Here is a 56,459-nt window from a genome sequence, read left to right as displayed (position 1 = left end):
ATTTTTGTGACCAACCGGCTGCCGGAACACACGACCATTCACTGGCACGGCCAGCGCCTGCCCAGCGGCATGGACGGCGTCGGCGGGCTCAATCAGAAGCAGATTCCGGTCGGCAAAACCTTTGTCTACGAGTTCGTCGCGCGTCGCCCCGGCACTTTCATGTATCACCCGCACGCCGACGAGATGACGCAGATGGCGATGGGCATGATGGGGTTCTGGGTGACCCATCCGAAAGACCGCCACCCGCTTATCGAGCCCGTCGACCGTGATTTCTGCTTCCTGCTGAACGCCTACGACATCGATCCGGGCAGTTACACGCCCAAGGTCAACACGATGCTTGATTTCAACCTCTGGACCTGGAACAGCCGCTCCTTTCCGGGGATCGATTCGCTCAACGTCCGCAAGGGTGACAAGGTCCGCATCCGTATCGGCAACCTGACCATGACCAACCATCCCATGCACCTGCACGGACATGAATTCGTCGTCAGCGGCACCGATGGCGGTCCGACGCCGATCGGTTCGCGCTGGCCCGAGGTGACCACCGACGTGGCGGTCGGCCAGATGCGGCAGATCGATTTTCTTGCTGACGAAGAAGGCGATTGGGCTTTTCACTGCCACAAGAGCCATCACACCATGAACGCCATGGGGCACGACGTGCCGACCATGATCGGCGTCGACCATCGGGACGTGGTCAAGAAAATCACTGACCTTATCCCCGACTACATGGTCATGGGCGAGCGCGGCATGGCCGACATGGGCGAGATGGAAATGCCCATCCCCGACAACACCCTGCCGATGATGACCGGCCAGGGACCGTATGGGGCCGTCGAAATGGGCGGCATGTTTTCTGTACTCAAAGTCCGTCGCGACCAGAAACCGGGCGACTACCGCGATCCCGGCTGGTACAAACAACCCAAGGGCACACAAGCCTACGAATGGACCGGGCCAATCGCTGCCGCAACCCGCAGCCACGATGCCGGCAAGGGCGCCATGCGTCCGGCCGGAAAGCCGCAATCGCAGGAAGTCGTGGTCAGGAAACCTGTCAGCCACGGTCAACACTGAAATCACACCAAAATCAAAGGAAATCCATCATGAACAAAATGCTTCTGGGCGCCTTGGTAGCCGTTGGACTGGGCGCCGCAACCGCCGGGGTCGTTGTCATGGCCGGCATCGTCGATGTCGGGGCCGATACCCCTCATAGTTCCTTCACCTACCAGGCGCTGACGTTTGCCCGCGAAAGGGCCATTGCCAGCCGCACCGGTGACATCCAGGTTCCGGCTGATCTTGCCGATCCCGAGCGGGTCCGACGCGGGGCGGGCAATTATGCGGCCATGTGCGTCAATTGCCACTTGTCGCCGGAGGCTCCCGACTCGGAAATACGCAAGGGGCTCTATCCCACGCCACCCAATCTGTCGGAGAAGCCGACATCACCCCCTTCACGTGATGCCGCCCGCGATTTCTGGATCATCAAGCACGGCATCAAGGCTTCCGGCATGCCTGCCTGGTCGAAGGGCGGCATGGAAGACGAAGCCATTTGGGATCTGGCAGCCTTTCTGCAAAAGATGCCTTTGTTATCGGCGCCCGCTTATGAGCAACTGGTGGCGGCGAGCGACGGGCACTCGCATGGCGGAGTCGCGGGCCACGACCATGGGCATGACGACCACGAAGCAAAGCCTGCCGAGGTGCCTGAAATGCCGGCGGGCAAGAGCAAAAAAGCCGACGGTCACGACCATGGAGCGCACAAGCACTAAGCGGTCAAACATTACAAAAATGTAATCAGCGGGACAGCCAATTGTTGGCATTGGCTATCCATACTGACGCCACTCGATTCAAACAGGAGCCTCGCCATGCGTAACCCCGTCCTTGTTCTCGCCTTGATCACAGCCTTCGGTGCCGGCCTTTCCTCCGCCGCAACGGCAGGCGAAATGGTCGATGTCTACAAGAGCCCGAACTGCGGTTGCTGTGGCAAGTGGATTGACCACCTGAAGGACGCGGGCTTCGAGGTTCGCGCGCACAATGTCATGGACGTCCCGGCAGCCCGGAAGCAACTGGGGATGCCAGACCGCCTCGGCTCCTGCCATACCGCCAAGGTGGGCGTTTATGTGGTCGAAGGCCACGTGCCGGTTGCCGACATTCAGCGTCTGCTCAGGGAAAAACCGAAAGCCCTCGGCATCGCGGTGCCCTCGATGCCCCCCGGTTCGCCAGGCATGGAAAGTTCGAAACCCGTTCCCTACAACACGCTGCTGGTCCAGTCCGGCGGTGAAACCAGCATTTTTGCAAAACATTGATTCCAACAGGAGAAACCCATGAAAACACTCATCACCGCCTCCCTGATTGCCTTTGCCTCCCTTGGCACCGTTTCGGTCCAGGCTGCAGGCGACCATGCCGGCCATGCCATGGCTGCACCGGCCGCCGCGTCCGCTGAAATGCAAATGGTCGACGGCCAGGTCAAAAAAGTGGACAAGGCCGCCGGCAAGGTGACACTGTCGCACGGCCCGCTGACCAACCTGAACATGCCGGCGATGACAATGGTCTTCAAGGTTTCCAATGCCGCCTGGTTGGACCAGATGAAGGCAGGGGATAAGATTCGCTTCATGGCCGACTCCGTGAATGGTGCCATCACCGTCGTCCATTTCGAACCAGCCAAATAATAAGATCGACTGGCGGCGAGAGGGTGATTCCATCTCGCTGTCAGCATGCTCCATAAAACAAATATTTCAGGGAGGTCGCATGCGCCGACTCAGGCCATTACCCATTTTGATCCTGTCGCTTGCCATCGCCTTTGGCGCGCCCGTGTTTGCCCAAGAGGCCGCCCTCGGTGCGAACGTCGACAGCCTGATCAATTACGCCAAGACGCGCAATCCGGAATACGCTGCGATGCAGGCCGAGGCCGAAGCGTCGGGCGAGCGGGTGACGCCGGCCGGCGCCTTGCCCGACCCGAAGTTTCGTACCGAGTTGCGCGACATCACCCGATTCGGCGAGCAGAATGCAACCTTGTCCCCGAGTCGCGTCGGCAGCACCCGTTACCTGCTGATGCAGGATATTCCCTGGTTCGGCAAGCGCGACCTGAAGCGAGAGATTGCAGCGCTTGAAGCCGACGGCGCCAAGGGTCGTGCGCTGGGCACATGGGCCGATGTGGCCGGGCGGATCAAAGTCAATTTCGCCCAGCTTTATTACGTGCACCGCAACGAGCAATTGACCCGGGAAATCCTCGACCTGATGACCCGCCTGGAAAAGGTCGCCCAGGTACGCTATTCCGGCGGCCTGGCGGCGCAGCAGGACGTCATCCGCGCCCAGGTCGAGCAGACCAACATACGCAACGAGTTGATTGCCTTGGAAACCGAACAGCACCACCTGCATGCCCGGCTGAACGCTTTGCTGGCTCGCCCAAACAATGCGCCGTTGCAGGTGCCAGCCCAGTTGCGCAAGCTGCCGGCGCCGGTGACGCTGGATTACGCCACGCTGGAAGAGCGCGTGCGAACCCGCAACCCGCAACTGTTCGCCGACGAATCGAAAATCAAGGCCGCCGAGAAATCTCGCGACCTGACCTACAAAAACCGCTATCCCGACTTTACGCTAGGCGTATCCCCCATCCAGTACCAGAGCGCAATCAAGGAATGGGAGTTGATGGTCGAACTGAATATCCCGCTGCAACAGTCTTCGCGTCGGGCGCAGGAGCGGGAATCCGAGTCGATGCTCAATGCCGCCCGTTCGCGCAAGGAGTCCACCACCAACCAGGTCTCCGCCGAACTGGCCGAGGCGCTGTCCGGCATTGAAGCCGCCCGTCGCACGGAAAACCTGCTGACCAACAGCCTGCTGCCGCAGGCCGAACTGACCTTCAAGGCGGCGCTGGCCGGCTACGAGACCGGCAAGGTGGATTTTGCCACCTTGCTCGATGCCCAACGCCAAATCCGGCAGGCCAGACAAAACCAGCTTAAGGCCCAAGTCGACGCCCAGATGCGTCTGGCCGAAATCGAACGTCTTTTAGGGGAAGATCTATGAACAAGGGTACGGGACTGACCATCGGCGTTATTGCGGTTGCCGTGGCCGCCGGTAGTGGTTACTGGCTGGGCGGACGTGGCGGCGCCTCCCATGGCGATGCGGCACAGGTCGCCAGCGCGCCAGCCGAACCGGCCAAGAAAGAAAAAAAACTGCTCTTCTACCGTAACCCGATGGGGCTGCCCGACACTTCGCCGCTGCCCAAGAAAGACCCGATGGGGATGGATTACATTGCGGTCTATGAGGGAGAACAGGACGACGAACCGGCATCGGCCAGCCAGATCAAGATCAGTACCGAGAAGGTGCAGAAGCTGGGTGTGCGGACGGAAGCCGCCCAATTGCGCGTCCTTGACAAGGTGGTCCGCGCCGCCGGTCGTATCGAACCGGACGAGCGCCGTATCTATGCGATCTCTCCCAAGTTCGAGGGCTACGTCGAGCGCCTGCACGTCAATGTCACCGGTCAGTCGGTCGGCAAGGGGCAGCCGTTGTTCGAGGTTTATAGTCCGGAACTGGTTTCCGCCCAGCGCGAATACGCGATTGCCGCCCAAGGCGTCGAATCGCTGAAGGAAGCCGGCGGCCAGGCGCGGGATGGCATGAAGCAACTGGCCGATTCCAGCCTGTTGCGCCTGAAGAACTGGGATATTTCGGAAGAGCAGGTCAAGGCCTTGGCGAAGTCCGGCGAAGCGCGGCGCACGCTGACTTTCCGCTCGCCGGTTTCCGGCATCGTCACCGAGAAGAAGGCGCTACAGGGCATGCGTTTCATGCCGGGCGAGGCGCTTTACCAAGTGGCTGACCTGTCGGCCGTCTGGGTGGTCGCCGACGTGTTTGAGCAGGACATCGGCCAGGTCAGGACGGGGGCCAAGGCCAAGGTCAGGATCAACGCCTACCCGGACAAGACCTTCGAAGGCACGATCAGCTATGTCTATCCGACCTTGAACGCCCAGACCCGCACGGTACCGGTTCGAATCGAACTGGCCAATCCGGGGCTGCTGCTCAAACCGTCGATGTTCGCCCAGGTCGAATTACCGGTGGGCACCAAAGGCCAGGTGGTCACGGTACCGACTTCCGCCGTCATCGACAGCGGTGCCCGCCAGATTGTGCTGATCCAGCAGGGCGAAGGTCGCTTCGAGCCACGCGAAATCAAGCTCGGTGGCCGCAGCGACAATCATGTCGAAGTGCTGGAAGGTGTCAAAGATGGCGAGCAGGTGGTGGTCGCCGCCAACTTCCTGATCGATGCCGAGAGCAACCTCAAGGCAGCGGTCGGCGGTTTCGGCCACGCCGCCCATGGCGCCGCCCCAAAAGAAGGGCAAGCGGCAGCACCTGGACAGCCAGCCGCCAAAGGAGCCAGCCACCAGGCCGAAGGCACGGTGGATGGCGTCGACGCGGCAGCCGGCACAATCAGCCTCAATCACGGCCCGGTCGCCAGCCTCAAATGGCCGGCCATGACCATGGAGTTCAAGGCCGCCAACGCATCGCTGCTGCAAGGGATGAAACCGGGAGCCAAAGTCGCCGTCGAGTTCGTCGAGCGGCAGCCCGGTGAATGGGTGATTACGGCCGTCAAGCCGCTGCCAGCAAACCAGGGAGCCGGCACACCGGCCGCCGGGGCCAACCCGCACGCCGGTCACTGACCGAGAACCACGGAGAGTCACCCCATGTTGGCCAATATTATCGAATGGTCGGGCCGGAACCGCTTCCTGGTCTTGCTCGCCACCCTGTTCATCACCATCGCGGGCATTTATGCCGTATTGCGCACGCCGATCGATGCCTTGCCTGACCTCTCGGACGTGCAGGTCATCGTTTATACCGAATATCCCGGCCAGGCACCGCAGGTCGTCGAGGATCAGGTCACCTATCCGCTCACCACGGCCATGTTGTCGGTGCCGAAATCAAAGGTGGTGCGCGGCTTTTCGTTCTTCGGCGCTTCCTTCGTGTACATCATTTTTGAGGATGGCACCGACATCTACTGGGCGCGCTCGCGGGTGCTGGAATATCTGAATTTTGCCTCCAGCCGCATGCCAAAGGGCGTCACCCCCTCGCTCGGACCGGACGCCACCGGCGTCGGCTGGGTTTATCAATATGCGTTACTTGCCAAAGACAAGACGCTGGCCGAACTTCGCACCATTCAGGACTGGTACGTCCGCTATCAACTGACCAAGGCCTCTGGTGTCGCCGAAGTAGCCTCAATCGGTGGCTTCGTGCAGACCTATCAGGTCACGGTCGACCCGGTCAAGCTACGTTCTTACGGTATTCCGCTGATGAAGGTGGCGCAAGTCATCCGAGACTCGAATCGCGATGTCGGCGGGCGCGTCGTCGAGATGGCTGAAACCGAGTACATGGTGCGCGGCAAGGGCTACCTGCGTGGCAAAAACGACCTTGAAATGCTGGTCGTCAAAAGCGACAAAGGTACGCCAGTGCTGATCCGCGACATTGCTCGCATCGAATTGGTGCCCGACGAACGGCGCGGCCTGACCGAACTCAACGGTGAAGGTGAAGTCGTGTCAGGCATCGCTATGGCGCGATATGGTGCCAACGCGCTGGAAGTCATTCACAATCTCAAAACCCGGATAGCTGAAATTGGTCCCGGCTTGCCTGAGGGCGTCACGGTACAGACGGTGTACGACCGTTCCGAACTGATACACAACGCCATCGACACATTGAAACGAACGCTGATTGAGGAAGCGATCATCGTTGCACTGGTCTGCATCATCTTCCTGATGCACGTGCGCAGCGCCCTGGTTGCCATCCTGATGTTGCCGGTCGGCGTGTTGATCGCTTTCGTCGCCATGCGCTCGTTAGGCATGAACTCCAATCTGATGAGTCTGGGAGGCATCGCCATCGCCATCGGCGCAATGATCGATGCTGCCATCGTGATGATCGAGAATGCTCATAAGCACCTGGAACGCCTGCCAGAGGAGCACACCGATGCCGAGCGCGCCGATGCCATGCTCGCAGCCTGCAAGGAAGTCGGCCCGGCGCTGTTCTTCTCGCTGCTCATCATCACTGTTTCCTTCCTCCCGGTCTTTGCATTGGAAGGCCAGGAGGGGCGACTTTTCTCGCCGCTCGCCTTCACTAAGACCTTCTCGATGGCCGGCGCCGCGCTGCTTTCGGTGACGTTGGTGCCAGTCCTCATGATGTTGTTCATCCGAGGTAAGGTGATGCCGGAAGCAAAAAATCCGGTGAATCGTTTCCTGATTTGGGCCTATCGGCCGATCATCGCCGGCGTCATGCGCTGGAAGAAAATGACCATCGTCGCAGCCGTTGTTGCCTTGGTGGCCTCTATTTACCCAGCCTCTCAACTCGGATCGGAGTTCATGCCGACGCTCAACGAGGGCACGCTGCTCTACATGCCAGCATCGCTGCCCGGTATGTCGATTACCAAGGCTGCCGAGTTGATGCAGACGCAGAACAAGATCATCAAGAGCTTCCCCGAGGTTGCTTCGGTTTATGGCAAGGCTGGGCGCGCCAACACGGCAACCGATCCTGCTCCAACCGAGATGTTCGAAACGGTGATCAATCTGAAGCCACAATCAGAATGGCGGCAGGGCCTGACCACTGACAAGCTGATCGCCGAACTAGACAAGGCGCTGCAATTCCCCGGCGTCGCCAATGCTTGGACGATGCCGATCAAGGCACGCATCGACATGCTGTCCACCGGCATTCGCACGCCGATCGGCATCAAGGTCTTCGGCAAGGATCTCGGCGAGATGGAAAAAATGGCCAAGGAAATCGAGGCCGTGGTCAAAGCCGTGCCCGGCACGACCAGTGCCTTCGCCGAGCGCATCACCGGCGGCTTCTACCTCAACATCGAACCCGACCGCGAACAACTGGCGCGCTACGGCCTGGCCGTCGGCGATCTGCAGGATGTGATCGGCACGGCGCTGGGCGGCGAGATGGTGACAACCACGGTCGAGGGACGGGAACGTTTCGGCGTCACCATCCGCTATCCGCGCGAACTACGCTCCGATCCGCAGCAGATTGCCCGCGAGGTGCTGATCCCGACCATGGACGGGGCGATGATTCCGCTCGGGCAATTGGCCAAGGTTGTCGTCGCCAAGGGAGCGCCCAGCATCCGCACCGAAAACGCCTTGCTCTCTGCCTACATTTATGTCGACATCCGCGACCGCGACATTGGCAGCTACGTGGCCGACGCCAAGAAGGCTGTCGCCGAACAGGTTAAGTTCCCACCCGGCTACTACGTCACCTGGAGTGGCCAGTTCGAGTACATGGAACGGGCTATCGAGAAAATGAAGATTGTCATCCCGGTGACGCTGTTGATCATTTTTCTGCTGCTTTACCTGAACTTCAAGCGACTGACAGAAACCTTGATCGTCATGCTGTCGGTGCCATTTGCGCTAGTCGGCGGGGTCTGGCTGATGTGGTTGCTCGGTTATAACCTGTCCGTCGCCGTCGCCGTGGGCTTCATCGCCTTGGCCGGGGTTGCGGCGGAAACCGGGGTCATCATGCTGATTTACCTCGATCATGCCTGGGAAGAATTGAAGGCCAAGCGCCGGACGGAAAATCAGGCGCCAACGCTGCACGATCTCTACGAGGCCATCATGGAAGGCGCCGTGGAACGGGTTCGCCCGAAAATGATGACGGTGGTGGCAATCATGGCTGGCCTGCTACCAATCATGTGGGGGACAGGGACCGGTTCCGAGGTGATGAGCCGCATTGCGGCACCGATGGTCGGCGGGATGATTTCCTCGACGGTACTTACGCTCGCGGTCATCCCGGCTATCTACGCGCTGGTCAAGCAGTGGCGAATGAAACGGGGGATGGAACAATGAGGCGTAAGCGTTTGTTTTGGATTCCTGCATCGTTTCTTGTGGCGCTGCTGCCCAGCCTTGCCCTGGCTCAAGGCTGGAGCATTCCCAAACCCGGCCCCGGCCTAATGCCCAATCCCGTCATGGGCAAGGCGCTGTTCGCCAATCACTGTGCAGGCTGTCATGGCGGCGACTTGAAGGGATCGGAAAAGGGACCGCCCCTGCTGCACAAGATTTATGAGCCGTCACATCATGCCGATGCGGCATTCCAGTTGGCCGTGGCCAACGGTGTGCGGGCCCATCACTGGAAATTTGGCGACATGGCTCCGGTGAAAGGGGTAACGCCGGACGACGTCGCCCACGTCACCGCCTATGTACGGGCCGAGCAGCGGAAGGTTGGCATCCAATAGCGGATGGTTCGAACGGTGCACTATCAGGGGAAAAAATTGCCCAAGGAAGACGATTCAATGCGACCGTTTGACGATGCCGTTGCCAGTCTCGTGGTGCTCACCACAGGATTGAGAGACCATCATCGCGATGCCTTCGATGCGGCAAAGGCGGATTTGTTGCGGCTTACGCGAGGCAAGGCATCCGCACTGGCTTATGTGCGTCGGATTGTCGCTGCCGAACTGAACGGCCCCCATGACCCACAGTGGAAAGTTTCTGCGGCTGAATTCGAGAGGCGGAGGCAACAAGTTTTTCAGGGGCTAAGCGCCCAGACGCAAGAAATAATCGCTCTCTGCGAGCAGCACGGCAACAAGCTGACGAAACAGTGACCGGGTTGTAATGCTCCCGTTATGGGCGTGACAGCTACCCACAGGCAAACTCTCCCTACGAGGCAATGGGCCTTGATCGTGCCGCAGGGAGAAAATCATGTCCGCACACAATTCGTTCGCCATCTTCAATGCACCTTCCGACTTCCATTTGGATTTGGTTGCCCGGTTGGTTGGCGTGAATCTCGACTGTTTGGAAAAGATGATTTCCACGCAGATTTCCCCGCTCAAGGAACTCCTTGAGCGAACACCGTCGTTTTCTCTGTGTGAGCCTGGGCAAGCAGGGGCATGGTGGGCTGCCGTCGGCTTTTCATCCATCGAGTATTGGAAGGCATATACCCTCGACGGTTTGGAATACCAGCACCAAGTTTTGCAGACGCTGGCCCAACATTCGGCAAAGTGAACTTGATGATGTCGTCAAGGCCGGTGCTTTGGCAAGACTCATCCGGGAAGCTCATTGCCTGTACGGAAAAAATCAAGGTGCTCAACGAGAACCTGGATGAACTTCGCCAGGTGGCCCAGGATGCGCTGGAAGACGGAATTCTGATGGGGTGTTGCGAACGGCAATTGCGTGATGCGCTTGCGGAAGCAGTCGGGCATTTGGTGAATCCGTATTCAGCCTCGTTTCCTGACAGCAATGTAATCAGCAAGTCACCTTGTTGACAGTGACGGAAGCACAAACTGCAACTGTTCACTCGATTCGGACCGTTTAAATCCCCAAACTCAGGAGCCAAGATCATGAAAGTTTCCTCCCTCATTGCCGCCGTTCTGTTTGCTGGCACCACGATGACCGGCGTCGTCTTCGCCGATGAAAAGGCCGCCGCCCCGAAGGCCGCCGAGGCCCAAATGGACAAGACCGCGAGCAAGCCGCATTCCCATGTCCAGGAAAAAACCGGCATGCCGCAAAGCATGCCGGATGCCAAGGCCGATAAACCAAACGCAGCTAAGGACAAGAGCAAGCACTACCATCCGCGAGATGGTAAATAACTGTCCAGCAAAGGCCCCGAAACCGGGGCCTGATTATTTCAGCCATGGATATCCGCAAACCGGCAGAGCACGGCGATCGGTGTGTGTGTCGCACACTGGCGCTGGCGGTCGGCTGTGACCCGAAAATGCTGAGTTACAACTATTGTCGGACGGTGCTTCAGACACGCTGGATCGTCGAATGCAATCATGGATGCCAGGCAGAGCCTGCCATAATGGACAGCGATCGAAAATGGCATGACGTCGGCCAGATTGATCCGGTGAAGGCCATCCTGATCATGAACGAGTAGTCGCCGTCATGGCAGGAATTCCATCCATTCCACCGGCTGCCAACACACCTTTATCTTCGGTTCAGGGCGGTCATGAGGGGCATGGAGGGGCGTCGGCCAACGCCGACAACGGGGGGTTTTCCCAGGCATTGAATCAGGCGATTGCTCAAAAGGCCAATAATCCTGAAGGCAGCCACGGCGCTCACAGCGGGCAAGTTGCCGGGACGGCTACCGGCGCGTCATCTGCCCACCCCAACCACTTCTCAATCGGGCAAGGTGGTCATCGCGGACATGATTTTCAGCAGAAAATGCTGGGCGTTCGAGTTTATCGACAGCAAATCCTGGCGTCGAATATCGCCAATGCCGATACGCCAGGCTACAAGGCCGTCGATATCGATATCGAAGAGGCCGCCCAAATCGTCAAAGGTGCATCGGGATCGTTGCCATTGGCAACCACCGCTACCGGCCATTTGTCAGGGGGTATGCAGGCACCACCGTTCCCGCTGAAGTACCATGTGCCGTATCAAACCGCAGCCGATGGTAATACGGTAGAAATGGACACAGAGCGACAGAAGTTCTCGGAAAATTCGCTGATGTACCAGTTTTCTCTGGATCGAGTTAGTGGTCACTTCAAGCACTTCATGGAATTACTACAGAGTTTAAAATGAAAACCATTGAACTCCCTGAAACTCCCCGGCAATTACGCCGCATGTTGGTGCGACGCCTTGGTATCGGTGCGCTCCTGGTTGGCAGTCTCGCTGGAGGTCTTGCCTACTGGGTAGAATCGTATCGCGTCGAGGAGCGTACCCTTGAGCAAGCCATTGCGGGGGTCAGGCATTTCGAGTCACCTGCAATGCAATTGGCTGTCAGTGGTGAGAAAGGTGATGGTCACTCCGCGATTTCGCAGTTGCTGACCGAGGAGTTCGTCGGGATTCGAGTTTTTGCACCCAATGCCGAGATGCTGTTTGATGTCTGGCGACCACTACCCGAAGCATTGAAAGAGGTTGCCCGACAGCAGCGTCATCCATGGCCAATCCCGCCCAATAGCCATAGCAAGCGAATCCCCGTGGCAGGAGAAGAACTGGTCCAGGTCATTCTGCCTATAACCGCCAATGACGGTCGTCTTGCAGGCTATGTCGAGGGAGTCAGCCTGGTGTCCCGGTCGGCGCTACAAGAGAGAAAACAGCAGATTCGCTGGGCTGCCTTGACGGCCTCTATATCGGTATTCATGGCGGCCATGTTGCTTTACCCATTGATGTCGGGATTGCTGAGCCGAACGGTGGCATTGTCGTCTCGGCTCCTGGAGTCCAATCTTTCACTGTTGCGTTCCCTTGGGAACGCCATCGCCAAGCGTGACGCAGACACCGATGCCCATAACTACCGGGTTACCTGCTATGCGATCACACTTGCCGAAGCGGTGGGCGTTGACAAGGAAACGATTGCCGAACTGGTGCTGGGCGCCTTTCTCCACGACGTTGGAAAAATCGGTATTCCGGATCAGATTCTGTTGAAACCTGGACGGCTGACGAGCGAAGAATTTCAGGTCATGCAGACTCACGCCGTACTGGGCATCGAGATCGTCGCCGGCAATCCCTGGTTGGCCGGTGCCGAGAAGACCATCCGGCATCATCACGAACGCTTTGACGGGAAAGGCTATCCAGACGGACTTTCGGGAGAGGTGATCCCGCTTGCCGCAAGAATCTTTGCCCTGGTCGACGTGTTCGATGCACTGACCTCCGTTCGTCCCTACAAACCGGCTTTGTCATTGGACGAGACGCTGAGCATCATGGAACGCGAGGTTGGGCAGCATTTCGATCCGGCGATCTATGCCGTCTTCCGACAGGTTGCCCCGATGCTCTACGAGCAAGGCCAGACCAGAGATCACGCCCAATGGATACTGGAATTGAAGGTAATGCTTGAGCGGTGCTTCAAAATGAAAACGGCCCCCGAAGGAGCCGCTACTGTATGAGGCGATCTCTTAGCCGCGGTGATCTTTGTGCAGCAATTCATCAACACGCCAGATTTCATTTCCGTTCATGATGATTTTTTTGCCATCCTTGGTTTCCATCACGTGACCAGACTCCATGTATGTCGCACGACCATATTTGTCCTCCATGCCCATCTTTCCGTCTTTGAAGATATAAACCGTCGAGCCGTCTTTCAGTTCGATGGACTTCTGCACTTGAGATGCATCAACGGCATAGGCGGAAACACCCAGTGAGCTCAGGGCCACGATTGCAAGCATTTTTTTCAACATTTTAAATCTCCTCAAGAAGTTGTACTGCAATACGAATGGTAGGGTGTTGATCCTGACAATTTGCCAACCGATGAGTGACAATTTCGTCACTCATCGGTCAGGCTGATCAACCGCCTTGGTAGGAAGGGTTCTCGGTTACATAGACGGTAATGCCGTCGGCTCCAGATACGATCTTGGAGAGCGGAAATGGCGCGGTGCCGAGCGTATCGAAGGTCCAGACGACACTCTTGCCACCGACATTGATCTTGACGGTTTCTAGGCGCGTCACGTTCAGATACTTGCTGCCGCCAGCCAGGGTGATTTCGCGGTCGGCATTTTTCGTGGCGGCGTAGCCAAACGAAGCCAGTTGATTTGCCGTCGGCGCGCTCTTGCTTTCTGAAACGTGGCTCAGCCAATGGTAGGTGCCGGCTTCGGAATAGTCTTCGTGAGCGTAGCTCGTTCCGGCGCCAGCGAGGCTGATCGCAGCAATCAGGGCAAGTTTGGAAAATTTCGTTTTCATGGTTCTCTCCTTGTGACATCGGGTTAATCGTGTCGGACTCATTTCGTCCAACCGTGATGCCATCTTAGGATTCCGATACCAACAGGACGCTGACCCCCGCGTTACGTTTTTGAAAGCTTATGTACGCAAATTGTCAGGAAGCGAACCGGCTATTTCGTACCATTTCTACATGAGTTTTCCGCTCGGTTGCTTCTTACAACAAATAATCAACCATTATCGCGTCTTATAATTACGATTTCTGCGGCCTTGAATTTCATTGAATTAGTATGTAATATCATATTACGTAATACAGTACGAAATTCGAGGATGCCATGGCCAGAGCCGGAATCTACAAGTCAGAAGTGGTGAGAGCGCGAGACAACCTGTTGGCGATGGGGCGTTACCCGTCGATCGATGCCATCCGTGGCGAATTGGGCAACACCGGCTCGAAAGGCACGATTCACCGCTACCTCAAGGAGATCGAGGAAGAGGAAGGCGGGAACACCGGCACCCAGGTCGCGGTCAGCGATGCCATTCAGGATCTGTCAGCCAGGCTGGCCGAACGTCTGCATCTGGAAGCCGATCAGCGCATGACCGCACTGACCGACAAACACAAAGCGGAAATCGCGTCTCTGAACGACGTCATGACTGCCTTGCGTAACGAGGTCGAATCGTTCCGTGGACAGGTCGAACGTCAAGCCCTCGATCTGTCCAATGAAAAAACCGCTCATGCGAACACCGTGGCGGCGCTTCAGGAAGAGCGGATTGCCCGTGCTCAAATGGCTCAGCGCATTCAGGACATGGAAGGACAACTAACCAAGGAGGAAACGCATCGTCTTTCCCTGGAAGAGAAGCATCAACACGCCCGCGAAGCGCTGGAGCATTTCCGTACTGCAGCCAAAGAACAACGGGAGCAGGATCAACGGCAATCCGAACAACAGATTCAGTTCCTGCAGGGCGAATTACGTTCTGCCAAGGACTCGGTGAATACCAAGCAGCAAGAATTGATCAGTAGCCACGAAAGCAATGCCAGGCTATCAAGTGAGCTTGGAAATGCACGCAGTGAACTTCATCGACAAGAGGGCGAGTTACGATCACTGCGTTCGGCCAAAGAGCAGTTGGCCGTTGCCGAGGTGAAAAACCAACAGTTGTTAGCGCAATTGGCGCAAGCCAATGCGCGGGTGACCGATCTGGACAAGGAAAACCAAGCGAACGTCAGCAAGCTACAGGAGACTGCGGAAACGGGGCAGCGGCTGGAATCCGAACTGATGGCGGCGAAAGCCGTTGTCGTCAGCCACGAGAAAATCTTTGAAAGGCTCGCGGCATTACAGGCGCCACAGGCAAAGAGCGTCAACGCAAAGAAGAATAGTGTTGACAGTCAAAATTCGCTTTTTAATTCAGACAAGTAGGCTATTTTCGGGGAATTTTTCATGATTCCCGGCCGACCCTCTATCTGAAGAAATAGTCCGGGTACGCAGCCGAAGAAAACGCCTGCTTATTAGGCGGGCGACGCAAACCCCTTCTCAGACAATGGATTAGCGCAACTACCCCAGTCATACTCCCAGGCTTATCCACAGGAAATGTGAATAAGCGGGCGGGCGGGCGGACCACGCGGCTCCCCTGCCCGCCTCCCGGTCAGGCGTCGGTGAGGGCTGGCGGCGTCCGCGAGGCAACCATCAAACGATTCCAGGCATTGATCTCGGCAATGCAAAAGGTCAGTTTCGCAATCTCTTCGGCGCTGAAGTGGGCCTGCACCTCCGCATAGACGGCGTCCGGCACATCCTGGCTGACCAGTACGGTGACCGCCTCGGCCCAGGCCAGGGCAGCACGCTCTTTGGCACTGAATACGGGGGCTTCCTTCCAGGTGGCAACCAGGTGAATCTGGTGTTCGCTGAGGCCGAACTTGCGCCCCAGCGGCACGTGCATGGCCACGCAGAAGGCGCAGCCGTTGATTTGTGAAATCCGCAACCTGATCAATTCAAGCAAACCAAGGTCCATCCCGGAGTTCTGAACACATGTGTGGACCCCGTACATGGCCTTGTAGCCGTCGGGAATGAGTTTGCTTACATCGAATCGCTGTTCCATTTTGCGTCCTTTATTACGTTGGTCATAACCCGCGCAGGGCTGATTGATAGTACTGAACGAGTGGTAGGATTGATATGTCCATTTATCATGTAATCTATTGGTCCACTATGGGGTAACAGCGATGCGGCGTGCGCAAGAACTTGAACTTGGCATCGGTCCTCAGCCGCCTGGAAGTACGTTGCAACGATGGCTCTATGGCGAACTGCGAGCCTCTATCCTTTCAGGACGGATCAAGGCGGGGCAACGCCTGCCTTCGAGCCGCGAACTGGCCAGACAACAAGGCATCTCGCGGGGGACCGTGCTGTCGGTCTACGAGCAACTGGCGGCGGAAGGCTACCTGGCCGGGACCACGGGGAGCGGCACCACGGTCGCCTGCACCCTGCCCGCCGTTGCCCCGGCGCCGGAGCAGCCCGCGACGGCTGCCGAGCCCCGGGGGCAACAGCGCCTTTCCTGGCAGGGCGAGCGACTCGCCGCCAGTCCCTTTCCGGTTTTTGAGGCGGCGACGCCGTTGCGCACCTTTCGTGCCAATCAACCGGACCTGCATGCGTTTCCCGTTGCCATCTGGCACAAACTGCAACTGCGCTGCAGCAAAGCCACCGATCCAAAGGCGATGGGTTACGGTGAGGCAGCCGGCCTCCGCTCGCTAAGGCAGGCCATTGCCGACCACCTCCGCTATTCGCAGCGGATTGTCTGCCGCACCGAGCAGGTCATGATCCTGGGCAGCGCCCAACAAGGACTGGACCTGTGCGCCCGCCTGTTGCTCGACCCGGGCGACTCGGTATTGGTCGAAGATCCCGGCTACCCCGGGGCCAGTCATGTCTTCGGGCTGACCGGTGCCAAGGTGATCGGCATGCCTGTGGACCACTACGGCATGAAAACCGAGCCCGCCTTGCCGGTGACGCCCGACATGCGTCTGGCCTACGTCACCGCCGCCCACCAGTCCCCCTTGGGCGGCGTCATGCCGATCGAACGTCGCCTGGCCCTGCTCGCCTGGGCGGAAGCCTGTAACGCGACCATCATCGAAGACGATTACGACAGCGAGTACCGCTTCAAAGGCACGCCGTTGTCAGCACTGAAGAGCCTGGATCAAGGCGAACGGGTGATCTACATGGGTACTTTCAGCAAGCTGCTCTACCCCTCCCTGCGGCTGGCCTACCTTGTGGTGCCGGATGGCCTGGTGGACGCTTTCGCTTCGGCTATTTCACTGACTTGCCGGCATGTCTCCCGGTTTCAGCAGGAAGTGCTGTCGCTGTTCATTGCTGAAGGGCACTTCGCCCGCCATCTGCGCCATATGCGTCTGCTCTATGGGGAACGGGCGGAAATCTTCCAGCAGGCATGCCAAGCCCATCTCCAGGGGCTCGTCTCGGTGCCCCCGATCACGACCGGGCTGGATGCGACCGCTTTCCTTCCCGAGCGCGCCAACGATCTTGAGGTCGCCAACCTCCTGGGCAATCAGGGAATAGAAGCCCGGCCGCTCTCGTTCTATCGGGTCAAGCAAATGCCGGCACCCGGGCTGGTGCTGGGCTTTTCGGCCTTTGACGGCGACGCCATTCGCGCCGGTGTTGCCGCCATGGGCCAAGCCCTGGAGCGCTGCCTGAAATAGCGAACGGTCTACAGGACGTTGCAGCCGGCCTGGTCAATAGCGCGGCATGGGGCGCTGGTCATTGCACCGGATCAGAATATTGCGGGTGCTGAAGGCGCCGGAATTCGGATCGGTACTGCCTTTTTCGATTGAACGGCCGGTCGACAGTCCCTCCCGGGTGACGGTTTCGAAACCATGAGCGCCACAGATTTCCGCCGCCTTTTCAAAACAGGTGTCGATGCTGAGTTCCCGGCCATTGCAAGTCACCTTGTGGCCGAGCGAGCCGTCGGCCAGGTAAATATCGTCAACGCTGACGCATCCCGACAGCGATGCAGTCGCCACCAAGCCAAGCAGCAGAACAGTCGAACGCATGGCGATCCTTGCCTCCCGAAAGCGATAAAGCTAGAGCATTTGCATCCATTGCATGCAAGCCAATTTTACCGTCGGCCGACGCCATCAGGCGGTAGGTGAAGCGGCCGAACCTGGCGAACGGCAATCGTTGGCCAACGGCTTGCTGGTCTTGCCATCGAGCAGCAGGCCCTTCCACGGCAGATCGACCCAGACCATCTTGCCGGCTTTGTCCTTGAAGCGAGGTAACCCAGAGAAGGAGTTGTCGCGCTCTAGATGGTAGCTCCGGCCATTCCAACCAAGCTGGATGCGGTAATTAACCTGTTCTCGATACTCGCGCTCGACGTTGACGCTCTTGCCGAGCTCGCAACTGTAGTTACCACTGGCCAGGGCGAGATCAAGCTGGCCATTGCGATGCGAAATGGGGGCTTCCGAAGACGGCAAGGTGCTTGCCTGGGGGTCTGGCGGCGAACTGGCGCAGGACGCCAGCGCCATGCACAAGGCAGCCAGGATCAGTAAAGGAGGATGTTTCATCTTCGTATTTTCCGAAAAGCCAACGGCAACTATTGTAATAGCGTCGATGGTTGAGCAAACTTCATCAGGCTCGCGGCAAGAACGCTTTCCGCGCATGTCTCGGGATGCGCTCAAGCCCTGCGGTCGACACCGATTCTTCGGCTTTTTCGCCGGTCCGGGCGGGCCGAATTGCGCAGTTTGCCACCACACATGATCAGCGCCGGCACCACCAGCAAGAAAAGCAAAACAATAGCAGCAAGAAGAAGGCGGTTATCGAGTATGGTTTGAAGCACGGCTTTCTCCTATCGACTCACTGCTTTTACTACCACCGATTCGACACGATCAAGGTTCGTTCAGTTCGACAATTAGATGTTTCCTGGGAAGGGGGGGCGCTGGCCGGAAACAAAAACGCCCCAAGCGAAACGAGGGGCGTTTGATCGGATTGCGGTAGCAGGATTATTTCCACTCGAAATAGATCGTACCGCCCTTCATGCCCGACCTGAACTCGCCTTCCAGGCGATTCTTGCCATCGACTTGCCGCAACTGGACGGAAACCTCTTCGCACTTGGCGTTGCCCGGAATGACAAACTGCCAGACGCCATTCTTGAAGTTGGCAAGGGTTTCGCCCGAACGGGTACACAGGTCGTTGAAAGTTACCTTCAGCTTGGCCATCTCGCTGCCTTGCATCTGGATCAGCTCGGCTTCCACTTTATTGCTGGCGCCATCCTTGGTTTGCTGCATGCCTGCCATCTTCGGTGGCAAGGCTGAAGCGGCGAACACCGGCAAGGCGACCAGACACAGGCAGGCGACTGCTATTTTGCGAACGATCATGTGAGCTCCTCGGTTGTGGACGTTGGATATTATCCCAATTGGGATTTTCGGGCGGTTCCATTCTTTTGATGGCATTTTTATACCCGCTTCCATAGCATCCGGGGCTATGAGATTTTTGCAGCAATCCAGCCAGGCAATTGGTTACTTCTGGGGCGTCTTGGGAACGTGTCTCGGTAGCCTGTTGATCAGTCCACTGCGCAATCTGGTCGATCTTTCGAATGTGGCGCTGCTCTACGTCTTGGCGGTGGTCGTGATGGCGGTCAGTTTCGGGCGCGGCCCGGCCGTGGTGACGGCATTACTGGCTTCCCTGTGCTACGCCTACTTCTTTGTGCCGCCGCATTTTTCCCTGGCCATTACCGAAGGACAGTACCTGCTGGCCGCCATCATCATGCTCGTTGTCGCGCTCGTCGTCAGTCATCTGACTTCCAGGCTAAAGCAGCATGCCGACTTTGCCAGCCGCAAGTCGGTCGAAAGCACGAAACTGTACGAACTGACCCAGGAGTTGGCCGGAGCGACAAGCCCGGACGCGGTCATCGAACTGACGACCGGATTCCTGGCCGCCTCATTTGGGGCGTGTCAGGTCCGCGTCTATTTCCCGGGCGACTTCGAGTCCGCATCCGGGCCTGCCTCCCCGGCCCTGCTCAAGCAATGCATCGAACAGCATGAGCTTCTGTCCCGCCCGACCAGTCAGGGCAGGTTCTATGCCCTGATTCCGCTGGCCGCTGCCAGTAGCAGTCAAGGGGTGCTGGGTTTCGAAGTCGAGTCTTCCACCCTGGGGTCGCAGGATGCGGTCGAGCACATTGAAACCGTGGCCTCGATCGTTGCCGTCGCGCTGGAGCGTTCGTATTTTGCCGAGAAAGCTCGTCAAACCGAGATCAAGCATGCAGCAGAGGCCTTGCGCAGTTCCATACTCTCGGCGTTGTCGCACGATTTGCGGACGCCGCTCACCGCCCTGGTCGGGATGGCGGAAACGATCGCCATGGGGAAAGTGCCGGCCGACAAGCAGCAGCAAATGCTGGAAGCGATCCGTAACCAAGCCGTTTCGATCAGCCAGCAGATGACCAACCTACTCGAGATGGCAAAACTCAGCGCCGGCAAGTTTAAACTCAACCAGGCCTGGCAGCCGGTTGAAGAGGTGATTGGCGCGACCTTGCAGCAGGTCGCTACGCAATGGAAAAACCGAACGGTGACGGTCGATCTGGCCAGGGATCTGCCGCCCATCAATATCGATGCCGTGCTGATCGAACGCGTGTTGTGGAACCTCGTGGAGAACGCGATCAAATACTCGCCGGCGGATACACCTGTTGAAATGCTGGTCAAGCGCGTCGATGCGGAAATGGAAATCGCCATCTGCGACTCGGGAACGGGCATCGCGTCGGACAACACCGAAACGCTGTTCGAACTGTTCCAGCGCGGTAAAACGGAATCGGAAATTCCCGGGGTCGGTCTCGGGCTCTCGATCGCCAAGACCATCGTCGAAGCGCACGGCGGAACGATCACGGCCCGGAATCGTGATGGCTGCGGCAGCTGTTTCCGGGTTCGGCTGCCCCTTGGGAATCCTCCTTGTTTTGAAGAAATGGATGGGCCAGCCTGATGGACATGGAAACCATCCTGATCGTCGAAGACGAGCAGCAAATTCGCGAAGCCGTCGCCATGGCCCTCCAGTGCGAAGGATTCAATGTTTGCGAAGCGGGCACCGCCAGCCATGCGGCCGTCCAGGCGGCTGCCCGCCAGCCTGACCTGCTCATCCTCGACCTCGGCTTGCCGGACCGTGATGGCGTCGATTTCATCCGCGACTACCGCGCCTGGTCCACCACGCCAATCCTGATCCTTTCCGCCCGCAGCGAAGAAAGTAGCAAGGTTGATGCCCTCGATGCTGGTGCCGATGACTACCTGACCAAGCCCTTTGGCATTGCCGAACTGCTCGCCCGCGTACGTGCCCTGTTGCGGCGGCGGCAACCCGACCAACAGGCATCACTTCCCACGCTGCTCTTTGGTGACTACTTGATCGACTGCGTCAATCGCGTGGTTACCCGCGCCGGCGTCGCCATTCACCTGACCCAGATCGAATATCGTCTTCTCGCCTTCCTGGCCGCCAATCCGGGCCGGGTCCTGACCCATCGCCACCTGCTGAGCCAGGTATGGGGCGGCCAGGCGGTCGAAAACCATCAGTACCTGCGGGTCTACGTCGGCCACCTGCGCCAGAAGATCGAAGACAACCCGGCTCAGCCCCGCCACATCCTCACCGAGATTGGTGTGGGCTATCGTTTTCAACCCTGATCATTTTTTCCTCATCCCTTTAGATATCCCTATGAGCGCCTATTCCACCGAAACCGTTTTGTCCGTTCATCACTGGAACGACACCCTGTTCAGCTTCCGTTGCACGCGCGGCACCAGCCTGCGCTTCACCAGCGGCCAGTTCGTGATGATTGGCCTGGAGGTCGACGGTCGCCCGCTGACTCGCGCCTACAGCATCGCCAGCGCCAGCCACGAGGAGCATCTCGAATTCTTCAGCATCAAGGTCGAAAACGGCCCGCTGACCTCGCGCCTGCAACACTTGAAGGTCGGCGATCCGGTGCTGATCAGCCGCAAGCCAACCGGAACGCTGGTTCTCCGCGACCTCAAGCCTGGCAAGCGGCTGTTCATGTTTGCCACCGGCACCGGCCTGGCGCCATTCATGAGCCTGATCCACGAACCGGAAACCTACGAACGCTTCGAGAAAATCATCCTGATTCATGGCGTGCGCTGGACCAACGAGCTGGCCTACCACGACTACATCGAGGAAGACCTCCGAGACCACGAGTATCTGGGCGAGATGATCCGCGAACAGCTGATTTATTACCCGACCGTGACGCGCGAGCCTTTCCGCAATGAAGGCCGGCAGACCGACCTGATCATGTCCGGCAAGCTTTTTTCCGATCTCGGCATCGAACCGCTCGATCCGGCGACCGACCGCGGCATGATCTGCGGCAGCCCGGCCATGCTGAAGGAAATATCGTCGATGCTGGATGGCTTTGGCTTCGAGATCTCGCACCGCATCGGCGAAATGGGCGATTACGTGATTGAACGGGCCTTTGTCGAGCAATAATCGGCAAGATGTCGAGTGACGGCAGCAACTCCGAAAGCAACGCGACTATTGACATCAAGTTTCGTTTGGAAAGTGTTGATTTTGAAGCGATAGAATCCGCCTTCGGTACATTGATCCGTGCCTTGGCCGATCATCAGGCAGGTTCTCCCGGGCAAGTGTCGGCTTGGGAGAACGGGATGGCCAACCTGCCCCAAGCGCTCGGCGATCGATTACCGCCGCTGGCCAGGCTCAATGATCTGGCCCGGAAAGCCTGGCCAACGGCCAACGATCAACTGAAAAACAATTGAGCAGTTTGTCCCAAATTTCAAGGCAATTAAACGGCGATTGCATACGCTTGGCGGCCTGACAATTGCCAAATCAAGCAGATGTCAGGACAAGAGCTTAGGTGTGGGTAGTAATGCATAATTACCAACTGATATAGTTCGCCCTTTACCTTTGTAATAGCTCCAGCCGCCCGATGGCGATAAAAACAGAAATAACTGCAGCCAGGCAATCCGACGGCCCCAATTGCCCGATCCCCCGTTGGACGGTTCAGACCTTGTTGGCATGGCTTGTGATCGCCTGCCTTGTCCCCGGCATTGTCGGGGCGGTGTTTTTGTTTTTCCATGAATACCGGGAGGGGCGTGCCCGCCTGGAAAAAGACACGATCCAGACGGCCCGTGCCCTGGTCCAGGCGGTTGATGCGCATCTGCTCAAAGCACAGGTCGCCGCCCAGTCCTTGGCCACTGCCGGCTCCTTGTCCAAACGCAACCTTGCCGATTTCCACCAGCGAGCGACGGCCTTGCTGGCAACGACCAAGGCAGGGAGCAACGCTGTCTTGACCGATCAATCCGGGCAGCAGGTCGCCAACACCCTCAAACCGTTCGGGCAAGCCTTGCCCAGGCACGGCAACCCCGCCGTCGCCCGCCGCGTATTTGAAACGGGAAATCCGGTAATTTCAGACTTGTTCATTGGAGGGCTGACCCAACAGCCGATCATGAGCATTGATGTTCCGGTACTGAGCGATGGGAAAGTGAGCTACGTGCTCAGCATCGGTATCGAACCCAAGGACTTCAGCGGCATATTGCTGGCCCAGCGGCTACCTAGGGATTGGGTTGCTGCCATTTTCGATACGACGGGGACGATCGTTTCCCGAACGCACAACGCCGATCAGTTTGTCGGGCAAAAAGGCACGGCGGAATTTATCCAGCGCTTCCAGAAATCCCAGGAAGGGGCCATGGAGACGATCACCCGGGAAGGAATTCCCGTCTTCTCCGTCTTCAGTCGCTCCACCGTCACTGGCTGGACGGTCGGGATCGGCATTCCTCGCCAGGCCCTTGAGGCGAATCTACAGCACAAACTTGTGATCATCGCCTTGGGCATGATTGCCCTATTTGGTTTCGGGGCCGGGCTGGCCTGGTTGATTGGCAACCGGATTGCGGTCTCGGTCCGCGCCTTGCAAGCCCCGGCCCGGGCGCTGGGTGCAGGCGGGCCATTGCCGGCGCCCGCGGTGCACATCAAGGAGGCCGCCGAAGTGCTTGATGCGATGAGCGAAGCCGAAAATTTACTGGAACAGCGTACGCTCAATCTCCAAGCTACCTATCAATCACTTTTGGTCAGGGAAAAGGAACTGCTTGAGGCGCACCGGCTGGGCAAGTTCGGCATCTGGCAGTGGAATGCCAAGTCGGGCGAAGTTATTGTTTCCGAGGAGATCCGCCATATCTATGGGCGCGACGTCCCCCCTTTCCCCGAGCAGCGTGGCACCCTCCTCTCCATCGAGTCCTGGGAACGCGTCAATGCCGCGGCGCAAGAGGCACTCAAAACGGGCATTGGGTACGACCTCAAATTGCAAGCCTATCGTAACGACGGTTCACACATCTGGATTCATGCCAAATGCGAGGCCATTCGCGACCCCGAGGGCGAGGTCGTCGCGTTGCGGGGAACCGTGCAGGACATTACCGAGCGCATTGAAGCCGAGAAGGCATTACACAATAGCGAGATCCGCTTCCGGGCAACTTTCGACCAGGCCGCGGTGGGTATGGCGCACGTTTCGCTCGAAGGAAAATGGCTGCACGTCAATGACAAAATTTGCGAAATTCTCGGTTATTCGCGTGAAATCCTGCTTGGCCTGACTTTTCAGGAGGTCACTTATCCGCCCGACCTGCATACGGACCTCGACTATCTCCAACAATTGCTGCTGGGGAGCATTCCCAGCTACAGCATGGAGAAGCGCTATGTTCGGCGGGATGGCAGCCTGACCTGGGTCAACCTGACTGTCGCACTGGTCAGAACGCCGGAAGGCGAGCCCGATTATTTCGTCTCGGTGCTTGAGGACATTCAATCCCGGAAAGAAACCGAGACAGCGCTGGACGAAGCACGCAAACTCTATCGGCAGCATCTCGAACAACAGGTGGCGGAACGGACGGAAGCGCTGATGCGGGCCAACCACGAACTGCAGCGACTTGCCCATCAGGATGTATTGACCAAACTGCCGAACCGATTGGCCGCGAACGAGCGACTGCGCCAGGAATTCCTGCGCCTGAAGCGCACCGGCAGCCCTTATTGCGTACTGATGATGGATATCGACCATTTCAAATCGATCAACGACACCTACGGTCATGAGACCGGCGACCATGTCCTTGAGCATTTTTCGGCGACGCTGGCGGGAACGCTTCGTGTCACCGACTTCGTTGCCCGTTTCGGTGGCGAAGAGTTTATCGCGCTAATGCCGGACACTGAAATCGAAGGTGCGATGGTTAGCGCCGAGAAAGTCCGCAAGGCGATCCAGGCAGAGAATTTCCCGGTGGTCGGACGGGTGACCGTCAGCATCGGCGTTGGTCTTTCCCGGGCCGAGGACGCCAATGAGGATGAAACTGTGCGCCGGGCCGATGCCGCCCTGTATTGCTCGAAGAAAGACGGACGAAACAGGGTAAGTTCATGAAACCAACGCAATATCAGGCTGCGCCATCGATCGATTGGGGTTGGGTCAAGCGTGAAAAAACAGGCGACAGAGCGTATTTCACCGGGCCTGCCGCCGAAAAGCCACCAAGGAAATCGAAAACGGGGCCGTGCCCCGTACTCAGCTAGTCCGAATTCGCCAAATCCCTGCACAGCGCAACAGCTCGGGCGCCGGCGATCTTCTCAAGATAGCGGACAAATTCGGGCGAATAGGCGGTGCAGGCCAGCCGTTGCTCCCGGATAAAGCGCAGGTGCTTTTCCAGCGCCCAGGCGATGGTGGTTTCCCACTCCCGGTTGCCACGGGTCAGGTTGAACAGCGATTCGAGCAGATTGACCGCCAGATTCTCTTTCCAGTAGCGGTTTTCCTTCTTTGCATTCTTCGGGACCGGCCCGTTGAGTTGCTGCATCAGGTCGTTGTAACGCAGAAACAGTTCGACGGCGCGGGCGTTGAGTTCGGCCGCCTGCACATGCCGCTCCTGAATTAGCGAGGCTTTCTGGGCAACGAGCAGTTCGCGCTGGTTCTTCTCGGTCTCGATGAATTGACGGGAGCCGATGAAGAGCGCGGCGACGATGACCACCGACGTCGCAATTGTGGCCACGTGCGCCCAGTTTTTGAGCCGATGTTCGCCGGTCGATGGGCTCCTTACGACCAGTGGTGCCTGGGCGACGGTATTAGCCGTTAGGGCGGCAACGGGCGACGGTGGGGCAAGGAATTGTTCGTTTGCCGCGACGGCTTCCCGAGCTGGCGAACTCGGGAGCCCCTCGGGCTGGCTGACGGGGGGCTCGGGCTGGTCGACCGGCAAATCGGCTTGCCGAATTGGCGCTGGCTCAGGCCTGCCCTGTTCGGCCGACTCGGCCAGCGACTCGGTGACGAGGACCATTTTCGGCTTGACGCTCCGCCGGCGCGGCGCCTTTTGGGCGTCGGCCGCATTGTCATCGAGGTCGGCTGCCAAGGGAGCTTGCGCTTCGCCGACGAACGGCCCAATCATCCCGGCCATCGGGAGTGGCGCACCGGCGGGCAGTTCAAGTTCGGGAAAAGCCAGTTGTTCCTGCGGTTTTCTAAGTTTTCTTGCCATGATGCTCAATGGGTGTTTCTCAGCGACGTCGGCTCGCATTTGGCACAGACGTCCCAGGGCAAACAGTCGCACAGCCGTTCCTGCACGACGAAAGCGCTGCCGACGAAGACCTTGCCGCTGGCCAACTGTTTCCTGGCACCGCCTTCTTTGGCCGGGGCGGCACCGTCATGCGGGCTGGGCGACCATTTGGCGAACGGGCTCATGTCAGCCTCGCCGGCGACGTACCAGACCTTGAGCGCGGCATCCCACCGGGCGCCAAGCTTTTTCACCTGGTCCTTTTCGGCGAAGGGAACCTTCAGATTCATCCGCATTTCGTTCCCCCATGAGTCATCTGTCGTGTCTGCAATGCCGTCGTCCCTGATTGGCCAGCTTCCGGTTCTTGGGGAAGGCCTGGCAAAGAAGGGCGCGAATTATAGTAAAACTTTGGCCGGTTGCCCCGAAAAATGGCCGAGTCTAGGCAAGATCAGCAACCGCGGCATGGCGCGGACAGCTCGTCAGGTGGTCGTTAACCATGCCGGCAGCTTGCATGAAGGCATAGCAGATCGTCGAGCCGACGAACTTGAAGCCGGCGCGGCCGAGGGCCTTGCTCATGGCGTCCGAGGCCGCGGTCTTGGCCGGCACCTCGGCCAGCATCGTCCACTGATTCTGGCGCGGACTACCACCGACGAATTGCCAGAGGAAATCGCTGAACGACGTGCCGTCTGCGGTCAGCGCCAGCAAGGAGCGGGCATTCTGGATGGTCGCGGCGACCTTGGCGCGATTGCGGATAATTCCCGGGTCGGCCAGCAGGGACGCCACTTTGTCATCGCCATAGCGGGCAATCACCGCCGGCTCGAAACCGTCGAATAGCCGCCGGTAGTTTTCCCGTTTCTTGAGCACTGTCGCCCAGGACAATCCGGCCTGCGCCCCTTCGAGGATCAACAGTTCGAACAGGGCACGGTCATCGCGCAACGGCACGCCCCATTCGTTATCGTGGTAGCTACGGTACAGGTCAAAACCTGTGCACCAGGGACAGGGTTCCATCGGCATCGACTCGGCAGGCAAAACCCTAGTCTACCGTCTTGAAGTCGTGCGGCTCGTTGTCTTCTGTATTTTCTTCGGCCGGCTGCGGCACTGGGTCATCGGCGAGCGGCACTTCCTCCAGCATGCCGGGCAGATCAACCGGCTGGCCAAAGGTACGCGGGCAGCATTTCTCGATCTGGTCGGACAAATAGTCGATACCGCCCGTCACGCTGCTGACCGGATCTTCCATCAGGCTGTGCCAGATGTCTTCGACACCGGCAGCCAGATTTTCGCGGAGCAGCACCTCGGTGGTTTCGCGTGCACTTTCGTGCAGCATGATGCCAACGCTGGCTGCGCCAAGCGATATCACCGAACCGGCGATGCCGCCGACCAGGGCCGAGATGGCACTCGCTCCGCCACTGATCGCCAGGCGCTCCAGCAACTTTTCGCTGACCCGTCTTGCTACCGGGGATATCCGCGTGGTCGACAGCCCGGCCCCCGCCTCGATTGCCGCCTGGCGACCCTGTTCGAGCAAGGCGGCATAGGCCGGCAGGCTGTCGGGTTTCCCGGCATGGACCAATTGGTAGAGGGAGGCATTGTGGGCAGCCGGCGGCGCCAGTTCGATGGCCAGAATCGCCTTCAGGTGTTGGTCGAACTGCCACGGCGGAATGTCGTAAAGCAGCGGGATCGGCTGCAGTTCCGTCCGCAAGCTCTGGACATAATATTGAGTTGCCTCCGTTCTGACCACGTCGGGGTTGATCTCCCCGGCCACCGGCGCCAGTACCCGATCGCGGAACTCCACCTGCAGATAAGTCGCCAGCCGGGTGACGACCGCCTCCTTCTCCTCGCTGGCGCTCAGCTTGTACCAGGCGACCCGGGCCGACAGCCATTGCTGGGTCCAGTAACCGGAAAACCAGGGGATGAAATCTGCCTCAATCCGGCTGGCGACCAGTTGCCGCCAACGCTCCATCCGGACGCGGGCGAAGTGCCGGGCCGGGCTGGCGGCCGCCAACGCGGCCGTGCCGATGTCGCTATCGACCTGTAGCCAGGTCGTTTCAGGGATTTCGACCGGCGCCGGAAGCGGCGTTGCCGGCTCGGGGATACGCTCCGGCGTGGCACACCCGGCCAGCCCAATCAGCAGCAGGACGATGGGAATGCGCAGGGCGACCAAGGCGGTCGCAAACAAGGGTTTGGTCAGCGGTTTCATGCGATGGAGGCAGCCTCCAGAAATGGCCCCCTTCACCATTCATGCTAGTCGACAGGCCGCCAAAGCCCCAGCCAACATTGGCATATCGAAATAACCTGAAATTCTTTGTCGGCCGCAGCAATGCCCGGCAGAATGCCCCCACTTCGCCGGATTTAATCGATAACTTGCCAGGGCGGATGACAAATACTGGCTAAAGCGTCGCTCGCTCCACCCTCCCCGGGAGCCGGCCTCGCCGGATACACCGGGGAGCAAGGAGTTGCAAAATGGTACTGACCCTCGAATTGCCGATTCGCCCGGCTGCCATCGACCTGTTTGCCAGCTACGAAGACCGCTTCGGCGCCCTGCCCGGCTGGCTCGACGAAATCCCAGCAGGCGACGCCCGTTACCTGCTGCGCCAGGCCTTGCGCCGGGGCGCGCCGCTGGTTCCGGCCGACTACCTCTCGTGATCGAGTCTTCCTCGCCGCCAGGACTATGAGTCGGCGAGCGTATCTGCCAAACTGATCGTACAGACGATTCAATCGCCATCCCCCGTCAAGGAGACAGCATGCGTATCGGCGTTCCCAAGGAAATCAAGAATCACGAATACCGCGTCGGCCTGACGCCGGCCTCGGTGCGCGAAGCGGTGGCGCATGGTCACGAGGTTTTCGTCGAGCGCGCCGCCGGCACGGTGATCGGCCTGACCGACGAACAGTACCGGGCGGCCGGCGCCACACTGCTCGATACGGCCGACGAGGTCTTCGCGCAAGCCGAACTGATCGTCAAGGTCAAGGAACCGCAAGCCGAAGAATGCCGCCGCCTGCGCCCCGACCAGGTGCTGTTCACCTACCTGCACCTGGCGCCGGATCGTCCGCAGACCGAGGCCCTGCTCGCCGCCGGCGTCACCGCCATCGCCTATGAAACCGTCACCGACGCCCACGGCGGCCTGCCGCTGCTGGCACCGATGAGCGAAGTGGCCGGCCGCATGGCGGTGCAGGCAGGTGCCGCCCATCTGGAGAAATCAAAAGGCGGCGCCGGCGTGCTGCTCGGTGGCGTGCCCGGTGTTGCGCCGGGCAAGGTTGCCATCCTCGGCGGCGGCGTCGTCGGCTATAACGCGGCGCTGATGGCGGTCGGCCTAGGCGCCGAGGTCACCGTCATCGACCGCTCGCTCGACCGCCTGCGCTGGCTGGACAGCCAGTTCGGCAACCGGATTCGGACGCTCTACGCCAATCGCCAGAATATCGAAGCCAGTGCCTTCGACGCCGACCTGGTGATTGGCGCCGTGCTGGTCCCCGGTGCCGCCACGCCGCACTTGCTGGGCCGCCAGGATCTCGCCCAGTTGCGGCCGGGCAGCGTGTTGGTCGACGTCGCCATCGACCAGGGCGGCTGCTTTGAAACCAGCCGGCCGACGACGCATACCGATCCGACCTATGTCGTCGACGGCATCGTGCATTACTGCGTCGCCAACATGCCGGGCGCCGTCGCCCGCACTTCGACCTTTGCCCTCAACAACGCCACCCTGCCCTTCGTCCTCGCCCTGGCCGGCAAGGGTTGGCGCCAGGCCGTGCAGGACGACCCGCAACTGCGCAACGGCCTCAATACCCAGGCCGGCCTGCTGACCTGTCAGGCGGTGGCGACGGCCCTTGATCTGCCCTGGACCGACCCCGTACAACTGATCGGGCTGCCCTGAGCGGCGAACGACGACAGCGCCTTATTCCGACCGCTCAAGGCCCGGGAAAAGCACATCGGTAAAACCGAAATGGGTGAAGTCGCGAATTCGCGACGGGTACAGCCGACCGATCAGGTGGTCGCATTCATGCTGCACGACACGGGCGTGAAAACCGTCGACCGTCCGGTCGATCGGCTGCCCCGCCGGGTCAAAACCCTGATAACGGACCCGCGCCGGCCTCGGCACCTGGCCGCGCAGGCCGGGAACGGAAAGGCAGCCTTCCCAGTCCGTCGCTTCTTCGTTGCCGATCGGCGTGATCATCGGGTTGATCAGGATGGTCATCGGCACCGCTTCGGCATCCGGATAGCGCTCGCTTTCCTCAAAACCAAAGATCACCACCTGCAGGCCGACCCCGATCTGGGGCGCGGCCAAGCCGACGCCGCCCGCCGCGCGCATGGTGTCGAACATGTCCTCGATCAGCGCCTGCAGGCTGGCCGAGCCAAATTCCGTCACTGGCTCGGCGGGTTGAAAAAGCAGCGGTTCGCCCATGCGCAGGATGTTTCTTGCGGCCATCGTCGTCAGACTCCAGAGTTGAATGGCGAGAATCTGAACATAATTCCGGCCAGCCTGAAAGTTGTTACCGGCTGGCCCCGCCAAGACGATTGCTGCGGTAGACCGCGCAAAAAGGCCAAAAACCAGGCACCGGCATGGCGGCCAGCCCTTCAGGCGGCCTTGATCCTGACTTCAACGCGGTGGGCTTGTTGGTCATCAACCAGCGGCACGGCGTTCCCCGGTAGCAACTGGCCATCGAGCATGATGCTGGTGATGCCGGTCTGGCCAGGCACAAGGTCTATGCGGTATTCCGTCGCCCGATAGCGGTAGCGAATACTGCATCTCGGCCACTCGGCCGGCAGGCAAGGCGTGAACAGCAGGCTATCGCCCTGGCGCTGCAGGCCGAGCAGCGATTCGACGATCAGGCGATACAGCCAGCCGGCCGAGCCGGTATACCAGCTCCAGCCGCCCCGGCCGATGTGCGGATTGACGGCATAGACGTCGGCCGTGACGACATAGGGCTCGACCTTGTAGGTCGCCACCGCCGCCGCTGTCAGCGCGTGATTGACCGGGTTGATCATCGACAGCAGTTCCCAGGTCCGCGCGCTGTCGCCCTGTTCGGCGAACGCCATGGCTGCCCAGATCGCGCCATGCGTGTATTGCCCGCCGTTTTCCCGGACTCCGGGCACATAGCCGCGGATATAGCCGGGATCCAGCTGCGACTTGCTGAACGGCGGCTCGAGCAGTTGCACCAGGCCATCCCGACGGCGAACCAGATGCTGGTCGAGCGCCCGCATGGCCAGGTGCGAGCGTTCCGGATTGCCGGCACCGGAGAGCACGGACCAGCTCTGCGAAATGGAATCGATCCGGCATTCGGCATTGGCCCGCGAACCGAGCGGCGTGCCATCGTCGAAGTAGGCCCGGCGGTACCATTCGCCATCCCAGCCATGGGTCTCGATGCTCAGGCGCAGGCGGGCACCTTCGCCCCGGCACAGTTCGGCAAAGTCCGGGTCGCCATGCGCCACAGCCACTTCGGTGAAGCGCCGGAGCACTTCGCAGAGGAAGAAGCCGAGCCAGACGCTCTCCCCCTTGCCCAGCACGCCGACCCGGTTCATGCCGTCGTTCCAGTCGCCGGAGCCGATCAGCGGCAAGCCGTGCGCGCCAAATCGCAGACCGTGGCGGATGGCCCGGACGCAATGCTCGTACAGGCTGGCGACCTCGAGAGAACGGATCGGCAGATCGTAATAGGAGTCGTCCTCCGGGTTAACCGGGCGGCCTTCGAGGAAAGGCAGGCTTTCTTCGAGCACGCCATGATCGCCGCTGATCGTCAGGTAGCGGCATACCGCCAGCGGCAGCCAGAGGAAATCGTCGGAACAATGGGTGCGCACGCCCCGGCCGGACGGCGGATGCCACCAGTGCTGCACATCGCCTTCCTGAAACTGGCGGCTGGCACAGAGCAGCAGATGGCGGCGGACCAGCCCGGGCTCTGCGTGTACCAGGGCCATGACGTCCTGCAACTGATCGCGAAAACCGAAGGCGCCGCCCGACTGGTAATAACCGCTGCGCGCCCAGATGCGGCAGGCCAGGGTTTGATAGAGCAGCCAGCCATTGGCCATCACGTTGATCGCCGGATCGGTCGTTTCGACCTGCACCGCGCCGAGCGTGCGCTGCCAGTGCTGGCGCACCGATTCGAGCGCCCCGCGGGCAGCCATGACGCCGCGGAAACGCTGGACGAGCTGGCTGGCATCGTCGGTGTTGCGCCCGACGCCGAGGCGAAAGACCATTTCCCGCTCCTGGCCGTCGGCCAGTTCAAAACTGAGCTGCATGGCCGCACAGGGATCGAGCCCAACGCCTACTCGTCCGGAAAGCTTGGCCCGCATCATTGCCGCCGGATTTAACAAGCTGCCGTTGCGCCCGATAAACTCGACGCGGTCGCCGGTCACGCTGCGGCGGGGGTCGTCGACGTCGAAAAAGGCAACGCGCTCGGCGAATTCCGTGCTGTAGGGATTGCGAGCGTAGAGCGTGCCGGTGCCTGAGATCTGTTCGGTGGCGATATGCATGGCCGACTTGGCCGGCAGGTCGCCCAGCACCCACTCGACGTAAGCGGTAGCCGTCAGCGATCTGGCGCGGCCCGACTCATTGAATACCTTCAGCACCGAAAACTTGACGGCGGCATCGATCGCCACGTAAATCCACAGCTCGGTCCGGATGCCGGCGGCGCGGGTTTCGAAGACGCTGTAGCCGAAGCCGTGCCGGATCAGGTAGGACTCCCCGGCCCGGGCCGGCAACGGGGTTGGCGACCAGAAGTATCCCGATTCCTCGTCGCGCAGGTAGATCGCTTCGCCGCCCTGATCGCTGACCGGGTCGTTATGCCACGGTGTCAGCCGGAACTCGTGGGCGTTTTCGCTCCAGGTGTAGGCGACGCCGCTTTCCGAAACAACCGTTCCGAAATGCGGATTGGCCAGCACATTGCACCAGGGGGCCGGGGTCGTCTGGCCGGGAGCGAGTTCGATGACGTATTCTCGGCCATCCGGAGCAAAGCCGCCCAGCCCGTTGAAGAATTGCAGGTCGCGATGGGGCGGCGTCGAGACCGGCGGCACTTCCGGACGGTAGCGGCGGCTGGCTTCGAGGAGCGGCACGCGCGCTTCGGGCAGGCCGCGCTGCTCCAGTTGTTCGGCCAGCCGGCCCCGGCAGTCGTTGATGACGATGCGCGCCACCGACTGCAGCAAAATGCGATCCTCGCTCGAAATCTGTTCGGCCAGCCGAACAAAGATGCCACCCGGCCGGTCGATGATGCTGGCCTCGATGCCCGAGGCGATCATTCCCATGATCTGTTCCTGCAAGCGCTGCCGGTAACCAGCATGGTCCTCATTCCAGATCACCAGGTCGACGGCCAGCCCTTTCAGGCGCCAGTAGGCATGCGCCTGCACCAACTGGCGGACCAGGTCGATATTGGCCGCGTCGCCGATCTGCAGCAGCACGATCGGCAGATCGCCGGAAATGGCATAGCCCCACAGCCCGGACTGGCCGCGGCGATTCCTGAGCAGCACGCCCGCCTCGGCACGCAACGAGGCGTTGGCATGAATGACCGAACTGGCCAGCCGGGCATAAAGCTGGGCATCCGCCTCGCTGGCATTGAGCTGGCGCAGTACCACCTGACTGTGCGTCCAGGTCAGGTCGAAGACACGGTCGGCGAGATGGCGGTCCTGGTATTTTTCAATCAGGCTCAGCGCCTGGTCGCGGCTCTCGGCAATGCCCGAGACCATGTCGACGGTCACCGACTGCTCAGGCGCCAGGGTCAGCGCGTAACGGATGGCGACGATCGGATCGAGCACCGAGCCATCGGCCCCCGACAGCCCGCCCGCCTCGCTCATGGCCAGCGGATCGGCCGTGCTGCGGGTGCGGCCGACAAAATGCAGGCGATCGGTTTCGTAGGAAACCTGGCCAATGTCCGCGCCGTGCACCGCCATCAGGTGCAGCATCCACGGCTGGCGCTCACCGGGCGAACGCGGTCGGCGCGAACAAAGGATGGCGTGCCGGTCGCGAAGGATCTCGGTCTGCACGAAGAGGTTGCTGAAGGCCGGATGCAGGTCGTCGGAAGCCGGCGGCGCAATCACCACCTCGGCGTAACTGGTGACGTCGATTTCGCGGCGCTGGCGGGAGCGATTGGTAATGCGGATGCGGCGCAGTTCGATGTCGTCTTCCGGCGAAACGACGATTTCGGTATAGGTCTCGAAAGCAACATCGGCGCTACCCAGCGTGTCGTGCCGGCGAAACTCTGCCCGCCCTTCGGAGAATATCGCCTCATAGCTTGCCGCGCGTTTCAGCGCCGGCTGGTGGGCATTCGACCAGAAGCTCAGGCTGGCCAGGTCGCGGATATAGCAGAAGCTGCCGCGGTTGTCGCAGGTCCCGTCCTCGCGCCAGCGGGTGACGGCCAGATCGTTCCAGCGACTGTAGCCGCCGCCCGCATTGGTCACCATCACGTGGTAACGCCCGTTCGACAGCAGTTGCACCTCGGGAATCGGCGTATTGGGCGTCGTAAACACGCGGATCGGCATCTCGGCGGCGAGCGAGGTCGAGCGCACTTCGGAAAGCTGGGCGGTATGGGCGAACAAGGAAGTCACCTTGGGGATCCGCTCCTGGAGCAGCAGCATCACCGCCTGGAACAGGCGCTCCGCTTCGAAACGGCGCTGCATCGGGCGGTCGAGCAATAGGTAGGCGAGCGCCAGCAGGCTCATGCCCTGATGGTGGGCCATGAAGGAGCGCACGACGACCTTGGCCTGACCGCGGCGCTGGCGGGCCGGGGTGTAGTCGATCGCCTCGAAAAAGCCGAACTTGCCGAGCGCTCCTTCCTCGGCCAGGCGTTGCAGGTTCTGGCAGGCCGCCTCCGGGGCGACCATCAGCGCCATCGTCGAGGCATAGGGCGCGATCACCAGATCGTCGGCCAGGCCGCGCTTGAGGCCGAGGCCCGGCACGCCGAAAGCACGGTACTGGTAGTTGAGATGGCCATCGACCGTGTTGTAGCCCGACTCCGAAATCCCCCAGGGGACACCGCACTGGGCGCCGTACTCGATCTGCCGGGCGACCGCTGCCTTGCAGGTCTGGTCGAGCAAGGTGTTGTCGTAGGTCGGCATGATCAACAGCGGCATCAGGTACTCGAACATCGAGCCGCTCCAGGACAGCAGGGCCGGCTCGCCGCCTGTACCGGTCAGCAGACGGCCGAGCGAGAACCAGCTTTCCTGCGGCAACTGTCCCTGGGCAATGGCGACGAAGCTGCACAGGCGCGCCTCGGAGGCCAGCAGGTCGTAATAGCTGGTGTCGGTGCGATGCTCGGCGACGTTGTAACCGATGGTCAGCAGATGGCGCGACTTGTCGAACAGAAAGTCGTACTCCATCTCCGCCAGTTGGCTGATTTGCCGGACCTGGGCGTCTATCAACGCCAGCCGGGCGGTCGCCGCCGGGCAGCCGTCGCGAGCCCGCTGGCGCAGGGTCGGCATGGCATCGCCAGCGACTTCGGTACTCAGCAGGTCGAGGTCGGCCAGCGCCGCGTCGACCTGCGCGGCGAGCGCCTGCGCCCAGTCGTTCGCTTCGCTGGCCGGCAGGGTCGGCTCCCGGGCATGGAGACTGCTGGCGACTTGCACCATCAGATCGGCGGCGCCGCTCGCCAGATGCTGCAGCGTCAAACGGGTCGCGCTAATGCTGTCGGACGGCGCCGCAGTCGCCACATCGAGCAGTTTGCCGAAGGCCGCCAGGCTGCCCCGGGTGCTTGCTTCGGCGGCTTCGGCCAGCACACCGAGCGTGTCGCGCAAGCCCTCGTACAGCCGGGGCAAGAAGATCCGCTCATCGACCAGGGCCTGCAGGCCCGCCCGCAAGGTCAGCAAATGGCCGGCCAGGTTGCCGCTATCCACCGTCGAGACATAGAGCGGCGTCAGCGGCTGCAGGGTCTGCGTGTCGTACCAGTTGTAAAAGTGGCCGCGATGCTGGGCCAGGCCGGCCATGCTGTTCAAGGTTTGCGCCGTTCGCTCGAGCAGCCGGGCGGCTGTCAGGTAACCGAAGTCGTAAGCGGCGAGATTCGCCAGCAACGCCATGCCCATGTTGGTCGGCGAGGTGCGATGGGCGACCGAGGCAATACGATATTCCTGGAAATTGTCCGGTGGCAGCCAATGGTCTTCCGGGCCGACAAAGTTATCGAAGAAGGCCCAGGTCCGGCGCGACAGCTTGCGCAGGAAGAAAAGCTGTTCGCGGCTGAGGATCGCCGGCGGACGGACGAGCGGCCGGCTGAGCCACCAGGCGATGCCGGGCGAGATGAACCAGAGCGCGAGCAGCGCACCTGCAACCGGCAAGGCTTGCGGCACCAGCAAGGCGAGATTGAGGCCAAGCGCGGTCGCGGTTAATGGGCCAACCCACATTGTTCGTATGGTCGCCGGGAGGCCGCTGCGGTCGCGTCTAGCCAGTTCGCGATCGACCTCGCTCGACGGATTCCATTCCAGCATCGGTTTGCCGCTGACCAGTACGCGCCACAGGGTGCGGCTGATCGCATCGAGACTGAAATACGCCGTGTATGGCAGGCAAGCCAGGTCAAAGGCCAGCTGTTTGAAATGCCTGAAGACAGAACCGGCGACCGCCGCCAGATGCTGCCGAAACAGGACTTCGTCCGGTTTGCGCAGCAGTTCGAAGGCGCAGGAACAAAGGGTAGGCAGCAGCAGCATGCCGACGATTGCTGCGGTAAACAGGCCAAAAGAGGGCAAAACCAGCCAGCCCAGCACCAGGACCAGCATCAACGCGGCTGGGACCAGGCTGCGCCGCAGGTTATCGACCAGTTTCCACTGCGACAGGGCCGACAGCGGGTTACGCTGCCGATGCACCGGCTCGCCGGCACAGGCGCAGGGCACCCGCCGGCGCAGCCAGCCGGCCAGTTGCCAGTCGCCGCGAATCCAGCGGTAGCGGCGGCTGACATCCGCGCTGTAACGGGCCGGATAGTCTTCGAAAAGCTGGACATCGCTCAGCAGCCCGGCCCGGGCGTAACAGCCTTCGAGCAGATCGTGGCTGAGGATGCGATTCTCAGGAAAGCGCCCGCCGAGGGCCAGCTCGAAGGCATCGACATCGTAGATGCCCTTGCCGATGAAGGAACCTTCGCCGAAGACATCCTGATAGACATCGGAAACGACGCGGGTGTAGGGGTCGATACCCGGCTCGCCGCCATAGAGCCGGGCATAGAGCGAGCGGTTGGTGCCAGGCAGGCTGACCGCGACGCGCGGCTGCAGGATCCCGTAGCCCTCGGTGACGCGCTGCCTGGCCGCATCGTAGTACGGCCGATTCAACGGATGGGCAATCGCGCCGACCAGTTGGCGGGCCGCATCACGCGGCAATTGCGTATCGGTGTCCAGCGTGATGACGTATTGCACGCTGTCGAGGGCCGCCATCTCCCCGACAATGTCCGAAAAGCCGGCCGGATTGCCGCGCAACAGCGCGTTCAGGTCGGCCAGCTTGCCGCGCTTGCGCTCGTAGCCCATCCAGACGCCTTCCTGCGGATTCCACAGGCGCGGCCGATGAAAGAGGAAGAAAATCCCCGGCTGATGCGACTCCCCTGCTCCATCGTACTTCGCATTCAGTTCTTCGATCCGCAGCCGGGCCAGCCCGACCAGCGCCGCATCCTCGGCCAGCGTTTCCTGCTTGGCATCGCAAAAATCAGTCAGCAGGCCGAACAGCAGATTTTGATCCCGATTGGCCAGAAACCTGACTTCCAGCGCCTCGACCAGATCCTCCACCCCGCCCTCGCTGGTCAGCATGGTCGGCACTACGACCAGGGTTCGCGCGGCGCGCGGAATACCGTGGGAAAAATCCATTCTCGGCAGCGGATGCGCCGTTACCAGCAAGGTGGCGAGCCAGTTCACCAGCGCCAGGGCCAACTGGCTACCGGCCAACAGCAAGCCCAGGCCGAGCAGCCCGAGCAGCCATCCCGAGAGTCCGCTCGGCGTGGTGAGTGCGAGCAGGCTGCCGGTAATGAGCAGCGCGATCAAGGCAATGGCACCGAGATAGAGGAGCAAGGGGCAGCGGGCCGCCACCCGGCGCAGGCGCCGGCCGACCGAGAGCTTGACCTCGGCCAGTGCTTCGAGTTTCGGCAAGCCCTTGTCGATCAGATGAAAGCCGACATGCCCGGCCCGCCCGCCGGCACCGCTCCCGTCCTCCGCCATAACGGCGGTGCGGGTCAGTTCGACGGCCAGGCGGGCAACCTCGCCCTCGCTCAGGCGGCCATGCCGGGCAATTTCCTCGGTTGCATGGCGATAGCGATCACGGCTGGCGAAATCCATGCTGCCATAGACGCCTGCCGGGTCGGCCAGCAGACTTTGCTCGACGACGCTGAGCGTCTCGACGAATTCCTGCCAATCCATCGCTCCGAGCACCCGCAGGCTGCCGATGCTGTTGCTGATCGAAACCTGATCGGCCGCCTGTAGCTGGTTTTCCAACTGAACCAACTGGGCGATGCTCAGGCCCGACTCGGCCAGTCGTTGCTCGACCCAGGTCAGCGGCAATGCCAGCGCCGGCCCCCTGCCCTGCAGCCGGCGGGCCAATTCGGCGACAAAAGCACTGCTCATCGGCGGATTCGAGCGCGCCATGTCGGCGATGACGAGAATCAGGCTTTTCGGGTCCTGATCAGCCGTCTCGACCATCTGGTCGGCCCAGGAGTTGGCCAGGTTGCGCTCCTCCCAGCCGAGGGCAATCCGCGCCCCGACGCGGCGGAGATTTTCGATCACCGCCAGGCGTAGCATGATCGGAATCGCCCACAGTTCCCCCAGCTTGAGGTCGGTGACGGATTGGTAGGCCGCCACGAAGCGGATCAGCGTTTCGGTATCGACCCGACCATCGCCGTGGGCGACGGTCTCCAGCGCGATGTCGTAGACCCGCGGCCGCCCGGCCGACAAGCCGCTGGCCAGGCGCGGCAGTTCCAGACTGTAGCCCTTGGGCAAGTGGCGCTTGGCCGTCCTGATCTGTTCTTCGATCAGATAGAAATTGTCGAGCAACCACTCGCCGGCAGGGGTGATCCGGCGGTTATCGGCAACACCCGAGGTCAACAGTTTGCAGACCCCGACCAGCACGCTCTCGTTGGCGGCCAGCCGGGCCAGCAATAAATCGGGGGCACGCCCTGCAGCCAGGCGGTGCGACGCGGCGAGCGACTTGCCATGTTGCGCCATCTGGTCGGCGCTATACAACTCGGCGCGCAGGGGCGCCTCCTCACTCACCGAGCGGCGCGCCACATCGTTGCCGCGCAGTCGCGCCGGCAACTGCCGAAAATACTCGGAGAGCTTGCTGACTGCGCTCAATTCAAGGGGCCCTTTCGCGAAAATATCCCTCAGCGACCTGCTCACTTGCGAGAAAGGAATCCTCGTTCCTCACGGGCCGCCGCCGGATGCAAAACTCCGACGGCGGCACCGCTTGCGCGAGCGCTTACTTGATACGCATGTCGTTCTTGACGGAAACCACACCCTTGACGCCGCGGGCCAGTTCGACTGCACGGTTGGCGGCAGCCTGGGATGAGACGAAGCCACTCAACTGAACCACACCCTTGTAGGTTTCGACGCCGATTTCGGCGACTTTCGTGGCCGGGTCACCGAGAATCGCTGACTTGACCTTGGAGGTGATGACGCTGTCATCGACATACTCGCCGGTACTTTCCTGTTTCGAGCTAGAACTGCAGCCGACGGCTGTGACCAGCGTAAGAGCCAGAATTGCGGCAGACAGATATTTGCTTGGATTCATGATTGACACTCCTAAAGTGAGCAAAACAGGAAATCCTGTTTCCAACGTCTTCTTGTTGAATCGCAGAGACGCCTCAAAAACAGCATAGGTTGAAGTGGCAGCCGGCTCGGTACGCTGGCGCACATAAGGGACAACCCGGCTTGAACTCAAGCGGCAGGCTTGCTGACCAGCGTGCGCGTGCCGAGCAAGCGGGAAAAATCTTCGGCCGGCAGCGGATGGCTGAACAGAAAGCCCTGACCTTCATCGCAGTGCAGGGCTTTCAGATAGGCTAGCTGTTCGCGGGTTTCAACGCCCTCGGCAATGACCCGCTGCTTGAGGTTTTTCCCCATGCCGATGATGGCACTGACGATGGCTGCGTCATCCGCATTGCTGGCAATGTCACGCACGAAGGACTGGTCTATTTTCAGCGTATCGATCGGAAAGCGACTGAGATAGCTGAGGCTCGAATAGCCGGTGCCAAAATCGTCGATCGCCAGTTGCAGGCCCATCGCCTTGAGCTTTTCAAGCATCTGGGCCGAGGCCTCGGCATCGTGCATCAGGATGCTTTCGGTCAGTTCCAGTTCGAGATAGCGCGGCGCCAGACCGGTTTCCTCAAGAATGCTGGCGGCCTCTTCAAGAAAATTGAGGTGTCTGAATTCAAGCGCCGAAATATTGACCGAGACGGGCACCGCCTGCAGCCCGAAGTCGAGCCAGGCCTGAACCTGCCGACAGGCTTCATGCAGCATCCAGCGACCAATGGGCACGATCAGGCCGCACTCTTCGGCGATGGTCACGAACTGCTCAGGATAGATCAGGCCGACCGTCGGATCCTGCCAGCGAATCAGGGCCTCGGCCCCGGTCATGATGCCGGAGGCAATGTCGATTTTCGGCTGGTAGTACACCTCGAACTCGCCCTGTTTCAAAGCCCGGCGCAGATTGTTTTCGACCGACAAACGCTGGATGGCCCGGGTGTTCATCTCGGGCGTAAAGAACTGGTAATTGTTGCGCCCCTTGGCCTTGGCGTAATACATCGCGGTATCCGCATTCTGCATCACGGCATCGGCGGTAGAACCATCATCCGGATAGATGCTGATCCCTATGCTCAGCGTGATATGCAGTTCGTGACCGGCGATGCGATGCGGCACAAGCAGCGCTGCCAGCAGTTTCTCGGCAACCTGAGCCGCATCCTGCTGCCGCTCGATCTCGGCCAGCAGGATCACGAACTCGTCGCCACCCTGGCGGCATACCGTGTCCGTTGTCCGAATGCATTCACCCAGACGCTTCGCTACCGACTGCAGCAACTGGTCTCCGATGACATGGCCCAGTGAATCGTTGATGTTCTTGAAATAATCCATGTCCAGGAAGAGCAACGCCACCTGCTTGTGGTGCCGCTGGGCCTGGCCGATCGCCCGGGAAAAGCGCTCGGTCAGCAGCAGGCGATTGGGTAGCCCGGTCAGGAAATCATGTTGGGCCAGATGAGACATTTTCTGCGCCATGGCCCGCGATTCGCTGACATCGTGAAAGACGATGACGGCGCCGGCGACCCGGCCATCCCGGTTGTGGATCGGCGCCGAAGAGTCCTCGATGTCGGATTCGATGCCATCGCGCCGGATCAGTATGCTGTCCATCGCCAGCCCGACCACCCGGTTCTCGGCAATGGCGCGCTGCGCCGGATTGTCGGCAGGTTGCCGGGTCGCCCCGTTGATGATCCGGAAGACATCGCTCAACGGCTGTCCCTGCGCTTCCGCCAAGGACCAGCCGGTCATCGTCTCGGCCACCTGATTGAGATAGGTGACATTACCTGCGATATCGGTGCACAGAACGGCATCGCCAATCGAGTTGAGCGTCACCTGGGCCCGCTCCTTTTCCTGAAACAAGTCTTCGCGCGCCAGCTGCAATTCAATATCTGCCGCCTTGCGCTCGGTAATATCCTCGACCGTCTGCACCCGGCCGCGCGAACGCCGGCCATCGGGCATGGCGGCCGCATTCAGGCGGGTCCAGACGATGGTCCCGTCCTTTCGCATGAAGCGCACCTCGGCCTGAAAGGCTGTATGCCCGCATACCGCATCGCGCCATTCGGAGACAATGCGTAGCCGATCGTCTGGATGAATCGCCATGCTCCAGTTGGTGCCCAGCGCCTGTTCGAAATCGAACCCGGAGATCTTGTGGTAAGCCTCGTTTGTATAGACACAATTACCCTGTGTATCGGAGACGAAAATGCCCAGCGGCGAAGAATCGCTCATGGCGCGAAAATGCTCTTCGCTGTCTTGCTGCGCGTCCTGGCTCGCCTTGCGATCCTGGATATAGCGCAGGGCATGCGGCAGCCAATGCGCGTCGATGGCGCCTTTTGTCAGGTAATCGTTGGCCCCGCGTTGCACGGCCTCGCGCGCCAAGGCCTCGTCGTTGGCACTGCTAAGAACCAGAATTAGCGCATTTGGCGCCACACTGTAAATCTGGTCGAAAACCTCGAGTCCCTGAGCGTCAGGCAGGCTCAGATCAAGCAGGATGACATCGACGGCTAGCGTATCCAGGTATTTGAGCGCCGACACCTGATTGCTCACCCATTCCACCTGATAGATTTGCCCTGTCGAATTGGCAAGCGCATCGTTGATCAGCCGAGCATCGGCTGGATCATCCTCGACAAGCAGTACACGGGTCAGTGCATTACTCAGGTCTGGGGCGTTCATGGGCTTTCCCTCTCGCGCAGATTACCTTCCCAACCACAGCGCAAATCACGGCAACGGTAGCGGTGAACCGGAACGAAAATGCTCAAAATCAGATCGATCGCACGTCGGGAGATACGGTTTGTCGAACCGTTGCACCGCGGACAGGAACGTCCGTGAGAGACGAGGCTGCCCCCGGGGCCGGAAAGACTTTTGCTAGGGAGATTGTTGCCCCCGTCAGGAAGCCCCCGGCGGACGAAAGTCCTTGTTGGAATCTTCGAAAAGCTTGATCTGCCTCTCCGCCTCATCCTTGGTGATGCCGTAGCTCTCCTGCAACTTGCCGGCGAGCTGGTCGCGCTTGCCGGCGATCACGTCGAGGTGATCATCGGTCAGCTTGCCCCACTGTGACTTGACTGTGCCCTTGAATTGCTTCCAGTTGCCTTCAACGATATCCCAGTTCATGTCTAACTCCTTTGGTCAGGACCCGGCGGGCGGAATCACCTGTCGAAGATCCTTTTGCCCCGCTTCCGGTGCAGATACCAAGCTAGACGCATTGCCGGACAAGATCGGTGTGTTCCCATACATATGGAAATATATGGCGCCACCCGGAGGTAATGATTGAAGCGCCGGGCGGCAGCGCTTCGCTCATCAGTCACTCAGCGCCGGCTGAGGATGGCGCCGATGACGACACCGGCCGCAGCCGCAACCCCAAGTACTTTCCAGGGGTTGTTCCTGACATATTCGTCAGTCGCATCGGCCGAGCAACGCGCCTTGTCGGTCAGCGCCACACTCGCATCGTGAAGCCGCGTCTTGGCCTGGGCCAGCCCTGCCTCGAGCTTTGTTCGGGCCATGACCAATTCGTCGGAAGTGGCGGTGGCAACGTTATTGATCAGCGTATTCGCATCGCCGGCAACATTTTTGAGATCCCTGACCAAGGCTTGCTTGCTGCCTTCGACGGTCCCCTGATTGCTGATTGTTTCGGTAGTCATCATCTCTCCTTGTCACTTCGTTACGGGAGCAGTTCCGTGGGCGAGGACACGTTTGGGTCAACGCATTCCCCTGCCTGGCATCGTCATCCTCGCTCCAGGCGATGTCTGTGTGCTGCCGCACAGACGTCAGTTCGCTAACGAGTAGGCTTGACGGCAAGCCACAGAAGCGCCGGCCTGGAGTTGCTTGCCGGCGCTAAGCGGCTACCGAAACGAACAAGGAGAGATCAAATGTCCTTAGGAACAATTCTGCTGATCATCGTGATTCTGATGCTGATCGGCGCATTTCCCAGCTGGCCCCACAGCCGTGGCTGGGGTTACGGCCCCAGTGGCGGTCTTGGACTGGTACTGGTCATCCTGCTCATTCTGCTCGTGCTGGGCAAGATTTGAGGTTTTGACCCGGTTTCGGCAGTCGACCGGCGCTTTGCCCAAAGTGCCTGAAACCGCCCCTCTGGGAAAAGAAGGAAAGGAAATGCCATGCTGTACTACGCCGTTGTCTTTTTCGTCGTTGCGCTAGTCGCGGCACTCTTCGGCTTTACCGGCATTGCGGCCGGTGCGGTCGAAATTGCCAAGATCCTGTTCTTCGTCTTCATCCTGCTCTTCATCGGCTCGCTCGTCATGGGCTTGATGCGCCGCAAGTAAGCGCCAGCCGGGAGTTCTGCTTCATTCCCGGGCCGCCGGCCATTGCCAGTTGCGGATTTCCGGCATGTCTTCGCCGTGCTCGTGGATGTATTGCGTGTGCCGGTTCAGCATGTCGCGCATTTGTTGCTTGATGTGGGCCGCCTGCGACTGCAGTTTCGGCACCTGATTGGCGACATCCATCACCAGATTGAAGCGGTCGAGGTGATTCAGCACGACCATGTCGAACGGCGTCGTCGTCGTTCCCTCCTCCTTGTAGCCGCGTACGTGCAGATGGGCGTGATTGCTGCGCCGGTAGGTCAGGCGGTGAATCAGCCAGGGGTAGCCGTGATAGGCGAAGAGGATCGGCGTGTCGGCGCGAAATAGCGAGATGAATTCGGTATCGGACAGGCCGTGCGGGTGTTCTTCCTTTGGCTGCAGGGTCATCAGGTCGACGACGTTGATGAAGCGGATTCTCAGCGCCGGTGCGATCTGGCGCAGGATGTCGATGGCGGCCAGCATTTCCAGCGTCGGCACGTCGCCGGCCGCAGCCAGCACGATGTCCGGCTCGCCATCATGGTCGCTGCAGGCCCACTCCCACATGCCGATACCGGCGCTGGCGTGGTTGATCGCGGCCTCCATGTTCAGCCATTGCCGCTCCAGTTGCTTGCCGGCGACGATGACATTGACCAGGTTGCGGCTCTTCAGGCATTCATCGGTGACGTAGAGCAGCGTATTGGCATCCGGCGGCAGATAGACGCGGATGATGTCGGCCTTCTTGTTAACGACATGGTCGATGAAACCCGGGTCCTGGTGCGAGAAGCCGTTGTGGTCCTGGCGCCAGACATGCGAGGTGAGCAGGATGTTGAGCGAGGCGATCGGCCGGCGCCAGGGAATCTCGCCGCAGACCTTCAGCCACTTGGCGTGCTGGTTGAACATCGAGTCGATGATGTGGATGAAGGCTTCGTAGCATGAAAACAACCCGTGCCGGCCGGTCAGCAGATAACCTTCGAGCCAGCCTTCGCAGGCATGTTCGGATAGGATTTCCATGACCCGGCCATCGACGCCCAGATGGTCGTCATCGGCGTAGCGTTCGGCCATCCAGCGCCGGTCGGTTTCCTCGAACACGGCGCCGAGGCGGTTGGAGGCGGTTTCATCCGGCCCGAAGACGCGGAAGTTGTGCGGGTTACGCTGCATCACATCGCGCAGGAACTCGCCCATCGCACGCGTCGATTCGGCCCGCGTGCCGCCCGGCGCCGGCACCGGCACCGCGTAGTCGCGAAAATCCGGCAGTCGCAGGTCGTGCAGCAAGATCCCGCCGTTGGCATGTGGATTGGCCCCCATCCGCCGTTCGCCGCTCGGGGCCAGCGCCGCCAGTTCCGGCCGCAGCCGGCCCTCGGCATCGAACAGTTCGCGCGGGACGTAGGACTGCATCCAGTCTTCCAGCAAGCGGACGTGTTCCGGCTTTTCCATGTCGCTGAACGGTACCTGATGCGAGCGCCAGTAACCTTCGCTCTTCTTGCCATCGACTTCCTTCGGCCCGGTCCATCCTTTGGGCGAGCGCAAGATAATCATTGGCCAACGCGGGCGAACGACGCCCCCACCCGCCCGGGCCTGGCGCTGAATGTCTGAAATTTCGTCCATGGCGCGGTCGACCGCAGCAGCCATCAACTGATGCATGGTTTCCGGATCGTCACCCTCGACAAAGTACGGTTTGTAGCCGTAGCCGACGAACAGGCATTCCAGTTCGCTATGGCTGATCCGGGCGAGTACCGTCGGATTGGCGATCTTGTAGCCGTTGAGATGGAGGATCGGCAACACGGCGCCATCCGTGCGCGGATTCAGGAACTTGTTGGAATGCCAGGAGGCGGCCAGCGGCCCGGTCTCCGCTTCGCCATCGCCGACGACGCAACAGGCGACCAAATCGGGATTGTCGAACACCGCGCCATAGGCATGGAACAGGGCGTAGCCCAACTCGCCGCCTTCGTGGATCGACCCCGGCGTCTCCGGCGCCGCGTGGCTCGGGATGCCGCCCGGGAAGGAAAACTGGCGGAACAGCCGGCGCATGCCCTCCTCGTCCTGCGAAATGTCGGAATACAGCTCGCTGTAGCTGCCTTCGAGCCAGGTATTCGCCACCACGGCAGGCCCGCCGTGGCCGGGCCCGGCGATGTAGATCATGCTCAGGTCGCGCTGGCGGATCAGCCGGTTCATGTGCACGTAGATGAAGTTCAGGCCGGGTGTCGTGCCCCAGTGGCCGAGCAGGCGCGGCTTGATGTGCGCCGGTTGCAACGGCTGCTTGAGGAGCGGATTGTCGAGCAGGTAGATCTGTCCCACCGACAGGTAATTGGCGGCCCGCCAGTAGGCATCCATCCGCTGCAGCTCGTCGGCCGGCAGCACCGCTTCAATTGAGGACAATTGCATCTCCTTGAACGATCAAAATGAAAATCCGCCATGCTGGTTGCCTCCCCGCACGCTCCACCGGTGAGCAGCGGCGCAAATGGCGCTATTCGCCGCCTATTATGCGCAGCCTTGCCCGTAGCGCATCAACTTCCTCCAGCAATTGCAGGACCAGCGCCGCGCCGGCCAGATTGATGCCGAGGTCACGCTGCAAGTGGAAAGCAACGCGGGTTCGGTAGAGGTGCACGCCACTGAAGCGCCAGCGATGCGGCTCGCGGCCCTGCGGGGCAAGCACGCCTTCATCGACCAGTTCGACGATGAACTCGGCGCGTACCGAACAGGCACGGCAGAGTTCGGCCAGCGTCAGGTTGCTCTGTTCATCGAGAATGAGCGCACTCGGCAGCGGCAGGTTCTTTTCGTTCGCCATTCTCAGACTCCCAATTTGGCACGTGGCCGGAAGCTCTTGAACTGCTCGGCCATGCTGCCGTAGAAGGCTTTTTCTGTATCAGACGCGGCGGCCGGCAAGTCGATCCGGATCACCGCATAGAAATCGCCCGGCGTATTTCCGGGAATGCCGCGCCCCTTCAGTCGAAGCTTGCCGCCACTCGCCGAACCCGGCGGGATCTTCAGTTCGACCGTGCCACCCGGCGTCGGCGCCTTGATTGTGGCGCCCAGGGCGGCCTCCCACGGGGCGAGCGGCAGGTCGAGATAGATATCGCGCCCGTCGACCCGATAAAGGGCGTGCGGATGAAAGCCGATTTCCAGATAGAGGTCACCGGGCTTGCCCTGCCCGATGCCCGGCGCGCCCTGGCCGCTCAGGCGGATATGCTGGCCGGCCCGAATGCCGATCGGAATGCTCACATTGAGTGTATGGGTCGCCATCGACACCCGTCCCTGGCTATCGATTTTCGGCGTTTGCAGCGTAATGCTGCGGGTGGTGCCATGGTAGGCATCCTCGAGGTCGATCAGCACCTTGGCGTGACGATCTTCACCCCGGACATGAAAATCTGCCCGCGCCCGTCCGCCGCTGCTGAAGCGGCGGCCGTAGAGGGCTTCAAAAAAGTCGCTGAACTCCCCGGAGGCGCCATCGCCCTCGCCGGCATACTCGAAACCGGCGTTCCAGTCCGGCGGCGGCCGGAAATCCTGCCCCGCTTTCCAGTCCTTGCCCAACTGATCGTAGGCGGCGCGCTTTTCCAGATCCTTCAGTACCGCATAGGCCTCGCCGAGTTCCTTGAAACGGACCTCGGCGTCCGGCGCCTTGCTGACATCGGGATGATACTTACGGGCCAACTGGCGATAGGCGCGCCTGATTTCGTCCTGGCTGGCATCACGCGCCAGGCCCATGATCTTGTAATAGTCCTTGAATTCCATTTAAGGCCCGCCAGCAGGTTTTGTTCAGGCGGCGCTCCTAGTTCAGTGGCTGGCCGGCGGACGCCCGGGCGTCGTTCCGTAGTAGGCGTAAATGCCGGCTTCCCACTTGGCGTCGGCCATGTCGGGCCACTTGTTCTTGTCGAAGCCGGGGGCGTGCTCAAGGCGCTCCTTGTTCACATCAAGCTCAAAGCGCTTGTTGGTCGTATCCAGCGTCAACGCCTCCCACGGCACGGCGAACAATTTCTCGCCAAAGCCCATGAACCCACCGAAGGACAGCACGGCATAACTGACCCGGCCGGTCCGCATGTCGATCATGATTTCCTTGATGTCGCCGATATCCTCGGCGGCCTTGTTGAAAACGTCATTGCCGATCAGCGTATCGGCCCCCATCAAATAGGGGCCTGGGCCATGACTGGCATCGGGACCGGAAGCAGTACCTGTTTTTATCTTGTAGATACCGTAGGAATCGCGCTCTTCGTAGTTCATGTCTCTCTCCAATAAAAGATGGCAGGGTAGCGCTGCGACAAGCCACGTAGCGCACCCCTGCCTTTACCCTAGAGAACTGTATTCGCATCGTCTGTTCGACAGAACACACAAGCCCGGTAGCGACTCAGGCGTTGAAGTGCTTTGCCACAAACGACCACACCATGCGCGATGCATCGGGGCCGCGCCCATCGCTGTACGGCTTGTTGGCGGCACCACCGCTCCAGGCGTGGGCCAGTCGACTGACCAGCACCAGCGTGGCAACCGTTCTGTCCCGACGCTTGAAATCCGTTACCGACATTGGATAACGCTTGCCGCGCTGCACGTTGCGGGTTGTGCCGGCGCGGGCACCGGCCGCATCGGCCCAGGACTGCACTGCGGCCTGGCCATTCTGCGGCGACACCACGCCGTCGGCCTCGCCGTGAATCACCAGCAGGGCCGGCCAGGACGCCGCCATCGTCAGCGGCGTGGCAGCGAGCGGCAAGGTGGCGCGGCGGCCGCGCATGGCGCCGACCGCCGACATTGTCGAATGAGCTGTTCCCGGCGGAATGCCGGAATGCATGACCACCGCCTTGAAGCGGGCGGGATGCAGCGAAACGACCAGTGCAGCCATGCTGGCCCCGGCCGACAAGCCGGCAATTGCCAAGCGGCTACGGTCGACCGGATGGAGCAGGCAAACCTGGTCGACCGCCTGGATGATCAGCGCGGCTTCCCGATAGGCCCGGCCGGATGCCGTGTCGAACCAGTTCCAGCAGCCCTGGCCGTTGGCCAGCCGATCCTGTTCCGGGTAGAGAACGAGAAAGCGCTCGCGCATGGCGACACGGTTCATCCGCGTACTTGTCGCAAAGGCATTCGCGTCCTGACCGCAACCGTGCAACATGACCAGCAGCGGCAGCCGCTCCCCGGTCTTGATGTCGGGCGGCTGGTAGAGCCTGAAACGCCGCACCCCGCCTGCTCCCGTGACGAGGCTCAGGCTCCAGGTGCCGGGACCTGTTGGCGGGGCAGATTTGAGCGCAGCCCGCTTCAGGGTCTGCTTGAGCGCCTGCGTTCCGGCCTTGATCGTAGTGCGTGCCACAGCCCTCATGCTGCGCCGGAAGATACCCGTCCACGCCGAGGTAGACCTGCGTTTTCTCATGCCCACCTCACCACCGTTGCCCAGCGAAGGACCAATCCGCTATTGCCGACCAGTAATATTTCACCGCTCGGTGGGCGAACTGCACTCGGCCTTGAGCGGTATCAGGTTCGCGGAATCGGCAACAGACTCCGGCTTGGCGGGCAAAACGAACGATTTTTCCGGACTTTCCTGACCGGCAGCAATCGTTGGGCGCTGGATCGGCGTCCAGCAGGCGCAGCCAATATCCCTTGCCCGATGGAGAGCCGGCTTGCGGCTTGATGTTTCGTCGTTTTTCATGCGTCCTCCTTGATCGTGCCAATCCCAATATAGGCCAGCGCGTCTTTAAATGCTTGCCCGGTTGGTCGCCAATGCACCGTCCGAAACAAACACAGGATGCCAGAAGCAATGCACGCTCTCTGTGCGATATCGCACATAAGACAAATGCCGCTCTATGTGCGCTGGCGAACGGAATCCCTCTCAATGGCAGCGCAACTTATGACTTCGTCCGAGGTGGGGCACTTCGCCTTGTTCGCCGCACCTGTTCTCGGCCAAGGAGACCAGATCCTTCAACTTCTTGTTAAGGAAATGACATGAAAAAACTTGCCGTAATACTGGCCGCCCTCGCCGGCCTTCTATCCGGCTGCGTTGTGTATGACGACCGCAACCGGAACGATGGCAGATACCGTGGCGATCGTGACAGCCAATCGCATCACGGCGATCACGACCGCGACCGCGATGGCGTTCAGGATCGCCAGGACAGACGCCCGAACGATCCGGGTCGCTACTGACGCATGAAGACCGTTGCTCAACTGGCCAGCCTGTTTCCCCGCGCCGAGCAGATTCCCGCCGATTGCCGCATCCTGGCGCCGATCCACCAGCGCGCCATCCTGATCAATGGCGAAATGCGTATCTGGAAGGGCGAGACCCGGCCGGTGCATTCGCCGGTCTGTGTGGCCGATGACGCAGGCAAGCTGACGCATGTCGAGCTGGGCAGCGTACCGGTCACCGGTACGAGCGAGGCCGATGCCGCTTTGGCTGCTGCAGTCGCCGCCTACGATCACGGGCGCGGCCAGTGGCCGAACCTGTCGGTCGCCGAGCGCATCGCCTGCGTCGTCGATTTCACCAGCCAGATCGTCGCCCGTCGCCGCGAGATCGTGAACCTGATCATGTGGGAAATCGGCAAGAGCCAGGCCGATTCGCAAAAGGAATTCGACCGCACCATCGATTACATCCGCGCCACCATCGAGGAACTGAAGCGCCTCGACAACAGCAATTCGCGCTTCGAGATCGTCGATGGCACGATCGCCCAGATCCGCCGCTCGCCGGTCGGCATCGCGCTGTGCATGGGGCCGTACAACTACCCGATGAACGAGACCTTCAGCACGCTGATCCCGGCGCTGATCATGGGCAATGTCGTCCTGTTCAAGCCGCCACGCTTCGGCGTGCTGCTCTACTACCCGATGCTCGAAGCCTTCCGCAGCGCCTTCCCGCCGGGCGTCATCAACATCGTTTACGGCCAGGGCCATGTCGTCGTGCCGCACATCATGGGCTCGGGCAAGGTCAATGTGCTGGCCCTGATCGGTTCCTCCGAAGTGGCCGACCAACTGAAGAAATCACACCCGAAGACCAACCGCCTGCGCGCCATTCTCGGCCTCGGCGCCAAGAACGCGGCGATCATCATGGCCGATGCCGACATCGAGCTGACGGTCAAGGAATGCATTACCGGTTCGCTATCCTTCAACGGCCAGCGCTGCACGGCGATCAAAATGATCCTGGTGCACCAGTCGATTGCCGAAACCTTCCTGCGCCGTTTCTGCGAGGAAGTCGCCAAGCTGGCCATCGGCATGCCCTGGGAGCCGGGCGTCATGCTGACGCCGCTGCCCGAGATGGAAATGGTCGCCTACATGAACGAGTGCATTGCCGATGCCGTTGAAAAAGGCGCCAATGTGATCAACCCGGGCGGCGGCACCACGGTCGAAACCCTGTTCTACCCGGCCGTGCTCTTCCCGGTCAGCGAAGGCATGAAGCTCTATCGCGAGGAGCAGTTCGGCCCGATCATCCCGGTCGCCACCTTCGAGGACATCGAAACGCCGCTCGACTACGTGATCACCTCGGACCACGGCCAGCAGGTCGCCATTTTCGGCAGCGACCCGGGGCAGATCGCCTCGCTGGTCGATACGCTGGTCAACCAGGTCTGCCGGGTCAATATCAATTGCCAGTGCCAGCGCGGGCCGGACGTCTTTCCCTTCGTCGGGCGCAAGGATTCGGCCGAAGGCACGCTGTCCGTGCACGACGCCCTGCGCGCCTTCTCGATCCGCACCATGGTCGCCGCCAAGCAGACCGAAGCATCGAAAAGGTTGCTCGACGCCATCGTCCTCGGCAACAAATCGAATTTCATCAATACCCACTTCATCCTCTGAGGCCGGCGGGCCTATTCCGGCCCACCGGGAACCAGCGGCTTGGTCCGTTGTCCAGCATCGACAAGGCTTCACGGGTGGAGACCACCATGAGCAGATCGGATATCGGGGTCATCGGCCTCGGCGTAATGGGCGCCAACCTCGCCCTCAACCTGAGCGACAAAGGCTACCGCCTCGGCGTCTATAACCGCACGGCAGCGGTGACGGCCGAATTCGTCGCGACCCACGGTCAGGGGCGGGACCTCACGGCAGCCGACACCCCGCAGCAATTGGTCAGCCAACTGGCGCATCCCCGGGTCATCCTGCTCATGGTGACGGCCGGCAAGGCTGTCGAGGCAGTCATCGAGCAACTGTCACCACTACTTGCCCCGGGCGACATCCTGATCGACGGCGGCAACTCGCATTTTCGGGACAGCAACCGCCGCTGGCGCGAACTGGGCGCCCGGGGCATTCTCTTTGTCGGCATGGGCATTTCCGGCGGTGAAGAAGGCGCCCGTCATGGCCCCTCGCTGATGCCGGGCGGTGCTGCAGCGGCCTGGCCAACTATCCGCGACATGTTCCAGGCCATTGCGGCCCGGGTCGATGGCACCCCATGCTGCCAATGGCTGGGTGACGGCGGCGCCGGCCATTACGTCAAGATGGTTCATAACGGCATCGAATATGGCGACATGCAACTGATCGCCGAAGTCTGCCACCTGATGCAACACACCCTCGGCATGCCCCACGCCGAAATGGCCGACACATTCGCCGCCTGGAACGGCGGCCGCCTCGAGTCCTACCTGATCGAGATCACCAGCCACATCCTGCGCCAGCGCGACCGCGATGGCAGTCCACTGGTCGACAAGATCCTCGACCGCGCCGGGCAGAAAGGCACCGGCGTCTGGACTGCGCAGGATGCACTGGAGCAGGCCGTACCGCTGACCCTGATCGGCGAGGCGGTACAGGCCCGGATGCTGTCGGCGCGCAAGGCCGAACGTGTCGCGGCAGCCGCCCTGCTCGGCAGCCCACCGTCAGTCGTCCCGGCAGCGGAGCGCGCCGCCGCCGTCGATGCCCTGCACGATGCGCTCTATGCCGCGAAACTGGTTTCCTACGCCCAGGGTTTCATGCTGCTCCAGGCCGCTGCCGAGAGCGAGGGCTGGGCTCTGCCCTACGGCGATATCGCCATGCTCTGGCGAGCCGGCTGCATCATCCGCAGCCGCTTTCTCGGCGACATCAAGGCCAGCTTCGCCCGCCAGCCGGCGCCGCCCAGCCTGCTGCAGGACCCTTACTTTGCCGGCGAACTCAAGGCAGCCGAAGCCGGCTGGCGAAAGGCCGTGATGCTCGCTGTCGGCAGCGGCGTCGCCGCCCCGGCCCTGGCCTCCGCCCTCGCCTTCTACGATGGCTACCGCTGCGCCAACGGCTCGGCCAATATCCTGCAGGCCCAGCGCGATTTCTTCGGGGCGCATTCCTATCAGCGTATCGACCGCGATCCGGCGCAACGCTTTCATACCCGCTGGCTGGGCGACGGCGGCGAGGAGTTGCTGCCATGAGCTGCGCCACCGAATCGCACGCCTACGTCATTTTCGGGGCCACCGGCAACCTGGCGAAGATCAAGCTTCTGCCTGCGCTCTACCAGCTGCATTGCCTCGGCTATCTGGCCCCCGGGGTGAAAATCCTCGGTTGCGGACGTACACCGCATGAACGCGATGGCTGGCGCGATGAAGTCCGCAAGATCCTGAGCGATGCCGGCACCGGCACGGGCAGTTGCCTGGAAGGCTTCGTCGAGCGCCTCGACTACCTGATCGGCAGCCTGCAGGATGCCGCCTTCTACCAGGCGCTGGGCAACTGGATCGGGACCGGCGAGTGCGCCCGAAACGTCATTTTCTATCTTTCGCTCAGCCCCGGGCTCTACGTGCCGGTCACCGTCGGGCTGGCGCAGGCCGGCCTGCTGGTCGAAAGCAACGGCTGGCGGCGGGTGGTCGTCGAAAAGCCGTTCGGCCACGACCTGCAATCGGCGCGTCACTTGCAGCACGCCCTGAATACCCATCTCGAAGAAGAACAGATTTACCGCATCGATCATTACGTCGGCAAGGAGTCGGTCCAGAACCTGCTGGTGCTGCGCTTTGCCAACATGATCCTGGAACCGCTGTGGAACCGTCATTACATCGATCATGTGCAGATCACGCACGCCGAGACCGTTGGCCTTGAAGGACGCGCCAGTTACTACGACGGGCACGGCGGCGCAACGCGCGACATGATCCAGAGCCACCTGCTGCAGGTTCTTGCGCTGCTGGCGATGGAGCCGCCGGTCTCGCTGGAAGCCGAGTCGCTGCGCGACGAAAAGGTCAAGGTGCTGCGCTCGATCCGCCCGGTGGACATCACGCAACTGGCCGGCCACGCGGTGCGCGCCCAGTATGCCGGCTACCACCAGGAAGCCGGCATCTCCCCGGGCAGCCACACCGAAACTTATGCCGCGCTGAAGCTCTACATCGACAACTGGCGCTGGCGCGATGTGCCTTTCTACCTGCGCACCGGCAAGCGCCTGAAGGAGCGCCGATCGATGGTCGCCGTCCGTTTCCGCGAACCGCCGATGCAGTTGTTTCAGGGCACTGGCGCCGCCACCGTCCATCCCAACTGGTTGCTGATCGGCATCCAGCCAGACGATGTCGTGCGCCTGGAAATATCCGCCAAGGTTCCCGGCGTCGAAACGCGAACCCGCCAGATCTCGATGGATGCCAGCGTCGGCAATCCCGGCGAGCGCAAGGCCGATGCCTACGAAGACCTGCTGCTCGATGTCATCGAAGGAAACCGTTCGCTGTTCCTGCGCTACGATGAAGTCAAGGCAGCCTGGAGCGTCGTCGATCCGGTCATGCAAGCGTGGGCGGAGGATGAACATCCGCCGCTGCAATATCCGGTCGGCAGCTGGGGGCCGAAAGCGGCCAGCCAACTCTTTGGCAAGGCCGGCCAGGAGTGGCGACAAAGCCTGAGCTGCAATGGCGAAGCCGATGTTGCCGGCTGACACCCGCCTGCTGGCCGATGCCGAGGCGGTTGCGGCCGAAGCCTGCCGCCTGATCGGCGACGCGGCGCAGCAAGCCATCCGGCAACGCCGGGTCTTTCGCCTGGTGCTGGCTGGCGGCAATACGCCACGTCGTTGCTATCAGTTGCTGGCCGCGACGGAGCAAGACTGGGCGGCCTGGGAAATTTTCTGGAGCGACGAACGCTGCTTGCCAGCCGGCCATCCCGAGCGCAACGACCGCATGGCGCACACGGTCTGGCTGGCACAGGTACCGATTCCAGCCGCTCAGCTACACCCGATTCCGGTCGAACTCGGCCCGGAAATAGCGGCCGCGCGCTATGGCGCCTTGCTTGCCGAAGGCCCGCCTTTCGATCTGGTATTGCTCGGCATGGGTGAGGATGGCCACACGGCCAGCCTGTTTCCGCAGGCCGCAGTACAAGACGCCCCGGTGATCGCGGTACACGGCGCACCGAAACCGCCGGCTGAGCGGGTCAGCCTCAATTATCAAAGCCTGCAAGCCTGTCGCCAGCAGTTGGTTCTCGTCTGCGGCGCCGAAAAATCATCGGCCCTCGCCGCCTGGCAACAAAACGCCCGACTGCCCATCGCGCGGTCGGTCACCAACAATGCCTCCCTGCTGGTCGATGTCGCAGCCGGTCGCTTGGCGGGACTCAAGCAGTAGTAGTGGTGTCCTGGAATTCGCCGACGGCAGCTTCGATGATTTCCCGTGCGATGGCCGTTTCATCCGGCGTTCTGGTCTGCGCCACCAGCACGACCTGACCATTGGCGATCGCATCGCGCACCAGATCCGAAAGCCAGCCTTCCTTGTGTTCGATATCCGTGTTGGCGCCGGCCGCCGCACCAACGAAGGCGCCCAGGCTGGCACCCCAACCCAGCATAACCAGAGGCGCGACCAGCGGGCTGGCGACGAACAGGCTGACATTCGCCGCAACCAGTGCCAGTTGCGCAAGCGCACCGATGCCGGTACCAACCGCCGTGCCAACCGCGCCGTCGACCAGGACGTTGGTCAGCACTTCGTTGCTCTCGCCTTTGGGTTCGCTAATTGCAGGCCCCGAATCGGCATCGAGCAACTGGAGTTGATCGCGAGGTACGCCACGCTCGACGAGCCTGGCCAATGCGCCTTCGGCTTCAGGACGGTGGGCAAAGAAGCCCGATACGTGGTGACGATATTCATCCATGTCTATTCTCCTTGGGATATCCGTACTCGACGGATGACAGCTCAGGCTAGCCGGCATGGCGTTCGATGTCTGTGCGTCATCGCACCCATCGGCAAAAGCTCATTCAAGGCCGGAAAATCGGGCTATGTTGGGTTCCGCACATACAGATATGGAAATGACGTCTATGCTTTGCGTATAGGCAGCGCCATACGTCAAACAATGATGTGCGATAGCGAGCTACCGAGAGAGGAAGCGATGCCACAGGAGTCGACGCAAAGTCCGAAGCAGAACCGTATTCTGGCGGCCCTCACGCCCAACGACTACGCACGCCTGCAGGATGATCTCGAATGCGTTTCGATGAAGCTCGGGCAGGTTCTCTTCGAATCCGGCGACAACGTTGCCTACGCCTATTTCCCGACCACCTGCATCGTTTCGCTGATGTTCACCACCCGCAAGGGGGCCTCGGCCGAACTGGCGATTACCGGCAACGATGGCCTGGTCGGCATCCCGCTGGTACTGGGGGGCAACACCACGACCCACCGGGCGGTCATCCAGAGCGATGGCATTGCTTACCGCCTGAAGATGGAGGTCATGCGCTGGGAGCTGGACCAGGG

General features: G+C 60.9%; 56 protein-coding genes (2 of these 56 cut by a window edge). 33 read left to right on the top strand and 23 right to left on the bottom strand.

Translation table 11 applies throughout. From position 1 onward, the window contains the following. From GH663_RS12145 to GH663_RS12075, 15 genes are all read left to right on the top strand, one after another. Positions 1–1,062, top strand: partial view of a multicopper oxidase family protein gene (locus tag GH663_RS12145; protein WP_153131992.1) — the 3' portion only. Its footprint begins 348 nt before the window's first position; only the last 1,062 of its 1,410 coding nucleotides appear in the window; its start codon lies off the left edge, out of view; it ends in the stop codon at positions 1,060–1,062. A 29-nt stretch (positions 1,063–1,091) separates the two neighbouring features. Next, positions 1,092–1,751, top strand: a complete 660-nt coding sequence (locus GH663_RS12140) for a c-type cytochrome (RefSeq protein ID WP_153131991.1) — start codon at positions 1,092–1,094, stop codon at positions 1,749–1,751. A 96-nt stretch (positions 1,752–1,847) separates the two neighbouring features. Continuing rightward, positions 1,848–2,288, top strand: a complete 441-nt coding sequence (locus GH663_RS12135; protein WP_153131990.1) for a DUF411 domain-containing protein — start codon at positions 1,848–1,850, stop codon at positions 2,286–2,288. 18 nt (positions 2,289–2,306) lie between these two features. Beyond that, on the top strand, positions 2,307–2,651 hold the full coding sequence (locus GH663_RS12130; RefSeq protein WP_153131989.1) for a copper-binding protein: 345 nt from the start codon (positions 2,307–2,309) through the stop codon (positions 2,649–2,651). Positions 2,652–2,730: 79 nt separating this feature from the next. Further along, positions 2,731–4,002: a TolC family protein gene (locus GH663_RS12125; protein ID WP_153131988.1), complete on the top strand. Its 1,272-nt coding sequence runs from the start codon at positions 2,731–2,733 to the stop codon at positions 4,000–4,002. After that, on the top strand, positions 3,999–5,627 hold the full coding sequence (locus GH663_RS12120; RefSeq protein ID WP_153131987.1) for an efflux RND transporter periplasmic adaptor subunit: 1,629 nt from the start codon (positions 3,999–4,001) through the stop codon (positions 5,625–5,627). The genes GH663_RS12125 and GH663_RS12120 overlap by 4 nt, the downstream gene beginning before the upstream one ends. Before the next feature lie 24 nt (positions 5,628–5,651). Continuing rightward, the gene (locus tag GH663_RS12115; protein ID WP_153131986.1) at positions 5,652–8,786 is read left to right on the top strand and encodes an efflux RND transporter permease subunit; all 3,135 of its coding nucleotides are present in this window, start codon (positions 5,652–5,654) and stop codon (positions 8,784–8,786) included. Then, the gene (locus GH663_RS12110) at positions 8,783–9,172 is read left to right on the top strand and encodes a c-type cytochrome (protein ID WP_153131985.1); all 390 of its coding nucleotides are present in this window, start codon (positions 8,783–8,785) and stop codon (positions 9,170–9,172) included. The genes GH663_RS12115 and GH663_RS12110 overlap by 4 nt, the downstream gene beginning before the upstream one ends. A 36-nt stretch (positions 9,173–9,208) precedes the next feature. Further along, entirely contained in the window at positions 9,209–9,538 is a 330-nt protein-coding gene (locus tag GH663_RS12105) for a hypothetical protein (RefSeq protein WP_153131984.1), read from the top strand. Between the two features lie 97 nt (positions 9,539–9,635). Then, complete coding sequence (locus tag GH663_RS12100) at positions 9,636–9,938, top strand: hypothetical protein (RefSeq protein ID WP_153131983.1); 303 nt, start codon at positions 9,636–9,638, stop codon at positions 9,936–9,938. 5 nt (positions 9,939–9,943) lie between these two features. Next, complete coding sequence (locus tag GH663_RS12095; protein WP_153132019.1) at positions 9,944–10,198, top strand: hypothetical protein; 255 nt, start codon at positions 9,944–9,946, stop codon at positions 10,196–10,198. Between the two features lie 75 nt (positions 10,199–10,273). After that, a complete protein-coding gene (locus tag GH663_RS12090; RefSeq protein ID WP_153131982.1) occupies positions 10,274–10,522 on the top strand; it encodes a hypothetical protein in 249 nt (82 codons plus the stop codon). 44 nt (positions 10,523–10,566) lie between these two features. After that, on the top strand, positions 10,567–10,809 hold the full coding sequence (locus GH663_RS12085) for a hypothetical protein (RefSeq protein WP_153131981.1): 243 nt from the start codon (positions 10,567–10,569) through the stop codon (positions 10,807–10,809). 8 nt (positions 10,810–10,817) lie between these two features. After that, on the top strand, positions 10,818–11,456 hold the full coding sequence (gene flgB / locus GH663_RS12080) for a flagellar basal body rod protein FlgB (protein WP_153131980.1): 639 nt from the start codon (positions 10,818–10,820) through the stop codon (positions 11,454–11,456). Continuing rightward, positions 11,453–12,757, top strand: coding sequence for an HD-GYP domain-containing protein (locus GH663_RS12075; RefSeq protein ID WP_153131979.1), 1,305 nt, complete (start codon positions 11,453–11,455; stop codon positions 12,755–12,757). Before flgB ends, GH663_RS12075 begins: the two co-directional genes overlap by 4 nt. A 9-nt stretch (positions 12,758–12,766) precedes the next feature. Here the strand turns inward: GH663_RS12075 and copK are convergent, their stop codons facing one another. Beyond that, a complete protein-coding gene (copK, locus tag GH663_RS12070; RefSeq protein ID WP_153131978.1) occupies positions 12,767–13,045 on the bottom strand; it encodes a periplasmic Cu(I)/Cu(II)-binding protein CopK in 279 nt (92 codons plus the stop codon). 106 nt (positions 13,046–13,151) lie between these two features. Beyond that, positions 13,152–13,544: a CzcE family metal-binding protein gene (locus tag GH663_RS12065; RefSeq protein ID WP_153131977.1), complete on the bottom strand. Its 393-nt coding sequence runs from the start codon at positions 13,542–13,544 to the stop codon at positions 13,152–13,154. A gap of 311 nt (positions 13,545–13,855) precedes the next feature. Here GH663_RS12065 and GH663_RS12060 point away from each other — a divergent pair, with 311 nt between their 5' ends. Beyond that, positions 13,856–14,932, top strand: coding sequence for a DNA-binding protein (locus tag GH663_RS12060; RefSeq protein WP_152090958.1), 1,077 nt, complete (start codon positions 13,856–13,858; stop codon positions 14,930–14,932). A gap of 226 nt (positions 14,933–15,158) precedes the next feature. On the opposite strand, the gene GH663_RS12055 is transcribed toward GH663_RS12060, so the two are convergent. Then, positions 15,159–15,608 (bottom strand): carboxymuconolactone decarboxylase family protein, encoded by a 450-nt coding sequence (locus GH663_RS12055; protein WP_153131976.1) that lies wholly within the window; start codon positions 15,606–15,608, stop codon positions 15,159–15,161. A gap of 178 nt (positions 15,609–15,786) precedes the next feature. On the opposite strand from GH663_RS12055, the gene pdxR reads away from it, so the two are divergent. Continuing rightward, positions 15,787–17,211, top strand: a complete 1,425-nt coding sequence (gene pdxR / locus GH663_RS12050) for a MocR-like pyridoxine biosynthesis transcription factor PdxR (RefSeq protein WP_246181577.1) — start codon at positions 15,787–15,789, stop codon at positions 17,209–17,211. 33 nt (positions 17,212–17,244) lie between these two features. On the opposite strand, the gene GH663_RS12045 is transcribed toward pdxR, so the two are convergent. Both GH663_RS12045 and GH663_RS12040 read right to left on the bottom strand, forming a co-directional pair. Next, positions 17,245–17,562 carry a hypothetical protein gene (locus tag GH663_RS12045; protein ID WP_153131974.1) on the bottom strand — a complete coding sequence of 106 codons (318 nt, stop codon included), beginning with the start codon at positions 17,560–17,562 and terminating at the stop codon, positions 17,245–17,247. 84 nt (positions 17,563–17,646) lie between these two features. Continuing rightward, entirely contained in the window at positions 17,647–18,072 is a 426-nt protein-coding gene (locus GH663_RS12040) for a hypothetical protein (RefSeq protein WP_153131973.1), read from the bottom strand. A 50-nt stretch (positions 18,073–18,122) separates the two neighbouring features. Between GH663_RS12040 and GH663_RS12035 the strand changes: the two genes are divergently transcribed. Continuing rightward, positions 18,123–18,488 carry a hypothetical protein gene (locus tag GH663_RS12035; protein ID WP_153131972.1) on the top strand — a complete coding sequence of 122 codons (366 nt, stop codon included), beginning with the start codon at positions 18,123–18,125 and terminating at the stop codon, positions 18,486–18,488. A gap of 19 nt (positions 18,489–18,507) precedes the next feature. Here GH663_RS12035 and GH663_RS12030 read toward each other — a convergent pair whose 3' ends face one another. Next, positions 18,508–18,882, bottom strand: coding sequence for a hypothetical protein (locus GH663_RS12030; RefSeq protein WP_153131971.1), 375 nt, complete (start codon positions 18,880–18,882; stop codon positions 18,508–18,510). Positions 18,883–18,904: 22 nt separating this feature from the next. Between GH663_RS12030 and GH663_RS12025 the strand changes: the two genes are divergently transcribed. The 5 genes from GH663_RS12025 (at position 18,905) to GH663_RS12005 (ending at position 24,890) form a co-directional block, all read left to right on the top strand. Beyond that, positions 18,905–20,476 carry a DUF4118 domain-containing protein gene (locus tag GH663_RS12025; RefSeq protein ID WP_246181576.1) on the top strand — a complete coding sequence of 524 codons (1,572 nt, stop codon included), beginning with the start codon at positions 18,905–18,907 and terminating at the stop codon, positions 20,474–20,476. Continuing rightward, positions 20,476–21,162 carry a response regulator gene (locus GH663_RS12020; RefSeq protein WP_211371134.1) on the top strand — a complete coding sequence of 229 codons (687 nt, stop codon included), beginning with the start codon at positions 20,476–20,478 and terminating at the stop codon, positions 21,160–21,162. The genes GH663_RS12025 and GH663_RS12020 overlap by 1 nt, the downstream gene beginning before the upstream one ends. A 31-nt stretch (positions 21,163–21,193) precedes the next feature. Then, on the top strand, positions 21,194–21,970 hold the full coding sequence (locus GH663_RS12015) for a ferredoxin--NADP reductase (RefSeq protein ID WP_066881341.1): 777 nt from the start codon (positions 21,194–21,196) through the stop codon (positions 21,968–21,970). A gap of 8 nt (positions 21,971–21,978) precedes the next feature. Then, entirely contained in the window at positions 21,979–22,257 is a 279-nt protein-coding gene (locus GH663_RS12010) for a hypothetical protein (protein WP_153131969.1), read from the top strand. A gap of 170 nt (positions 22,258–22,427) precedes the next feature. After that, on the top strand, positions 22,428–24,890 hold the full coding sequence (locus tag GH663_RS12005; RefSeq protein ID WP_153131968.1) for a sensor domain-containing diguanylate cyclase: 2,463 nt from the start codon (positions 22,428–22,430) through the stop codon (positions 24,888–24,890). 142 nt (positions 24,891–25,032) lie between these two features. On the opposite strand, the gene GH663_RS12000 is transcribed toward GH663_RS12005, so the two are convergent. The 4 genes from GH663_RS12000 to GH663_RS11985 all read right to left on the bottom strand — a co-directional run bounded on the left by GH663_RS12000 (position 25,033) and on the right by GH663_RS11985 (position 28,192). Next, positions 25,033–25,983, bottom strand: coding sequence for a hypothetical protein (locus tag GH663_RS12000; protein ID WP_153131967.1), 951 nt, complete (start codon positions 25,981–25,983; stop codon positions 25,033–25,035). A gap of 5 nt (positions 25,984–25,988) precedes the next feature. Beyond that, positions 25,989–26,294, bottom strand: a complete 306-nt coding sequence (locus tag GH663_RS11995; RefSeq protein ID WP_153131966.1) for a DUF5710 domain-containing protein — start codon at positions 26,292–26,294, stop codon at positions 25,989–25,991. Positions 26,295–26,436: 142 nt separating this feature from the next. Further along, positions 26,437–27,012 carry a DNA-3-methyladenine glycosylase I gene (locus tag GH663_RS11990; RefSeq protein WP_153131965.1) on the bottom strand — a complete coding sequence of 192 codons (576 nt, stop codon included), beginning with the start codon at positions 27,010–27,012 and terminating at the stop codon, positions 26,437–26,439. 19 nt (positions 27,013–27,031) lie between these two features. Then, on the bottom strand, positions 27,032–28,192 hold the full coding sequence (locus GH663_RS11985) for a hypothetical protein (protein ID WP_153131964.1): 1,161 nt from the start codon (positions 28,190–28,192) through the stop codon (positions 27,032–27,034). A gap of 263 nt (positions 28,193–28,455) precedes the next feature. Here GH663_RS11985 and GH663_RS11980 point away from each other — a divergent pair, with 263 nt between their 5' ends. After that, positions 28,456–28,638 (top strand): hypothetical protein, encoded by a 183-nt coding sequence (locus GH663_RS11980; protein ID WP_153131963.1) that lies wholly within the window; start codon positions 28,456–28,458, stop codon positions 28,636–28,638. Between the two features lie 98 nt (positions 28,639–28,736). Next, positions 28,737–29,858 carry an alanine dehydrogenase gene (ald, locus tag GH663_RS11975; protein WP_153131962.1) on the top strand — a complete coding sequence of 374 codons (1,122 nt, stop codon included), beginning with the start codon at positions 28,737–28,739 and terminating at the stop codon, positions 29,856–29,858. A gap of 21 nt (positions 29,859–29,879) precedes the next feature. On the opposite strand, the gene def is transcribed toward ald, so the two are convergent. From def to GH663_RS11945, 6 genes are all read right to left on the bottom strand, one after another. Then, on the bottom strand, positions 29,880–30,410 hold the full coding sequence (def, locus tag GH663_RS11970; protein ID WP_153131961.1) for a peptide deformylase: 531 nt from the start codon (positions 30,408–30,410) through the stop codon (positions 29,880–29,882). Between the two features lie 149 nt (positions 30,411–30,559). Next, positions 30,560–39,211, bottom strand: a complete 8,652-nt coding sequence (locus tag GH663_RS11965; protein WP_343029830.1) for a glycoside hydrolase family 94 protein — start codon at positions 39,209–39,211, stop codon at positions 30,560–30,562. Positions 39,212–39,335: 124 nt separating this feature from the next. After that, positions 39,336–39,647, bottom strand: a complete 312-nt coding sequence (locus GH663_RS11960) for a BON domain-containing protein (protein ID WP_153131960.1) — start codon at positions 39,645–39,647, stop codon at positions 39,336–39,338. 146 nt (positions 39,648–39,793) lie between these two features. Continuing rightward, on the bottom strand, positions 39,794–42,313 hold the full coding sequence (locus GH663_RS11955) for an EAL domain-containing protein (protein WP_246181575.1): 2,520 nt from the start codon (positions 42,311–42,313) through the stop codon (positions 39,794–39,796). A 213-nt stretch (positions 42,314–42,526) separates the two neighbouring features. Further along, the gene (locus tag GH663_RS11950; protein WP_066881360.1) at positions 42,527–42,751 is read right to left on the bottom strand and encodes a CsbD family protein; all 225 of its coding nucleotides are present in this window, start codon (positions 42,749–42,751) and stop codon (positions 42,527–42,529) included. 194 nt (positions 42,752–42,945) lie between these two features. Next, positions 42,946–43,278, bottom strand: coding sequence for an ElaB/YgaM/YqjD family protein (locus tag GH663_RS11945; protein WP_170291410.1), 333 nt, complete (start codon positions 43,276–43,278; stop codon positions 42,946–42,948). A 228-nt stretch (positions 43,279–43,506) separates the two neighbouring features. Between GH663_RS11945 and GH663_RS11940 the strand changes: the two genes are divergently transcribed. Both GH663_RS11940 and GH663_RS11935 read left to right on the top strand, forming a co-directional pair. After that, positions 43,507–43,665, top strand: coding sequence for a DUF3309 family protein (locus tag GH663_RS11940; RefSeq protein ID WP_153131958.1), 159 nt, complete (start codon positions 43,507–43,509; stop codon positions 43,663–43,665). An 87-nt stretch (positions 43,666–43,752) separates the two neighbouring features. Next, a complete protein-coding gene (locus tag GH663_RS11935; protein WP_153131957.1) occupies positions 43,753–43,917 on the top strand; it encodes a DUF1328 domain-containing protein in 165 nt (54 codons plus the stop codon). A gap of 21 nt (positions 43,918–43,938) precedes the next feature. Here GH663_RS11935 and GH663_RS11930 read toward each other — a convergent pair whose 3' ends face one another. The 6 genes from GH663_RS11930 to GH663_RS11905 form a co-directional block, all read right to left on the bottom strand. Then, positions 43,939–46,308: a phosphoketolase family protein gene (locus tag GH663_RS11930; protein ID WP_246181574.1), complete on the bottom strand. Its 2,370-nt coding sequence runs from the start codon at positions 46,306–46,308 to the stop codon at positions 43,939–43,941. Between the two features lie 88 nt (positions 46,309–46,396). Further along, a complete protein-coding gene (locus GH663_RS11925; protein WP_153131955.1) occupies positions 46,397–46,717 on the bottom strand; it encodes a chaperone modulator CbpM in 321 nt (106 codons plus the stop codon). 2 nt (positions 46,718–46,719) lie between these two features. Next, positions 46,720–47,661 (bottom strand): DnaJ C-terminal domain-containing protein, encoded by a 942-nt coding sequence (locus GH663_RS11920; RefSeq protein WP_153131954.1) that lies wholly within the window; start codon positions 47,659–47,661, stop codon positions 46,720–46,722. 42 nt (positions 47,662–47,703) lie between these two features. Next, entirely contained in the window at positions 47,704–48,147 is a 444-nt protein-coding gene (locus GH663_RS11915) for a PRC-barrel domain-containing protein (protein ID WP_153131953.1), read from the bottom strand. A gap of 124 nt (positions 48,148–48,271) precedes the next feature. After that, on the bottom strand, positions 48,272–49,228 hold the full coding sequence (locus GH663_RS11910) for an extracellular catalytic domain type 1 short-chain-length polyhydroxyalkanoate depolymerase (RefSeq protein WP_246181581.1): 957 nt from the start codon (positions 49,226–49,228) through the stop codon (positions 48,272–48,274). A gap of 111 nt (positions 49,229–49,339) precedes the next feature. Continuing rightward, the gene (locus GH663_RS11905; protein ID WP_153131951.1) at positions 49,340–49,555 is read right to left on the bottom strand and encodes a hypothetical protein; all 216 of its coding nucleotides are present in this window, start codon (positions 49,553–49,555) and stop codon (positions 49,340–49,342) included. A gap of 293 nt (positions 49,556–49,848) precedes the next feature. On the opposite strand from GH663_RS11905, the gene GH663_RS11900 reads away from it, so the two are divergent. From GH663_RS11900 to pgl, 5 genes are all read left to right on the top strand, one after another. Continuing rightward, entirely contained in the window at positions 49,849–50,046 is a 198-nt protein-coding gene (locus GH663_RS11900; RefSeq protein ID WP_153131950.1) for a hypothetical protein, read from the top strand. A gap of 3 nt (positions 50,047–50,049) precedes the next feature. Beyond that, the gene (locus GH663_RS11895; protein ID WP_153131949.1) at positions 50,050–51,678 is read left to right on the top strand and encodes an NADP-dependent glyceraldehyde-3-phosphate dehydrogenase; all 1,629 of its coding nucleotides are present in this window, start codon (positions 50,050–50,052) and stop codon (positions 51,676–51,678) included. 86 nt (positions 51,679–51,764) lie between these two features. After that, on the top strand, positions 51,765–53,204 hold the full coding sequence (gene gnd, locus GH663_RS11890) for a decarboxylating NADP(+)-dependent phosphogluconate dehydrogenase (protein ID WP_153131948.1): 1,440 nt from the start codon (positions 51,765–51,767) through the stop codon (positions 53,202–53,204). Next, positions 53,201–54,673, top strand: a complete 1,473-nt coding sequence (zwf, locus tag GH663_RS11885) for a glucose-6-phosphate dehydrogenase (RefSeq protein ID WP_153131947.1) — start codon at positions 53,201–53,203, stop codon at positions 54,671–54,673. Before gnd ends, zwf begins: the two co-directional genes overlap by 4 nt. Next, the gene (gene pgl, locus GH663_RS11880; RefSeq protein WP_246181573.1) at positions 54,648–55,349 is read left to right on the top strand and encodes a 6-phosphogluconolactonase; all 702 of its coding nucleotides are present in this window, start codon (positions 54,648–54,650) and stop codon (positions 55,347–55,349) included. Before zwf ends, pgl begins: the two co-directional genes overlap by 26 nt. Here pgl and GH663_RS11875 read toward each other — a convergent pair. After that, entirely contained in the window at positions 55,339–55,866 is a 528-nt protein-coding gene (locus tag GH663_RS11875) for a hypothetical protein (RefSeq protein ID WP_153131946.1), read from the bottom strand. The genes pgl and GH663_RS11875 overlap by 11 nt on opposite strands. Before the next feature lie 234 nt (positions 55,867–56,100). Here GH663_RS11875 and GH663_RS11870 point away from each other — a divergent pair, with 234 nt between their 5' ends. Continuing rightward, positions 56,101–56,459: the 5' portion of a PAS domain S-box protein gene (locus GH663_RS11870; protein ID WP_153131945.1), read on the top strand. Its footprint extends 2,170 nt past the window's final position; the window shows 359 of its 2,529 coding nt (coding positions 1–359); the start codon lies at positions 56,101–56,103; its stop codon lies off the right edge, out of view.

The sequence above is a fragment of the Dechloromonas hortensis genome, assembly GCF_009469765.1.
GTDB lineage: Bacteria > Pseudomonadota > Gammaproteobacteria > Burkholderiales > Rhodocyclaceae > Azonexus > Azonexus hortensis.
This window is presented reverse-complemented; position numbering and strand designations above follow the sequence as displayed.

Bases quoted from the DNA above. Each gene is read 5' to 3' on its own strand.
- GH663_RS12140 (WP_153131991.1), top strand. From the start codon at position 1,092: ATGAACAAAATGCTTCTGGGCGCCTTGGTAGCCGTTGGACTGGGCGCC.
- GH663_RS12135 (WP_153131990.1), top strand. From the start codon at position 1,848: ATGCGTAACCCCGTCCTTGTTCTCGCCTTGATCACAGCCTTCGGTGCC.
- GH663_RS12130 (WP_153131989.1), top strand. From the start codon at position 2,307: ATGAAAACACTCATCACCGCCTCCCTGATTGCCTTTGCCTCCCTTGGC.
- GH663_RS12125 (WP_153131988.1), top strand. From the start codon at position 2,731: ATGCGCCGACTCAGGCCATTACCCATTTTGATCCTGTCGCTTGCCATC.
- GH663_RS12120 (WP_153131987.1), top strand. From the start codon at position 3,999: ATGAACAAGGGTACGGGACTGACCATCGGCGTTATTGCGGTTGCCGTG.
- GH663_RS12115 (WP_153131986.1), top strand. From the start codon at position 5,652: ATGTTGGCCAATATTATCGAATGGTCGGGCCGGAACCGCTTCCTGGTC.
- GH663_RS12110 (WP_153131985.1), top strand. From the start codon at position 8,783: ATGAGGCGTAAGCGTTTGTTTTGGATTCCTGCATCGTTTCTTGTGGCG.
- GH663_RS12100 (WP_153131983.1), top strand. From the start codon at position 9,636: ATGTCCGCACACAATTCGTTCGCCATCTTCAATGCACCTTCCGACTTC.
- GH663_RS12095 (WP_153132019.1), top strand. From the start codon at position 9,944: ATGATGTCGTCAAGGCCGGTGCTTTGGCAAGACTCATCCGGGAAGCTC.
- GH663_RS12090 (WP_153131982.1), top strand. From the start codon at position 10,274: ATGAAAGTTTCCTCCCTCATTGCCGCCGTTCTGTTTGCTGGCACCACG.
- GH663_RS12085 (WP_153131981.1), top strand. From the start codon at position 10,567: ATGGATATCCGCAAACCGGCAGAGCACGGCGATCGGTGTGTGTGTCGC.
- flgB (WP_153131980.1), top strand. From the start codon at position 10,818: ATGGCAGGAATTCCATCCATTCCACCGGCTGCCAACACACCTTTATCT.
- GH663_RS12075 (WP_153131979.1), top strand. From the start codon at position 11,453: ATGAAAACCATTGAACTCCCTGAAACTCCCCGGCAATTACGCCGCATG.
- copK (WP_153131978.1), bottom strand. From the start codon at position 13,045: ATGTTGAAAAAAATGCTTGCAATCGTGGCCCTGAGCTCACTGGGTGTT.
- GH663_RS12065 (WP_153131977.1), bottom strand. From the start codon at position 13,544: ATGAAAACGAAATTTTCCAAACTTGCCCTGATTGCTGCGATCAGCCTC.
- GH663_RS12060 (WP_152090958.1), top strand. From the start codon at position 13,856: ATGGCCAGAGCCGGAATCTACAAGTCAGAAGTGGTGAGAGCGCGAGAC.
- GH663_RS12055 (WP_153131976.1), bottom strand. From the start codon at position 15,608: ATGGAACAGCGATTCGATGTAAGCAAACTCATTCCCGACGGCTACAAG.
- GH663_RS12045 (WP_153131974.1), bottom strand. From the start codon at position 17,562: ATGCGTTCGACTGTTCTGCTGCTTGGCTTGGTGGCGACTGCATCGCTG.
- GH663_RS12040 (WP_153131973.1), bottom strand. From the start codon at position 18,072: ATGAAACATCCTCCTTTACTGATCCTGGCTGCCTTGTGCATGGCGCTG.
- GH663_RS12030 (WP_153131971.1), bottom strand. From the start codon at position 18,882: ATGATCGTTCGCAAAATAGCAGTCGCCTGCCTGTGTCTGGTCGCCTTG.
- GH663_RS12020 (WP_211371134.1), top strand. From the start codon at position 20,476: ATGGACATGGAAACCATCCTGATCGTCGAAGACGAGCAGCAAATTCGC.
- GH663_RS12015 (WP_066881341.1), top strand. From the start codon at position 21,194: ATGAGCGCCTATTCCACCGAAACCGTTTTGTCCGTTCATCACTGGAAC.
- GH663_RS12010 (WP_153131969.1), top strand. From the start codon at position 21,979: ATGTCGAGTGACGGCAGCAACTCCGAAAGCAACGCGACTATTGACATC.
- GH663_RS12005 (WP_153131968.1), top strand. From the start codon at position 22,428: ATGGCGATAAAAACAGAAATAACTGCAGCCAGGCAATCCGACGGCCCC.
- GH663_RS12000 (WP_153131967.1), bottom strand. From the start codon at position 25,983: ATGGCAAGAAAACTTAGAAAACCGCAGGAACAACTGGCTTTTCCCGAA.
- GH663_RS11995 (WP_153131966.1), bottom strand. From the start codon at position 26,294: ATGCGGATGAATCTGAAGGTTCCCTTCGCCGAAAAGGACCAGGTGAAA.
- GH663_RS11990 (WP_153131965.1), bottom strand. From the start codon at position 27,012: ATGCCGATGGAACCCTGTCCCTGGTGCACAGGTTTTGACCTGTACCGT.
- GH663_RS11985 (WP_153131964.1), bottom strand. From the start codon at position 28,192: ATGAAACCGCTGACCAAACCCTTGTTTGCGACCGCCTTGGTCGCCCTG.
- GH663_RS11980 (WP_153131963.1), top strand. From the start codon at position 28,456: ATGGTACTGACCCTCGAATTGCCGATTCGCCCGGCTGCCATCGACCTG.
- ald (WP_153131962.1), top strand. From the start codon at position 28,737: ATGCGTATCGGCGTTCCCAAGGAAATCAAGAATCACGAATACCGCGTC.
- def (WP_153131961.1), bottom strand. From the start codon at position 30,410: ATGGCCGCAAGAAACATCCTGCGCATGGGCGAACCGCTGCTTTTTCAA.
- GH663_RS11960 (WP_153131960.1), bottom strand. From the start codon at position 39,647: ATGAATCCAAGCAAATATCTGTCTGCCGCAATTCTGGCTCTTACGCTG.
- GH663_RS11955 (WP_246181575.1), bottom strand. From the start codon at position 42,313: ATGAACGCCCCAGACCTGAGTAATGCACTGACCCGTGTACTGCTTGTC.
- GH663_RS11950 (WP_066881360.1), bottom strand. From the start codon at position 42,751: ATGAACTGGGATATCGTTGAAGGCAACTGGAAGCAATTCAAGGGCACA.
- GH663_RS11945 (WP_170291410.1), bottom strand. From the start codon at position 43,278: ATGACTACCGAAACAATCAGCAATCAGGGGACCGTCGAAGGCAGCAAG.
- GH663_RS11940 (WP_153131958.1), top strand. From the start codon at position 43,507: ATGTCCTTAGGAACAATTCTGCTGATCATCGTGATTCTGATGCTGATC.
- GH663_RS11935 (WP_153131957.1), top strand. From the start codon at position 43,753: ATGCTGTACTACGCCGTTGTCTTTTTCGTCGTTGCGCTAGTCGCGGCA.
- GH663_RS11925 (WP_153131955.1), bottom strand. From the start codon at position 46,717: ATGGCGAACGAAAAGAACCTGCCGCTGCCGAGTGCGCTCATTCTCGAT.
- GH663_RS11920 (WP_153131954.1), bottom strand. From the start codon at position 47,661: ATGGAATTCAAGGACTATTACAAGATCATGGGCCTGGCGCGTGATGCC.
- GH663_RS11915 (WP_153131953.1), bottom strand. From the start codon at position 48,147: ATGAACTACGAAGAGCGCGATTCCTACGGTATCTACAAGATAAAAACA.
- GH663_RS11910 (WP_246181581.1), bottom strand. From the start codon at position 49,228: ATGAGGGCTGTGGCACGCACTACGATCAAGGCCGGAACGCAGGCGCTC.
- GH663_RS11905 (WP_153131951.1), bottom strand. From the start codon at position 49,555: ATGAAAAACGACGAAACATCAAGCCGCAAGCCGGCTCTCCATCGGGCA.
- GH663_RS11900 (WP_153131950.1), top strand. From the start codon at position 49,849: ATGAAAAAACTTGCCGTAATACTGGCCGCCCTCGCCGGCCTTCTATCC.
- GH663_RS11895 (WP_153131949.1), top strand. From the start codon at position 50,050: ATGAAGACCGTTGCTCAACTGGCCAGCCTGTTTCCCCGCGCCGAGCAG.
- gnd (WP_153131948.1), top strand. From the start codon at position 51,765: ATGAGCAGATCGGATATCGGGGTCATCGGCCTCGGCGTAATGGGCGCC.
- zwf (WP_153131947.1), top strand. From the start codon at position 53,201: ATGAGCTGCGCCACCGAATCGCACGCCTACGTCATTTTCGGGGCCACC.
- pgl (WP_246181573.1), top strand. From the start codon at position 54,648: ATGGCGAAGCCGATGTTGCCGGCTGACACCCGCCTGCTGGCCGATGCC.
- GH663_RS11875 (WP_153131946.1), bottom strand. From the start codon at position 55,866: ATGGATGAATATCGTCACCACGTATCGGGCTTCTTTGCCCACCGTCCT.